Genomic DNA, 57,671 nt, shown 5'->3' on the forward strand with positions numbered 1-57,671 from the left:
TCGGCCGCAATCCAGAGCGAACTCGAAGAAACCATGGAACGACTGGGCATGCCGCCCAATCTGCTCGAATCAGTCGCCGGCATTCGCGAGCGCCGCTATTGGGACGAGGGAGTCCAGCCCAGTGATGCGGCAACTCTGGCGGCCGAAGCGGTTCTGGCCGATTCTGGTCTCGACCGATCCTGTTTGGGGATCATCGTGAACACCTCGGTTTGTCGAGATTACGTCGAGCCATCCACGGCCTGCCTGGTCCATGGAAATCTTGGCTTGCCGGCTACCTGCATGAATATGGATGTGGGCAATGCCTGTCTTGCTTTTCTCAATGGAATGGAAGTCGTCGGCAATATGATCGAACGGGGCCAGATCGATTACGGGATGATTGTGGATGCCGAATCGAGCCGTTTTCTGGTGGAATCGACAATCGAGCGCTTGAGACGACCGGAGACGGACCTCGCGACCTTCCGTGACGAGTTTGCCTCGCTGACCACCGGTTCGGGAGCGGTTGCGATGATTCTGGCTCGCGCGGACCTGGTGCCGGATGGACATCGCTTCCGCGGGACGTTCAGTCTGGCGGCCACCGAGCATAACCGGCTGTGCGTCGGGCAAGTCGAGCGCGGGATCACCGACACCAAGGGCTTGATGGTCGAGGGTGTGGAGTTGTCACGAAAGACCTGGGCTGGCGCCCGCCAGCATCTTGGTTTCGAGGCCTCCGATGTCGATCAATATTGTCTCCATCAGGTCAGTCAGCGCCATGCCGAGCAGTTGGCGGAGAGTTTGGAATTGGACGTGGCGAAGACACTTCTGATTGTGGATCTGTTCGGCAATATAGGTCCGGCGTCGGTGCCGATCGTGCTGTCGAAAGCACTCGACCTCGGGCGAATTCAAAAAGGTAATCGGATTGTTCTTGCCGGGATCGGTAGCGGTCTGAACTGCACGGTTGGCGAAATCATCTGGTGAGAGAGCCGGCGCACGTCGCACGGTCCCTCTATCCGTTTGCGGGCCGCTACCTTGATCGTCACGGTCTTCGTTATCATTACCTCGATGAAGGAGAGGGCCAGCCCGTGGTCATGGTGCACGGGAATCCGACCTGGTCGTTTTATTTTCGGAATCTGGTGCTGGAGCTCAGGCGCGACCATCGGGTTCTGGTGCCTGACCATATGGGCTGTGGCTACTCCGACAAGCCTGCTGCCGATCGCTATGGCTACCGGCTCGAGGATCGAATCGATGATCTCGAAGCCTTGCTGGATTCGTTGGATCTTCAGGAGCCGGTTACGCTGGTGGCACACGATTGGGGGGGCATGATCGCGATGGGCTGGGCTGCACGCCATCCCGATCAGGTGGGACGAATCGTTTTGATGAATACCGCGGCCTTTCATTTGCCCGACGATATGTCGATGCCGCCAATGTTATCCTTTGTCCGCGATACCCGATTGGCGGCATTTCTGGTCCGACGGGCAAACCTCTTCAGTCGCGGTGCCGGGTGGATTGCTCCCCGCAAGAGACTGTCGCGCGAGGTGCGGAATGCCTACGCCGCGCCTTATAATTCCCCGGAGAATCGTTTGGCGACACTGCGCTTCGTGCAAGATATTCCGCTTCGTCCGGGGGACCCTTCCTACGAGACCGTCAGTCAGGTCGAGCGTGGTCTGGCGCTATTTACCAGCACCCCTGTCTTGCTTCTTTGGGGGGATCAGGATTTTGTTTTCGGGCCCAAGGTGATGGGAGTTTTCGAGAAATATTGGCCTCATGCGGAAGGACACCATTTTCCTGACGCTGGGCATTATGTCCTGGAGGATGCGGCCGCCGAAATCCCGCCAATCCTGCGCGATTTTCTGGAAAGACACCCCTGACGGGCGCTCGATAGTGAACGTCGCCTCGCTAGTTCTCGAACGTGCCCGCCAGGACCCTGCCGCCGTGGCCATCCACTACCCGGTGAGTGCCCGGGGTCAGAAGGTCTCCTATGCCGGCGCGACCAACCGGGAACTGGACCGCGAAAGCGATGCAATCGCGCGAGGATTGGCGAAGGCTGGTGTGACCCGGGGCATGCGGACCGCAGTGATGGTGCCGCCCGATCGCAGCTTTTTCGCGCTCATGCTCGGTTTGTTGAAGATGGGTGCGGTGCCGGTGGTGGTCGATCCGGGAATTGGTTTGCGCCGTCTGTCTCGTTGCTTTTCCGACGCCGAGCCGGAGGCTTTTGTCGGGATTCCCCGTGCACGTTTGGCTTGCCGCCTGTTCGGTTGGGGCCGCCGTACGATTCGGATCCGGGTGACGGTTGGCCGTCTGGGTACTCCGGGAGAGACGACCCTGGCCGGCCTTTGTCGTGAAGGCCTGTCGGAAGAAGCCTACCCGGTGGCTGATACCAACGGCGATGATCTCGCAGCGATTCTCTTTACCAGCGGCAGCACCGGTGCCCCCAAGGGCGTGCTTTATACGCATCAGAATTTCGCAGCGCAGGTGGAGGCCATCCGTGAACTTGCCGGGCACCCGCAGGGTGAGGTCGATCTGCCAACTTTCCCGCCCTTTGCACTTTTCGATCCTGCATTGGGAATGACCGCGGTCGTCCCGGATATGGACCCGACTCGTCCCGGATCCGTTGACCCACGAAGGATATTCTCTGCAGCAGAGCAATTTTCGGCGACGAATCTTTTTGGTTCGCCAGCGCTCCTCGATACTGTCGGGCGTTATGGAATTGCGCATGGGATGCGATTCTCGACTCTCAGGCGGGTCGTTTCGGCGGGTGCTCCAGTCTCTGCGGCGATCATGGAGCGTTTTCTTCAGGTGCTTCCTGACGGGGCCCGCGTCTTGACGCCTTACGGGGCCACCGAATGTCTTCCCGTATCCTGCATTGGCAGCGATGAGGTTCTGGGAGAGACCGGGGAACTGACCGATCAGGGCGCTGGAGTTTGTGTCGGGCGCCCGGTCCCTTCGGTGGAAGTTCGGATCCTTGCGATCTCCGAGCAGGCCTTTGCCGTTCATGAGTCGAAGCGCGAACTTCCGCAGGGGGAAATCGGTGAGATTATCGTCACGGGCCCTCAGGTCACCCGTGGGTATTATCATCTGGACGAAGAGACTCGGGCCGCCAAGATGAAAGATGCCTCGGGCCAGTTGTGGCACCGAATGGGAGATGTTGGCTATTTCGATGCAGACGGTCGGCTCTGGTACTGCGGTCGAAAGGCTGACCGTGTCGAAGCGAGCAATGGAACGATGTTCAGCATCCCCTGCGAGGCGATCTTCGACCGTCATCCTCAGGTGCGCCGGACTGCTCTGGTCGGTGTTCCTGACGGATCAGCATCGCGTCCTGTGCTTTGCGTCGAACTGGAACCCGAGGTGAGGCGATACGAGAGGTCCCGAGTCGTCGAGGAGTTGTTGGCTTTGGGGGCGGGGTATCCTTCCACGCGGGATATCCGTGATATTTTCTTCCACCGAAAATTCCCGGTCGATATTCGTCATAATGCCAAGATCGGCCGTCCGGAACTTCAGCGGTGGGCGACTCGGCAATCGAGCCCGCGTGCGTGGTCCCGAGGCGCTGGGGCATGAAGGCCCTTGTCACTGGCGGTGCGGGATTTCTCGGAGGTGCTCTGGTTCGAGCGTTGGCCGCGCGAGGCGACGAGGTGCGCAGCTACTCGCGGGGCTGTCATCCGGAGATCGCGGCGCTCGGCGTGGAGCATATGCGCGGGGATCTGGTCGATGCAAAAGCGCTGTCGAGCGCAGTTGCAGGCTGCGAGATCGTCTTTCACGTTGCTGCTCGGGTCGGAGGTTGGGGCCCCGCGGCGGCCTATCATCAGACCAACGTGGTCGGCACCGAACGGGTGATCGCCGCCTGTCGAGAGCAAGGTGTGGGCCGATTGGTCTACACCAGCACGCCCAGTGTTGTGCATACGGGAGCCGATATCGAAGGTGGCGATGAGTCGCTACCCTATGCAACCCATTTCACGGCGAGCTACCCGCGCACCAAGGCCGAGGCGGAAAAACTTGTGCTCGCCTCCAACGGGCCGGCCCTGGCGACCGTGGCGCTGCGACCCCATTTGGTCTGGGGCCCGGGGGATCAACAACTTTTGCCGCGCCTGTTGGCTCGAGCGCGGGCGGGTCGACTGCGACTGGTTGGCGACGGGCAGAAGTTGGTCGATACGACGTATATCGATAATGCCGTCAGCGCTCATCTCGGCGCCGGTGATGCTCTTTCGCCGCAGGCACCCTGCGCGGGACGCGCCTATTTCATCGCTCAAGGTGAACCGATGCCTTCGGCCGAGTTGGTCAACGCTTTTCTCCGCGCGGCCGATCTTCCCCGGGAGACGCGCACAGTGCCCGCTCGATTTGCCTGGTGGGCGGGCGCTGCTGCCGAAGCCTGTTTCCATCTGCTGCGTCGCACTGACGAGCCGCCGCTCACTCGATTTGCGGCAGAACAACTCTCTACCGCGCATTGGTACGATCTGGGTGCTGCCCGACGCGATCTGGGTTACGATCCGGTTGTGTCGATGGAACAAGGCCTCACCCGCCTGCGAGAATCGCTCCTCGCGGAAAGCCGATCTTCGTGAGCGAAGGGCTTGGATTTCCGACGGACCTCCTCGAGCGTCGAGTTCATCTTGTGACGGGAAAGGGCGGGGTCGGCCGCACCACGGTTGCCGCGGCTATGGCGAGGCTTGCCGCGGTCGGCGGCAAGCGCGTTCTATTGTGCGAGATCGGCGATCCCGACGGCGGCCCATCGTCTGTAGGCGCCTGCTTTGGCAAGCCGGACCTCGGTCCGGACCCCGAGCCTCTCGGTCCGCCGGGACTCTTCGGGTGCCTTGTATGGGCCACTCGTGGTCACGAACTCTTTGCCCATCAGGTGATTCCTGCTGGTCCGTTGATTCGCACGGCATTGCGCTCCGAGACTTTACAAAAATTTGTCGCCGCTGTGCCTTCTCTTTACGAACTCGGCGTCTTCTATCATCTTTTGCGGTTGCTGCAGGAGACTGATGCGCAGGGAGCCCCGGTGCATGAAGTCGTGGTAGCCGATATGCCCGCCACCGGACAGACGCTGGCTCTGACCAGCCTGCCGGAAGTCCTCCTCGATGCGCTCCCCGACGGGCCTATTCCCCGCTATATGCGCGAGGGGCAGGCCTATCTGAATGACCCCGAGAAGTGTCTGGCCTGGGTGGTCACCGTGCCCGAACCGCTGCCGGTCACCGAGGCGATCGAGCTCGTAGATGGTCTGGCGAAGACGCACGTCACCACCGGCGGTCTCATCCTGAACCGGGTGCCTGTGGATCCTTTCTCGCCCGCGCAACGCGAGGCGCTCAAGCCGCTGCTGGCCGCATATTCGTTGCATGGCACGAGAGCTTTTCATCAGGCCGAGGCCGTCGGGAGGGCTCGTGCGCAAATCACCGAGGCAACATCGGTGCCGGTCGTCGAGGCGCCTCTCCTGCCTCGAGCACAGGGGGCAACCGCCGCAGAAGTCGCCGCTAAGTTGGCGAAAGGTTGGGGCACCTGATGGCGGCGACAGGCGTGCAGGAATTGATTGCCGACAAACGCGTCGTGGTTGTTTGTGGCGCGGGGGGTGTCGGCAAGACCACAACCTCGGCGTCGTTGGCTTTGGCCGCGGCCCGCTCCGGCCGTCGTGTTCTGGTGATCACGATCGACCCGAGCAAGCGGTTGGCCCAGACGCTGGATGTTTCACCCAATGCGACTGAGCCAACCGAGATTGATCGCGAGCGATTGGATGCGATGGCGGTTCCCGCCTCCGGCAGCCTGTCGGCATGGATGCTTGATCCGCAGGCAGTTTCGGACTCCATGGTCCGCCGCCTGACACCGGATGTCGCCAGCGCGGAACGCCTGCTCGAGAATCGAGTCTACCGGAACATCACCTCGATGATCGCCGGCATGCAGGAATATATGGCCGTCGAGGCTCTGCACGAGTTCGTTCGTAGTGACCGCTACGATCTGATCGTTCTCGATACGCCGCCTTCGCGAGATGCGCTTCGTTTTCTCGATGCCCCGTCGCGCTCGACGGCGTTTCTGGACCGTCGCGTTCTGGGACTTTTCATTCCCGATGCCGAGAGCCGGCTGCGCCGGGCGGCCGCAGGCCTTTTTGAGGGGTTGCTGGATCTGGCGTTTGGCAAACGAGCCCGTGCGGAGATCCAGCAGTTCTTTGTTCTTTTCGAGCAGATCCTGGCGTACCTCGGGAGCAGCCACGAGGAAATGCAATCCTTTTTTGGCGGTCCGGGAATCGCTTTCCTTCTGGTAAGTTCGCCGGCTGCCGAATCGCTGGCGGAGGCAGACTATTTTGCGGCCAAGGCTCACGAGCTGTCCCTGCCGGTCTCTGGTTTCGTTCTCAATCGCAGTCTGGCGGGAACCGTCGAGGATCCGATGCCGACAGCGGACCTCCTGCCAGCCGACGCATCGGCGGATCTCCGCGCTGCGTGGGCGGTCCTGCAGCCGATGGCGCAGGCGGAGGCCTCTCTGGCCTCCGAGCACGTCGCTTTGGCCAGGACCCTCGGGAAGAGATTTCCGCAAGGGTTTGTCATCGCGCTGCCCGATCTGCCGACGGCGGCCTCGGAGCTCCGCGCCCTTCTGGCTCTGGCAGAGTCTCTTGAGGGAAGTCCGGAGGGATCGCTGTAAACTGCGGGCGGGCCCTACTCGATATAGCCCAGTAGACGAAGTCTTTGACGGGTCTGCGGGTCGAGCTCCTGGGTCTCGCTCGATGGCAGGAGGGGCTCGGCGGGTGCGCATATCATGGAATGTGAAACTCTGATCTGGCTGGCGGACCAATTTGAAGTTGCTGCTGCGGAGGGCGAAGATTTCCTGCCACTCGCAAGTTTTCATCTTGCGGCAGGTGGGATTGGCCCATTGGCCCGATTGACTGATCGCGAATCGGGGCCGTGTCCCGGATGCTGCCGCACGGCTCGTTCCCCCGAGCGATTGCCCGTCCAGCCCAGGCGGGATCGGCATGTCGAGGATCTCGAAGAGAGTCGGGAAGACATCGACCAGGGGGGCGGCCTCGGTGATCCTTGCGGGGGCGATTTTACCCGGCCAGTAAAATGCCAACGGAATCCGCATGACGTCTTCGCGGACCGATACGTGGCCGACATTACGGGAGTTGAACTCCTCGCCGTGGTCCGAGGTCAGGACAATCAGAGTGCGTCGGTCGGGGTCGAAGGTCTTGAGGCGTTTTACAAGGTCCCCGACCAGACGATCGAGGTGGTAGACACCGGCCAGATACAGAAGCTGGAGGCGGCGGAAGTCGGCCTCTGCGATCTCTCGCGACTTGAACTCGATCCACTCCCACTGGGGTATGATCTCGAACATGGTCCGGCGGTCTTCTCCGTAAAGCCCGGGCAGGAGTTCTTCGGAGACCTCCTGGCGTGGTGTGTAGGGGTTGTGGACCTCGTAGGTATGGACGAAGAGAAATAGCGGTGCGAGAGGGGCATAGGCCTCGAAGATCCGGATCGCTTCGTCGAAGGTCCGTCGGGCATCTCCCGCAAGTTATTCGAGATCGCTGCCGTCGTATTGATCGAATCCCTGAGAGAAACCAAATCGACTGCTGACGTAACCGTTCTCCGTGATGGCCATGGTGAGGTAGCCCTGGTTGGCGAGCTCGGGGACCAGCGAGTCAAAGGTAACTTCTTGAACTTTCGTGCGAGAGTTATTGTGCGGATAGAGCCCGGAGAAAAGTGCGGCGTGCGAGGGCAGGGTCCTCCCGGCAGGCGCAAACGCTTGATCATAGGAACGCGACTGGCCGAGGATGCGGTCGATTTCGGGGGTCAGACCCGTAGGGCCGCCGAGCCGGGAGATCGCGCTTGCGGCGAGGGTGTCCAGACTGACCAAAATAATGTTTGGCGGGGAGTCTGCATTGGGAGGGGCGCCCAGAAAGACCACCGAGCCCACGGCGATGAGGCCGGGCCGAGCCGGATCGCCTTCCGGCGCAGATGGATTCGAGATTCGGACCGGTGTTTCTCCGAGTCTGATTTTTTCCAGCCTTTCCCAGTTGGTTATCGAGGAGGTCTCCCGTGAGGAAGACGAATCGATTTCGACAAGGAGGTCGAGCCCTGCGGCAGGAGGGCCTGCTTCTGCGCCTGAACGTGGAGCACCCAGTTCGACGACGCTCAAGGCGATGCGCCCCACCCTCGAGGGTTTCGAGCGTCAGCGAACCCCCGCTGACCAGTACCGTGGCCTGACGAGTTTGTTCTCCGATCGTAACGGGCTTGGTTGGTCCCACCTCCGGGAGCCCCGGAAGGGGAGGATGGCCGGTCAGGCGCCCGATCGCCCCCCGCGGCGACGCCTCAGGTGGGTTGGGCGTACACTGGGCGAGCAGGCTCAGGGAGGTGAAGAGCATGAGAATCCGCGCGCCGGCAAGTAGACTCGCTCGCCTGCGTGTGCGGGATGGGCTCCCCGAGTTCTCGATAATCAAAAGCAGGTGGCACTAGCTAGAAGAAATCATCGACCCGAGGCAAGCCCTCGTCCTGCTCAATCTGCCTGGCTCCCTCAGGACTGGACGATGGCGCTGACGGTCGTGAGCTGCGGACTGCAGCCGATGCTTTTTTCGCCCACGGTGACGGTTAACTCGCCATCGTGCAGGGTAATATTCCAAGGGTTCTGTTTCTCGATCGTCTCGGCGAGCTCGGCGATGAATGCGGGTGCGAAAACCATCACCTTGATGGCGTCTGCGCGATGAATCTTCTGGCCGCGCCACTCCTTTTGCAGGCCGGTGAGATTCTTGTCGGTAAACACGCGGACCTCTTCGGCATGTTTATGGGCGCGATGAAGTCTCGATGCGGCAGGTGCGCCGACGTCCACCCAGAGACGCAGCTGCCCGCTGTCATCATGGCTCCACAAGGCCGGTTCGTCGGTGTGGTCGAGGCCGCGACCAAATTCGAGGTTCTCGTCGCGAGAAAGCGCTCGGGCCAAGACGCGCACCACGACTCTATCGGCATTTTCCGAGGGGTGCTGAGCGACACGAAACTTGAGGGTCTCGTAGACGTTGTCGTCTATATTGGCCAGCTCCAGATGGAAGCTGCGCACGGTGGCTGAGATCGCGATACTATGGGTTTAACAGAAAATATATCTGCTCGCCGAGGGCGAAACCTTGAAGGTGGTGGCCTGATTTGACCGTCGGGAAGCGTGTCAGCTATTTCACGAGGCCAATGCTTTCTCTCCCTGCGAGCCATCCATGAAAGTTCTGATCGTCCGCTTCAGCTCGATCGGAGATATCGTGCTCACGACTCCGGTGATTCGTGTTTTGCGTGAGCAACTGCCGAGCGTCGAGATTCATTATCTCACCAAGGCGAAATATCGGGACGTGCTCGCCTATCATCCCTCGATCGATCGGCTCTGGACGATCGACAAAGACGTGGTCGAAGTCGGAGCGGCCTTGCAGGCTGAAGCTTTCGACCATGTGGTTGATTTGCACGCGAACTTTCGCTCCTCGCGGGTACGCTCTTTACTGGATGCCCCCGCAACGACCTTTCGGAAACTGAGTCTCCAGAAGTGGCTTTTTACGACCTTTCATTGGAACCTGCTCCCGGACCTTCACGTTGTGGACCGATACCTGTCGACTCTCGAGGGAATTGGAGTGCGCGCAGATGATCAGGGGTTGGACTATTTCCTGGGTCCCGACGATGTGGTGGCTGCACAGGGGCTGCCCGAGGGGTTTCGTACCGGGTTCGTTGCAATCGTGATTGGCGGACAGCACCCTGGAAAACTCTACCCGACCGATCGCACGGCCGAGGTGTGTCGTCTGATCGGGTTGCCGGTAATCTTGCTTGGTGGCCCCGAAGATCAGGGTCGGGGGGACCAGATTGTCGAGGCGGCTGGGGCTTCGGTTTATAACGCTTGCGGGCGCTACTCGTTCAATCAATCGGTATCGCTGCTGCAGCAGTCCTCGGTGGTGGTCACCAACGATACAGGCCTGATGCATGCCGCTGCCGCGCTGAAAAAGCGCGTCATCTCGATCTGGGGCGCGACGGTCCCTGAATTCGGCATGTCGCCTTATCGCCCGGGTATCGGGTCGCAGATCCTCGAGCCTTCGTGCGAGTGCCGCCGTCCCTACTCCAAGCTGGGCAACAAGGTGTTCTACAAGCCCGCCTATAATTGCTGGGATGGACTCGAACCCGCCGTGGTGGCGGCCGCTGTTTTGGCAGACTGAGTCATCATCGAAGACTCGTCGTTGTTCGCGCGCGCGTAGGCGTGCACTTTTTCCCAGTCTTCGGCGTAGACGTCGCGAATCTTTTCCAGCAGCCCTTTGGGGACCAGTTCTCCCTGGTCCAGCCAGGAGTCCGGGACGAAGCGGGCCGCGGCCATGATGGAGTAGGAGGTAAGCTGCTGTTTGCGCCACTGGAGGCGTTTCAGGAAAGCATTATTGTACTGCTTCGGGTTGGCCGGAAAAAAGATCTTGCTGACGCTTCGCACCGTCTTGAGCTGCTTTTCCTCGTAGGACGGATGAACGGCATCGAGTGAAATCTGGTTCCGATCGTAGGTGGCCCCGATCGCGGTCGCGAATTGATCGAAGAACGCATAGGGATCCTCGCGCATATTCTCGTAGAAAAGGACCAGGGGTTTTCGGGTGAAGGTATTCTCGATGATGGAGAGCTTGTTGGAGTAGTCGAGATCCGCCTGCTTCCAAAGTCCTTCGTTCTTTTCGATATCGAAAAATTCTTCGAAGGGGATCTGAATTCCATTCTTGGCAAATCGTCGATACTGCGAGGCGATCCATCCATCGTGCCTTCGGAAGACGACGATCGCACGCGTGTCGGGATAGTGGACCGCGAATTTCTCGATCTCTTCCTGTAGCTGCTGGTCGAATTCCCGCGACAGCAAATGTCGTGGCGAGGCATCTCGCGCGATGATTTTAGGGGCTTTGGGGTACCGCGTGCGCTGGACGTAGTGGATGCCGCGGAGTTTGGGAAAGAACTGGTATTGCAAATAAGTGGTGGCAGTCTTTCCCAAGCCGACGTGGAAGAAAACTTCTTTTGCTGAGGACTCTTGTGCCATGTGCAAACCGCCGATCGCGTGAATCGGAAAAGTCCGGAACCTTAGTCATAAACGCTCGGCTTCGCAATCCGTTGTCCTACCGACGGCGGGGGTCTCGGCCCGGTATGGGTTTTTCCCGGGTTTAAATGCAGGTAGGGGGAGGGCATGGCGAAAGCGCGCACACGGCGGACTCTGATGGCCCTCGGTTTTTTGGGCCTGATCTTTTTCGGGGCGGCATGGTGGCTGCTGGGGATCCGACAGGCTCCGGTGCCGAAACTCGGCGGCGCTCTGACGAGCGAGAGTTTGTCGTGGGAATCCCGAGAGCGAACCTATCAGGTCTACCGCCCTTCACGAGTCCTGCGATCGCCGCCGATTGTTTTCGTGTTGCATGGCTCGATGGGTAATGGCGCGATGGCCCGAACGTCCATGGCGCACGATTTCGATCGGCTTGCTGACGAGGAGGGGTTTCTGGTCGTTTACCCGGATGGGTTTGATGATCACTGGAATGGCTGCCGTGTCGCCGGACCCTATGCGGCCAATCAGCTGGATGTGGATGATGTCGGGTTCTTTCGCGCTATCGTTTCACGTCTGGTGACGGAGGATGATGCCGATCCCGCGGCGGTTTTTGCAACCGGAATCTCCAACGGAGGGCATATGGCGATTCGACTGGCGCTGGAGGCCCCCGATCTGGTGCGGGGCGTGGCGCCGATCGTGGCGTCGATGCCAAGTGACGAGAACCTCGGCTGCGAGGACCGGGGCGCAGGCGTCGCGTTTCTTCTGATCAATGGAACCGAAGACCCCATGAATCCGTATGAGGGCGGCGATGTCGCACTTTTCGGATTGGTGGGAAATCGTGGCGGTGTCCGTTCCACGCCCGAGACGATTCAGATGTTTGCCCAACGCGCGGGCTATGCGGGGGAACCCGAGGTTTCGAATCTTCCGGATGCGGATCCTGACGACGGATCGCGGATCGTACAATACCAATGGGCTGAGGAGGGTCGGCCCGAGGTGATATTGCTCGCAATTTTCGGCGGCGGCCATTCGGTGCCTCATCCCGTCCAGCGCGGACCCCGGTTGCTGGGGCGTACGAATACCGACATTCGCACCGCCGAGGTGGTCTGGGACTTCTTTTCGCGTAATCGAACATAGCTCCTGTAAATCGGCTTATTTCTCGATCTTGCGGGCCTTTGAGGAGCGCGATAGCGTCCCTCCATGTGCTTCTTGAGGTGCGTGTCGGTCGTATTGGCCCTACTCATCGGGAGCATTCCCGGCTTGGCGTCAGATCGTGTGGATTTTACCACTGACGTCCAGCCGATCCTGGCCCAGAACTGCTACGAGTGTCATGGCGATGCCTCACGCAAAGGCGGGCTGCGTCTGACAAATGCGGAAGACGCATTCAGGCCCGGCGATTTTGGTATCCCGGTGATCAGCAGGGGTGATGCTCAGCTCAGCCCCTTGATGGACTTGCTGGTCGCTGAAGACCCGGATGAACGGATGCCCCAAAAAGGGAACGCACTGACCGCGGCCGAGATCGATACAATTCGTCGATGGATCGATCAGGGTGCTGTCTGGCCTGCGGAAGCTGGTTTGTCGGGAACGCATTGGGCCTATCGAGCTCCCGAGCGCCCTCAAATCCCGGGAGGGGTCGACGCTCGAAGTGGCGCAGATGTTCTGGATGCTTTTGTCCAAAGCCGCCTGGTCCGCGAAGGGCTTTCTTCCGCCGGTCGTGGACGTCCGGAGTCTCTAGTCCGTCGGCTGCATTTCGATCTGATCGGTTTGCCGCCGGAGCCCGCCACGGTTCGCGCTTTCGCTGCGGATCCTTCGGAAGCCGCGTGGGTGGCTCTCGTGGATCGGCTACTGGCCAGCCCCCAATTTGGTGAACATTGGGCAACACAATGGTTGGACCTGGCGCGCTATGCCGATTCGACCGGGTTCATGGCTGAGCGAGTCATCTCCAATTGGCTCTACCGTGATTGGGTGGTGGATGCGATCAACCGGGACCTCCCTTTCGATCAATTCTCGATCGAGCAATTAGCCGGCGATCTGCTTGAGGATCCCACCGTTTCCCAGCGCATCGCGACCGGTTTCCATCGCTCGGCGCCCCTGAATCTCGAAGCCGGAGTGCGCGAGGAAGAGGCCCGGGTCCAACAAGTCCTCGATAACGTGAATACAACCGGTACGGTCTGGATGGCTTCGACGGTCGCCTGTGCCCAATGTCACGACCATAAATTCGACCCGATCACTCAGGAGGAATATTTCCAGCTCTATTCATTTTTCAATGGAGCCAGAGCCGGGGTGCGCAGCAAGGATGGCACAGGTGGGGTGGCTCTGATGCCAGGGGGAGCTCATCTCCTTCTGGCTGCACCGGGCAGCGAGGTGGTCCACGAGCAAGCCTGGCGGGAATTCCGTCTGGGTTTTGAAGCCCTCGATATTTCCGGGGGCACTCGATTTACGGGGTCGCCCGCGCTGGCAGCGAAGTTGGCAGAGTTCCGGCGGACTGGAGACTCCTGGCAATTCCGGAACCAGTTGCTCGTGGTGTCGAGTGAAGCGGCCTTGGCGGAGCTCACGCGCCGCCGGGATGCTGATTGGTTCGAGACCTGGCTGTCGCATGTTGCCCCTCGAATCGATGCGATGGAGAACTCCTATGCCGATCTGCAAGTTTCGAGCGAAGCCGCCGATGCCGCTGTGGGGAAGGGTGCGGCCGCGGCTGTCTCTTGCGTAAAGGTCGTCGGGGAACCGGAGACTCTTACCGACGCGGGCTTCGATCTCGTTTTTCCGGCGGGTACGTGGACAGCCATTCGCATGGAGATAAACCCTCCGCGCAAGCGCCCGGGATCGCTTCTGCTCGCAGAGGTGTCACTGGAGTTGCCCGAAGAACCCGGGCGTTCGCTGCTGGGCCGGGCCAGAGTTTCTGCTCCCGCTGCTCGCCACCTGAACCCTGCGGTCCTTATCGATGGCAACCCGTCGACCCATTGGCGCGTGAAGAGTTGGAAGGCGTGGCAAGAACCTAGCATCATGCTGAGTCTGGCAGAACCGCTTACCACCCGCGCCGGGGAGACACTCTCGTTGCGTTGGGGCTTTCGAGCCCTCCGTCCGGCCGAGCAGCATCAGATCTGTTTTTCTGCGACCGACGCTGCAGCAGATCTTCTGGTCCTGAGTGAATCTAACCGCGAGGCACTCAGCGAGGGTAAATGGCGCTCTTTGAACCAGGACCAGAAGAGACGGGTGCAAGCAGAGGTGGCGGTCACTCATTTCCCACGACTGGCTGCCCTTCTGGCAAAAGCGGAACGCCAAGTGGCCAGGGCCCCTAAATTCGGCAAGGCGCTGGTGATGGAGGAATCTGAGGACGTCCGCGTCGCGCGAATCTTTGAGCGAGGAGATCCTCATATCCTCGGAGCAGAGGTGATCTCTGACACGCCCGCCAGCTTGCATCCCTTCCCTCCAGACGCCCCGCGTAACCGACTGGGTTTTGCTCGTTGGTTGGTTGCCGAGGAGAACCCGCTCGCCGCAAGGGTCGCCGTGAACCGCTGGTGGGGCCAGATATTCGGCGCGCCGATTGTGTCCACACCCGAGGACTTCGGTATTCGGGGGGCCCGCCCCACGCATCCGGAGCTTCTGGATTGGTTGGCAATTGAATTGGTCGCGTCGAATTGGAGTCGCAAGGAGATGATTCGTCAGATGGTGCTCTCCGAGACCTATCGCCGATCGCTGCAGCCGGCGTTCCCGGAGGTTCTGGAGAGGGATCCCGAGAACAGGTTTTTGGCCCGCAGCAGCCACCGCCGACTCTCTGCCGAGGCCATTCGGGATAATGCACTGAAAATCAGCGGTTTGCTTGTAGCGACCGTGGGTGGTCCCGCGGTTTATCCGCCGCAGCCCCGAGGGGTTGTCTTGCGCAACGGGCTTGTTTTCGAGCCCTATATCCCCTCGCTCGGTGCGGATGTGTACCGACGCGGCCTCTACACCGCATGGCGAAGAAGCGCGCCTCCGCCCAATGCGATGACCTTCGGGGCGAGCGAGCGCACGGCCTGTCGGATGACGCGCAGCGAGATGAACACCCCCTTGCAGGCGCTGGTCCTTTTGAATGACGATGTTTTCTCGGAGGCTGCATTGGCATTTGCCGAACGCATTCTGGATGAGACCCCGGGTGAAAGCGATGCTGATCGATTGGAGTTCTCGTTCTTTGCCGCGCTTTCGCGTGCCCCCGACGAGAGGGAGCGTGAGACGCTCCTCGATTTTCTCGAGCAGCGTCGGCTGCAACTGACGGCATCTCCGGGCGAGGCCGAAGCTCTTCTGAAGCAACCCCGTCGCCCGCGACGGGACGATCTTCCGGTCACCGAGCTGGCCAGCTGGTTTGGTGTCGCGCGTGTTCTGCTGAATTTGGACGAGGTGATTCATCGTGGGTGAACGCAAGCCGGAATCCGGGCAGAAGGCCGCTGGCCTGGCCACGCGGCGCGAGGTTTTGGGCGGTGGGCTCGGACTGGCAGGCCTTCTGGCGGCAGGTCGCTGGCCGCAGGTGGCCACAGCGGGCATCCGCCCGCCGGCTCGGGCCAAGAATATTATCTATATCTTTCTCGCCGGGGGCATGTCCCAGCTGGACACCTTCGATCCCAAGCCCGAGTTGGCTCGCCTGGATGGGCAGCTCTGCCCCGATGAGCTCTATGAGGGTAAACGCCTGGCGTTTATTCGGTCGCATCCCAAGATTCTCGGCTCTCCCTATACGTTCAAAAAGCATGGTCAGTCGGGTGCTGAAGTTTCCGAACTCATGCCGCACCTGGCCGAGGTCGTCGATGATCTGACGTTCATCAAGTCGATGCATTGCGACGAGTTCAACCACGGCCCGGCACAGCTGCAGCTTGCGACCGGGGTCGGGCGGTTCGGGCGACCAAGTCTGGGGGCCTGGCTGGATTACGCAATCGGTTCCGAGAATCAGGATCTTCCCGGGTTCGTAAACCTGCTCGGCTCCGTTGACGTTCCGGCCGCGGCCGGCGCACTCTGGGGTTCGGGGATGTTGCCGGGCAAGCATCAGGGGGTTCGATTTGCCTCGCCCTGGTCGCCTGTATTCTATCTGCGAAATCCATCTGGTGTTTCCGAGACGATGCAGCAGCAGGATGTTGCGACCGTGAATGCACTCAACGAGATTGCCTTTGCGCGGGGGGGGAACCCGGAGACGGCGACCCGGATGGCTCAATATGACCTCGCCCTGCGGATGCAGAAAGCACTTCCGGAGGCTGCGGATCTAAGCCAGGAGTCACAAGCGACGAAGGCGGACTACGGTGTTCGCCTCAACCCGACTTCCTTCGCTACCCAATGCCTTCTGGCACGGCGACTGGTCGAGCGCGACGTGCGGATGGTTCAGGTGATCAATTCCGGGTGGGATCACCACTCCAACATTTTCAGGTTTATCAAGCCCTCATCGCGCAAAGTCGATCGGCCCATTGCTGCTCTGATCCGCGATTTGAAGCAGCGTGGTCTGCTGGATGAGACGCTTGTGGTTTGTGCCACCGAGTTCGGCAGGACGCCGATCGCTCAGGGGATTGGCCTGGGCGGAGAGAAGGCGATCCCCGGACGAGATCATCAACGAGATGCATTTACCGTGTGGATGGCCGGTGCCGGGCTCAAGCCTGGCATGACCTATGGAAAGACCGATGAACTCGGACATCAAGTCGTCGAGAACCCGGTACACGTCCACGATCTGAACGCGACGATCCTGCATCTGATGGGGCTGGATCACGAGCAGGTGACCTTCCGCTACGAGGGCCGCGACCACCGGCTCACCGACGTGCATGGACATGTGGTGCGCGACATTCTGGCGTGAGCGTATAGCATCCCTGCGGCACGGCGGCCACGGAGTGCGACATCAAGGCGGTGCCATGGCAGGGGGGCGCTCTTCGACCTACATCAGAGCATCGAAGATCGATCGACCCACATCGACCGGAATGGCCTCGGGGTAGACCGCAGCAATGGCCATGGCTTGCTCGGGATTGTCGAGGTCCTCGAGGTCCAGTCGCAGCGACGAGCCCTTGGCAGCCAGATCGTCGGCAAAGATCCGGGCCACTTGCTCCAGAGACAACGGATTGGCTTGCCGTTGTTCCTGCTCTTGCTGGTCGCGATAGATATGAGCCTTCCACAGAACGCTGATACGGAAATCCTCCAGAGGCGCGCGGTAGGCAATCTTGCCGTGATCCCGCACGGCCCAATCACCGGATTCGTCGTCTTCCGGAGCCAGTTCGGCACTAGCGCTGACCAGACGCGTGCCCTGATCAAAGGGGCCGACCGGCTCGACCTGATGGAACATGCCGTGGTTGTCGCCGAGCAGGGCGGTGTTGGTCATGTTCTCGCAATGGCGCTGGGGCGGGGACGCAGGCCCGTCAGGCCAGTAGAGCAGGCCGCCGCCATCCACATCATTCATCCACCAGATCGAGGTCGCCTGCCGGATCGTCCAGTCCTCGAAAAGCCCCGACCACAGCATCGTGCGCAGCAGCCACATGGGGGTGTTGGTGCGATCGCGTCCCTCGAACAGGGGGTTGTCGGTATGCGCCGGGCCGCTCTCGGCCAGACACGCCATGAGATTCACATAGAGCGTATGCGGGATGACCACTTCGGCCTCATAGAACTCGCGCGCGGCCGCGGTCACTTCTTCGTGCAGCATGAAGAGGTCGGCTCCCGGAACCGCGATATCACCGTGCACCCAATCGTTCTGAAACCACATGGGGCTGGTCGGTTCCTGCTGTCCCTGTTGCGGGCGGAACCAACCGCCCAGGGGCGTGTATGGCGCGTTCTGGCGCAGCAGCTCGTGCACCTGCGGGGTGTCCGCGATGACATCCGAGAGCATGATGGGTGGCTTGGCGTAATGCATGAGTGCTCCGATCTTTTTGTTCTGATCTTTTTGTTCTGATCTTCCTGTTTCGATCGACTTGTCCGGATTTTTTCCGGCTCCTTGCCTAATGGTTCCACCAGGGCCGGTCGCCAAACGAGCGCAGGTCCATTTCGTGGGTCCAGGTCGAGCGATGCTGTTGGGAGAGATGCCAATAGGATTCAGCGATCTTCTCGGGCAGCATCAGGCCGTCGTGTTCGCGGCCGCGGGTAGCGCGCAGTTGCTCGAACATCTCGGGGCCGAGCATCTTGCCGAGTGTGTCCGGCGCATCGACCGCGCCGTCCAGAATCACGTGCGCCACATGAATTCCCTTGGGTCCGAACTCGGCATTGAGCGATTGGCAAAGCATCCGGCGTCCCCCCATGGCGGCGGCATGGGCGTGTTGTCCGGCGTTCCCGCGCACAGCGGCTGTTGCGGACGAGACCAGCAGGGTCCCCTTGCCGCGTTCTTCCATCAGCGGGCACACAGCCGAGGCCACCCGGTACAGACCGAAAGTGGCCAGTCGCCAGCACGTCTCGAATGATTTGGCCGGCGTCTCGGCCAACGACCGGTCGCCGATCTGGGCGCCGAGGTTGTAGAGCACAACTTCAATCGGGCCAGTCTCCTGCTCGGTCTGCTCGATCAATTCTTCCAGAGCGCCGTCTTTGGCCGCATTGAGCAACCGGCCGGACGCCGCAAAGCCTGCGTCGTGGATCTCGCCCACCATCCGGTCGAGGCCATCCTGATCCTGTCGGCGACACAGCACGCTATGGTAGCCACTGGCGGCAAAGCGCTTCCCGACGGTACCGCCGATGCCGGCGCCGGCTCCGATAATCAGACAGACTGGTTTCATTTCGATTGCTCTCCCGGTTTGTTTACATGACCTTAGTCCGGCAATCCGGTCGGCGGCAAGTCATGCGGTACCGCAAGTGCTGTCGTCCGGGTGTCCGGGTGTCCGGGGTTCCGAGAGGCCGGTGGGCGGTGGCCAGTGATTCAGTAATTCAGTGGTCCAGTAGTCCAGTAATCCAGTGACTCAGGAGAGGAAGAGCGAAGATGAGCCAGGAAGTCGCATTGATCGTAGGCGGTGGCGGGGGCGTGAGCGCCAGTTGCGCCCGTTTGTTTGCCAGCGAAGGCATGCAGGTGGCGGTAGCCGCACGAACCCCCGACAAACCGGCCCTGCAGACTCTGGCGGCCGACCATGGGGCTCGCATCTACCAATGTGATGCTGCCGAACCGTCCTCGGTAGCGCAGTTGTTCACCGAGGTGGCAGCCGACCTCGGCACGCCCCGGTTGGTGGTGCATAATATTGACGGGCGCACCGGGGACATCTTCCGCAAGAAAATTACCGAGGTCGACCCCGAGCGCTTCTTCGAGGTCCTGCGCAACTCGACCTACAGCGCCTTTCTGGTTGCACAGAAGGCAGCCGAGGCAATCCTCACGCTGGAGCCGGATGCTCTGGGCGCGCGCGGCACGATCATCTTCACCAACGCCAGTGCGGCCTTCAAAGGCTATCCGCTAAGCGGCGCCTTTGCGGCATCCTGCCATGCCAAATCCGGTCTGGCGCAGAGCATGGCGCGCGAGCTCATGCCCCAGGGCGTTCATGTGGCGCACGTGCCGATCGATGCTGCCATCGGCGTACGTCAGGAAGACGGCAGCCGCGGCCATTGGTTGGCCGGACCCGATACCAACGACAATATGGCCGATCCGGATGCGATTGCGACGGTCTACCTGCAGCTGCACCGCCAGCATCGATCCACCTGGGCGCATGAAGTCGTGCTGCGGCCATGGGTCGAGAACTGGTAGCCTCCGGCAGGCTCAGAAAAACGCCAACGCGGTCAAATAAATTACGCCGTTTACGGCAAGAGCGATGACCGAGTAGCCCATGATGTCACGCAGGTGCAGGCCGGCGATGGCCAGCACGGGGACGGCATAAAGCGGTTGGATGGCATTGGTCCAGACCTCGCCGATCGCCACCGCCATGGCGACCCGAGGGATGTCCGCGCCGAGCTGCAGGGCGGCCTCGGTCATGATCGGTCCCTGCACGGCCCACTGGCCACCGGCCGACGGGATGAAGATATTGAGCAGGGCAGCAGAGAAGAACGTCCACAAGGAAAGTGTTTCCGCATTGGAGATCGCTACAAACCCGCCGACAAAGATCTCGGCCAGACCCGAGGTCGCCATGATGCCCATCAGTCCCGCATAGAGCGGGTATTGAATCAGAAACGGGCCGGCGACCTTGGCGGCGTTACATAGTAGTTCGACATAATGGCGCGTGGATTCGGCAAAGAGCAGGCCCAGCACGACAAAGACCATGTTGAGCGAGTTCAGGTTCAGCGAACCGCCGAGATAGAAATAGCGCACCACATAAAACCCGCCGAAGAGTCCCAGCACCAGCGTGGCACCGCGCGTGTTCTCCAGCCATTGCGAGGGCGTCCGCGGTTCGGTGGCTGCGGTAGCTGTTTGCCCGGCCATCTCTTCGTCGCTCAGCCCGGCCGATACCGGCATCTCCTGGATCTCGTCATCGGCGGGCACACAGAGGCTGAGTGCCAAAGGCAGAAAGATCATGATCGCGACAACGATCAACATGCTCCACGGTGAGAAGATCGTGCTGTCCAGCCCGACCAGGCCGATTTTCTGCATCAGAAAATGGTCAGGCGTGTTGAGGATCAGCGGGATCGATGCCGAAAGCCCCTGCATGCCGATCACCGAGCCCGAATACCCGCACGCGACCAGCAGCGGGAAGTGAATGCGGATCCCGCGCTCGCGACAATTGCTCGCCACGATGCGCGCGAGCACCGCCGGCACAATCAGGCCGATCCCCCAGGAAACCAGCGCACAGAGGCCCGCGAGGATCGTCAGGCCGATATACGCCATGCGTGCTGACCGCACGGTGCCTGCGATCGCCACCAATCCCCGGTGGACGGGCCGGGTATGGGCGACGACATGGCCGAGCGCCAGGACCAGCACCATCTGCGCGGTAAAGCGCAGCAGGCTCCAATAGCCTTCGCCCCAGGCATCGACGGTCTCGGCGACACTGAAAGGTGTGAAGGCAACAGCTGCTGCCGAGCACAACATGGTCAGCGCGATGGCGATCACCAACGGATCGGGCATCCAGCGTTCGGCGAGTCGGACGAAAAATCCGCTGATCGATTGCAGCATTCGGGTAGGCTCCTTTGCCCTGCGGGTTGGTCAGCGCAGGGGCGACCGTCATAGCCCAGTTCGGGGAGTCGTCAAACGCCGGTCCGGATCTCGAAGAGGGGGTCGCCTGCAAATCGGACCCGCGTTGGGCCGGCGTTGGGCTCGCTTCGGACCGGTGGATCGCCGGACTGAAGCCGCCGCCGCGCAAGCGAGGCCGAGAATCTGAGGCGTCGGGCCTCATTGCGCTTTCAGGTCCAAAGGCTAGCGTTTGCCAAGATTCTTTCTGACCCGATGAGGAGAAGGCGATGCCCGATTTCAAATTATTGATCAATGGAAAAATGGTGGAGGGGGCCGATACCCTCGATGTGATCAACCCGGCAACCGAAGAGCTTGCCGGCACCTGCTCGCGGGCCTCGGAGGCGCAACTCAACGATGCCGTGGCGGCAGCGCGCGCGGCTTTTCCGAAATGGGCAGCGACTCCCATCGAGCAGCGCCGTGAAGCGCTCGAGAAGGTTGCCGATATCGCGATGGGCAACGCGACTGAACTCGGCGCCATCCTGACCAGCGAGCAGGGCAAACCTCTCAACGATGCTGTCACCGAAGCCTTCGGCTTCGGCGTCTTTACCAAACATTTTGCGGGTATGGATCTGCCGGTTGACGTTCTGGAAGATAGCGATACCCGTCGGGTGGAGGTGCACCGCATGCCGCTGGGCGTGGTGGGTGCGATCATCCCGTGGAATTTCCCGCTCGTGCTGATCGGTTTCAAACTGGCTCCGGCCTTGCTCGCGGGCAATACGATGGTCGTGAAGCCTGCGCCGACCACACCTCTGGCGACCCTGCGTCTGGCGGAACTGATTGCCGATGCTTTGCCGCCGGGTGTCCTCAATGTGATTGCCGACGCCAACGACCTGGGTGGTTGTCTGACCGCCCATCCTGATATTCGCAAGATCTCGTTTACCGGCAGCACGGCGACCGGATCGAAGGTCATGGCGGGGGCTGCCGCAACCATCAAGCGCATCACCTTGGAGATGGGTGGCAACGATGCCGGTCTGGTCCTGCCGGACGTGGATCCGAAAGAGACGGCCCCCAAGGTCTTTGATGCCGCCTTCGCCAACAACGGCCAGGTCTGCATTGCGCTGAAGCGACTTTACGTGCACGAGGATATCTACGAGCCGATGTGCGAGGAGTTGGCCAATATCGCGCGTTCCAAAAAAGTTGGCGATGGTGCTGCCGAGGGCACCCAACTTGGCCCGCTGCAGAATCGATTGCAGTATGAAAAGGTGCAGGCGATCATCGCGGACGCCGCCGAGAAGGGTACCGTCATTGCCGGTGGCAAGGCTGTGGATGGTCCGGGTTATTTCATCGAACCTACAATTGTTCGGGATATCTCCGCAGGCGCGCGTCTGGTCGATGAAGAGCAATTCGGCCCGGCTCTGCCGGTGATCAAATACTCGGATCCCGAAGAGGTTCTCGCGCAGATCAATAGCACCTCGGAAGGTCTGGGCGGCAGTGTGTGGTCCTCGGATGTGGATGCAGCACGTAAGCTGGCTGCTCGGATGGAGTCCGGGACCATTTGGGTCAACAAGCACGGCGAATTGGATCCCGGCATTCCCTTTGCCGGAGCCAAACAGTCCGGGATCGGCACCGAATTGGGTGCCACCGGGCTCGATGAGTTCACCCAGCGAAAGGTTCTGAATATCGCCCGCTGAGCCTTGCCTCAGCTGGCGCTGTTTTTTTGCACGATCGCCAGCATTTTCTGGGCCGTTTCGCGACCGGAGTTCTGATTTTGCCCGGTCACGAAACGTTGCTCGTCGTCCACGACCACGTGGGTCGCCAGCATGTCGCGAAAAGCCGTCTGGCTCTCGAAGATCACACCCGCCTTGCGAAGTTCGGTTTCCGGATGCTGCGGGGTGATTTCGATACCCAGCTCCTTGATTTGTTTGTCGGTCACGCCCGTCATGCGTCGTCCTGCAATCAGGAGGTCTCCCTGCCGGTCTTTGGCCTGGATCAGGCCGAGGGGGCCGTGGCAGACGCCGCCGATGACAGGTTCCCGGTCGGCGTAATAGGCCTCCGAGATTTTCTCGGCGAGGACATCCGAATACCCAAGGTCGTAGGCGGCACCCCAGCCACCCGAGAGGAAGATCATGTCATATTGGGTGAAATCGACGTCCGCGATCGGCAGCGAATTTTCTACCTTTTGCTGGAAGATAGGGTCTTCCAGATAGCGATCGTCCTCGGGCGTTCGCATAAGCCACATAAAAGATTGGGGTTCGATCGGGATGGCACCACCGTCGATGCTGGCGACGTCCACCTGCGCACCGGCATCGAGAAAGTGGTAATACGGATGCGTCATTTCCGATGCGAAGACACCGGTGGCCGGGCCGGTGGTCTCGCCGGGCCTGGATAGCGTGTCGTGGCTGGTGGTGATCACCAGCGCGCGCTTGCCGGGAGCGAGTTGTACTTTGGTGCCCCTGTACTCGGGATGGAGTCCGGCTTGATGAAGCAGGGCGGGTGCTGCAACGGCGAGAACCAGCGCCAGAGCGGCGAGTCCGCCGGCGATCTTCAATATCGTAATTTTCATCTCGGGTTTCCTTACGTCGTTGTGCGGGGATCTCTGGTGCAGCCTCTGTCTGATCTAAGGTCGTAAGTTTTGTCATTAAGAGTGTCAATATTGAGGTAGGGGCTTGGTGCAGAATTCCTGCGCGACCTGAAGCCGGGATCGGTTCGATCGAGGCGGCATGGATGTCGGGGATCTTCGCATTTTGTGAAAACCGTTCGTGCTCCAAGCCGGGGTGAATTAAGAGGAGTCAGGATGGGTCGTTTTCCCGAGTATTTTGAGCCGCGTTCGCTGCTGGAGGCCGCGCGGGCGATCGATGGTCTGGAGGATTTCGGGAACGACGATTTCCGCGAACCCATGGATGTTTTGGCCAGCTCTTTTGGGGAGGCGGCCCTGCACAAGGGCGGGGCAAAAGTCCTGCGTGGATCGATGGTGCGGAATCTTCGGAATCGACTGCGCCTGCAGGATTGGTGTCGTCGCCACCCCGACATCGAGGACGAGGTCATCGCCCAACCGATCGTGGTGATGGGCATGATGCGGTCGGGCACGACTTTGGTTCAGCGCCTTCTGGCTAGTGACCCCCGCCATTATTGCACGCAGGGTTGGGAAGCCGCGGAGCCTTCGCCGGCCCCAGATTGGAATCCTGCCGGGGAGGATCCGCGAATCGCGGCAGGCGAGGCCTACGAGCAGCAGTTGCGACAATTCGCACCGGATTATTTCTCGATCCATCCCTCCTATGCCCATGGCGCCGAGGAGGAAATCCTCTTTTTATCCGATGGGTTTCTCTCTCATATCCCCGAGGCTTCCTGCGATGTTTCGGCCTATCGATCCTGGATCAATGATCAGGACTTTCGACCGGCGTATCGTCACCTCCGTCGGACGCTGCAAATTCTGCAGTGGCAAAAGAAACAACGTGGCGAGACCGCCGAGCGTTGGGTGCTCAAGACGCCCGCGCATCTGGGGTATCTCGAAGCCCTTTTTGAGACTTTCCCCGATCTCCACATCGTGCATATGCATCGCGACCCTCTGGAGATCATTCCGTCCGGTGCAAGTCTGAACACGATCATCTGGCGTATGCATAACGACGATGTGGATCCCGCTATTGTCGGCCAGCAGTGGCTCGATCGTATGAGGTGGACGAATGATCGTGCCCTCGAGGTCCGCTCTCGCCGGCACGACATCGAGGCCCGCATCACGGACCTCTACTTTTCAGAGACCGTCCGGGATCCTGTCGGCCAGATCGAGAAGGTCTATGCCGACGCAAAGATCAAGTTCGCAGAAGCCGGCCGTGGGGCAATGGAGTCCTGGCTGGCCGAGGATCGCCAGGATCCACGGGCGGCGCATCGCTATCGCCCCGAGGATTTCGGCCTGTCGGTCGGAGGAATCGAAGAATCATTCGCCGCTTACAAGAGTCGCTTTGGTCTGCTTGCAGAGCCAGAGGGCTGAGCCCATCAAAATCACCGAGGAGTCCCCATGTCCCATCAGATAGCCACACCCGAACAGCACGAGCATGAACTGGCCGCATTGCGCCTGATCGAGCATCCCATCGTCCGCGAGGCCTACGACCGCGTCTTCCAGCATTGGCTCACCGAGATGGATCCATCTCCGGCGATGCGCGCGTGCTATGATTGGGCGTTTCGCGAGGTCATGTTCTCGGCCGCGATCTGGTCCTCGAACCAGGATCCCTTGCGCCCGAAGGTGATCGCCATCACCCGCCTCGAGCATCCCGTGGGCGATCAGACGGTCCCCGGTTCCAGATGGGGGATTGATAACCCGGATTCGATCTACCGGGTCATTCCGATCTCGGGTGGCGAGAAATACAAGATCCATGGTCGCGTTGCAGAGCGCCGCTTGACCGAGAATTATTTCACGCTCTGGGATCCGAACATGAATACTGTGGGGCTTCTTTCCGGCCACGATCTGGTGCTCAACGAGGATCGCACCTTTACCATTACCGTCGACAGCGATCCGGCAGATGGACGAACCAATCACATTCAATCCTGTCCGGAAGCCCATGAATTCTATATCCGGGACGTGATTCTGGACTGGGCGTTGGATGAGCCCAATGAACTCCGCATCGAGCGTCTCGGCGCCGAACCGGCGACCTCGCCGATGAGCGAGGACGAGCAGGCCGAACTCACGGCTTCCTTCATGTTGCGTTACGCAGACTTCACGCGCGGTCTCAGCAGCGGGATGTTGCGCGGCAAGCCGAATCGCTTCGCGCTGGCTTATTCTGCCGACAAGGGCGGAGCGCTGCGTAATCAGTTCTATGTCGGCGGACATTTCAATCTGGCCGAGGACGAGGTGTATGTCGTGCGCGTGCAGGACGGCGGTGCCGCTTATTTTGTGGTTCCGCTGGCCAACGTCTGGGGCACGACCATGGATATCGTGGATCGCACCAGCAGCCTCAACAAGGCACAATCCATACCGGATGGCGACGGCGCTTATACCTATGTCTTGTCTCCCGAGGACCCCGGCGTTCACAATTGGCTGGACACCTGTGGTTTGCACGAAGGCATGCTGACCTTGCGCATGGCTGAATTTCCCGACGGCAAGCCGCGCGATGATCTCGAAGCCCGCGGCGAGGTGGTCAAGAAGGCCGACTTGAAGACGTATCTTTCCGACACGACTACCTGGGTCGATGCGGCTGCACGCAAGCGGCAGCAGGAAGAGCGCGCTCACGCCTATCTCCGCCGTCTGCCCGAGGCGTCCCGATGAAGCTGCCAGCAGACGCCGTCTGGTTGATCACCGGATGTTCCACCGGAATCGGCCGCGAGGTCGCCACGCTTGCCCTCGACCAGGGCTACCGGGTGGTGGTCACGGCCCGGAAGCCCGAAGCGGTCGTCGACCTGGTTGTGCCGCATGGCGATCGCGCCGTGGGGGTGGCGCTGGACGTGACCGACCGGGCCCAGATCGCGGCGGCGGTCGCGGCCGCCGAAGACGCCTTCGGCGGTATCGATGTTTTGGTGAATAACGCGGGTTACGGGTACATGGCCGCGCTGGAGGAGGGCGAGGACGAGGAGGTCCGGCGGCTCTTCGACACCAATTATTTCGGTGTGGTTGACACGATCAAGGCCGTCTTGCCCGGGATGCGGTCGCGTGGTCGCGGGCATATCATCAATATGTCGTCCATGACCGGGCTGGTCGCGAACCCACCAAATGTCTACTACAGCTCAACCAAATTTGCGCTCGAGGCAGTCACCGAAGCTCTGGCGCAGGAGGTCGCGTCTTTCGGCTTGCATGTGACGGCGATCGAACCGGGTGCCTTTCGCACCGATTGGGGCACGCGCTCGATGAAGGAATCCGCAGCGCCGATCGAGGCCTACGCCGAGACGGTCGGGGCTCGCAAGGAATTGATCAAGGCGTTTGCGGACAAATTGCCCGGCGATCCGCGCCGAGTGGCGGATGCGGTCCTGCAGATCGCGCGTGATCAGGACCCGCCGCTGCATTTGCTGCTCGGGCAGGACGTGCTGGGTGCCTTTCGTAAAAAACTCAAAACGCTCGGCGAATCGATCGAGAAATGGGCGCCGGTTTCCAAGGACGTCAATTTTCCTCCTGATGCGGAGTCCTGATTCGGACACCCCGCGGGTTGGCATCATGGCCGCCGATCGGGTTAGATCTCACCCATGAGCACCTCGGAAGCAGCCGTGGATTCGCCGGCACCTCGCCACGTCGTTTGTACGATCTGTGACATCGGCTGTCAGATGCGCGCGGAGTCTGAAGACGGGCACCTGACCCGGATTCGCCCTCACGAAAACCCGATGTTGGCAAAAAACATTTGCTACAAGGGAACTGCCGCGCCGCATATTCACAATCACAAGGATCGCCTGCGCCAGCCTCTGAAGCGCGTCGGGGAACGCGGCGCGGACCAATGGGAGGAGATCTCCTACGCCCAGGCGATGGATGAGATCGCCGAGCGCCTCGGCAAGGTGGTGGCACAATATGGCCCCGAGGCTTTTGCCGTTTCCACCTCGGGCTGGAACACCCAAACCACTCATAGTCTTGACCGCAGATTCATGAATCTGCTTGGCAGCCCCAACTGGACCAGCGGCGTTTCGCTCTGTGCGGGGAATACCGCAGCCGTCAATCGGATGACTTACGGTTGGTTCCCGATGCCGGACTTCGGCAGCACGAATTGCATCGTCCTCTTCGGCCACAACCCGCGCAAGCATTCCTGGACACCGATCTACAATGCGATCAATAGCGCGCGTGCACGCGGTGCCAAGGTCATCGTGCTCGATCCGCGGATCTCGGATCAGGCAGAAGTCGCCGATTTGCACCTCCGCCTTCGCACCGGAACCGATGCGGCGATGTGCCTCGGTTGGCTCAAGGTGATCATCGACGAGAAGCTCTACGACGAAGATTTCGTCCGCGATTGGTGTGTCGGATTTGAAGAATTGCGCCAGCGAGTCGACGAGTACCCGCTCGAGCGCGTCGAGGAGATCACCGGTGTGGATCGCGAACTGATTGCGGAAGCAGCGCGGGTCTATGCGACCGCCGACGGTGCCGTGATCCCCTGGACGCCGATCACCGATCAGCAGATCTCGTCGACCTCGGCGATTCGATTACATTCCATCCTGCGTGCGCTCACAGGCAATCTCGATATCGTCGGCGGCGAGACGCTCGGTGGTTTCAATCCCGATTATATTCCCGAGTCCGAAATCGGCATGCACGATGCCATCGCACCCGAGCAGCGCGCCAAGCAACTCGGCTACCAGGATCATCCAGCCTATACCTACCGCGTGGCCGAGATGTTGCGCGAGCCCACCGAGAAAGTCTGGGGCTATCCGTGGGCGGATATTGTCATGGGCTGTCAGATGGCGAACCCCTCGGATCTTTTCCGTGCCATGGATACCGGGGACCCCTATCCGGTGAAGGCATTTTTCGCTCTCGGCAATAATGCGCTTCTGAGCTATCCGAACCAGCATCAGATCCACCGTGGCATGCTGAATCAGGATCTGATTGTGGCCCACGAGATCTTCATGACGCCGACCGCGATGTTGGCCGATTATGTTTTGCCGGGGGACGTCTTTACCGAGCGGAATCACGTGGCGGATAGTTGGAGTTGGACCACGCGACTGACCTTGTCACAAAAGGTTGTCGACCCGCCCGCCGAGGCCAGCAGCACCTTCGAGTTCTGGACAGACCTCGCGCACCGGATGGGCTTCGGAGAGCATTTTCCCTGGAAGACGCTCGAAGACATTCTGGATTATCGTCTGTCGCGCTCGGGGCGAACGTTCCGCGACTTCGAGGCGCAGACCTTTATGGAAGCGCGACCGCCGGAGTTCCGGAAGTACCGCAAGAAGGGGTTTGCAACACCGTCGGGGAAAGTCGAGCTCTCCTCCAGTGTTCTGGACGACCTTGGCTTCGACCCCTTGCCCTATCATCGCGAAGGTCCGACGCCGACCGCGGAATTCCCTTACCGGGTTTTCACCGGGGTCCGGGAGGACGCCTTTTTTCAGACCGGCCAACGCGGCGTGGAGGTCTTGCGCCGCAAATCTCCGCTTCCCAAACTCTTCCTGCACCCCACCGACGCGCAAGCCGAGGGGCTGTCGGATGGGGACTGGGTGCGGCTGGAAACGGAAAACGGACACGTCACTGCCTTGCTCTCGGTGCAGCCCTCGATGAAGGAGGGACACATCCGTGTGCCGCATGGGTGGTGGTATCCCGAGCTGCGCGGCCACGAGCCGCTGGCCGGCGCTTTTCTCTCCTCCGATGCGGTCCTCTGCTCGGATACCAACGACTTGCTCGATCACGAACAGGGGATCCCTCACTTCAAGGGCTTCCCGGGCCGAATTATGGCCAGTGAAGCGCCCGAGCATCTGCCGCGCATGCTGAATCGAGAGTAGCGGTGGCCACTCGCAGTGCTTTCACGCAATGGCGCGCCGAGAAGCGCTCCTGGCTTATGACCAACATCGCGAATCGCCTGTTTCGCAAGGGCGAGGGGGGCGTGGATGGTTTGTTGCGTCGCCGGATGGCACCCTCGCGGACCGATGCACCTCTGGATCCGGACCTCGAGCATCCGGACCTCGAGCATCCGGACGAATAGCATCCGGACAAAACGAATTCGCAGTGCACCTCCCCGGATTCGAGTGTTCCGAATCCCTGGCGTGGATGCCTGTTGGAGCCGGGTCGCTTATTCGAAGAGTTTGGTGGGGTCGCTCAGGTCGAGTTCCGTATCGCGAGGACTATCGTGGGTGTTGGCCGAGCCACCGAATTTGTTCAAGCCAAGTTCGTCACGGAATTCACCGGTAGCCGCACGAATCCGATCGTCGAGAGGAATGCCGGTGGCGTCGGCGATCCGCACGAGGCCATTGAAAATTCCAACGGTCGCGGCGGCCTCCACGAAGGCTTCGGGGCCGACGGCCTCGATCAGTGCCTGACGGGTAGCAGCGAGCTCGGTGCTGCCACGAGTTGCAGCCTCGGCGAACTCACGGAGCTCATTTCCGTGGGGGACCCCGCCGTCACCTTCACCGATGGTGCCGTTCAGATCCGCTTGCTCCCCGATGGCTTCGCTGCTCGCACGGAGCAGCATCACATGAGAGGTCGTTCAATAGAAGCATTCGTTGATCGACGAAACGCGGGCGGCCACCAACTCCACTTGTGGTCGACTGAGGGGTCGATCCCATACCAGAGTGTTGAAGTCCTTGGCGCCATACATCGCCCCGACCACAAAGAAAAAAGCCATCTGATCACCGGGCGCCAGACTGAGGGCCCGGGCTACGTTGGGGCCCGTGAACGGGTCGGTCATCACGACATGGGCACCGATATCGGCCAGACCATCGGGTCGGCTTCCATCGGGTTCCCCGTCACGCGGCGTCGGCATGGGTTCGTGGTCGATGCCCATCGCCTCGGCAAAGGCATCGGCAGCCGTCGTGAACGCCAGGATGCCGACGATTTCGATATACGCCACATCCCCCAGAACATCGATCATCCGGTGCGCCCAGGCGCGATCGATCTTGTGGGCGTCGGCGGCGATGGTGGTCGCCAACTCGCAGGCCTCCGATGTGATCTCGACCTCGGTTTCGGGCAGCTCTCGCATCCATGGTGGCTGGTCGCGTTGTGCGCGGGCGGCACGACCCAAGCTGGCCAGCGCGACTCGTTGGGCACCGGTGAAGCGGGCGCCCGGGCCTGCCAGTCGCTCCCATGCCATGGCGCGTGCCTGCAGGATATCCTCCCGGATCGGGATCTTCGTCATATCGGTTCCGGGCACACGGCGACTCTAAGCCGAGGGGAGGGGGCAAGTCCAGACCGCAAGTCGCGTTGTGGAGATGTGCCTCCCCGAAAAGTGCTACGAATCAGAAGTTCTCGACAAGCTCAGGGCTGCGCGGCGGCAGCTTTCGCTTGCTTCTGGACTTCCATCCCGCGCCAGGCCTGACGGATGACGTAGTCGCGAATCGCCGCACTTTCGTCCGGGGTGATGACGGATGCCGCAGACGGCATGCCTTTGCTTGCACGGATCCCTTCGAGGACGACGGTATCCCAGCTTTCCTGATCGTGCAGGTAAGGCGAGCCACGCAGGTCGGGCACCAGCAGGCCCGAGACCGCATTCAACCCATGACAACCCATGCAGGTATCCTGATAGAGGCGGTGGCCCGCAGCGATCGTCCGCGGGTCGGCGGTCTCTTCCGGCGGGCTGAATTCGACCCTTGGTTTCCACGCAACGGGCGGCAGCTTTCCTTTGGCCCCCAGCTTGAACGTCAGGACCCGACTGACGTTGGGTACGCTTTCGGCTTGTACGAATTCGCCAAAGACCAGGGCGAACGCACCGCCCCAGCCGACGTTGACCGACACGTATTGTTGCCCGTCGAGTTCATAGGTCATCGGTGCCGCGACAATCCCGGTTTGTGTGGGGAAATCCCAGAGCTCTTTTCCGTTGTCGGCCCGGTAGGCGACGAACTTCGCGTCCGCGGTTCCCTGAAAGACGAGATCGCCTGCGGTGGTCAGCGTGCCGCCGTTCCAGGGCCCCTGATGCTCGACGCGCCAGGCCTCCGATTGCGTTTTGGGATCCCAGGCAAGCAGGCGACCGCGGATCAGTGGGCGCATCGCGTTTCGCTCGGCTTGTGCATCGGGCAGACCACCGATGATGCCGTCGGTACCCAGATTGGCGCCGTCGGGGCGGTATTTGAACTCGGGCGCAGAAGCATAGGCGGCGGGGAAGTCGAGGACGGGGATATAGACCAACCCCGTCTCGGGATTGTAGGACATCGGGTGCCAGTTATGGCCGCCCAGGTAGGATGGGAAGACCATGGCAACAGTGCCATCCTTGTATCGGGCACCGGGGACTTCGACAGGGCGTCCGGTTTCCATGTCGACGTGGGTGGCCCAGGTGATCGGAATATAGTTGTTCGCCGACAACAGGGTGCCGTCGGTTCGATCAATCACATAGAAGAAACCATTTTTCGGGGCCTGCATCAGGACCTTGCGGGTTTCTCCCTCAAGTTCCATATCGGCGAGAATGATGTGCTGGGTCGCGGTATAATCCCAAGTTTCGCCCGGAGTCGTCTGGTAATGCCAGACATATTCGCCCGTGTCGGGGCGCAGCGCCACGATGGACGAGAGAAAGAGGTTGTCGCCGCCGCCGGGTGAACGGATCTGCTGGTTCCAGGGAGTTCCGTTGCCCACGCCGATATAGAGCAGATCCAGTTCGGGATCGTAGGCCATCGAGTCCCAGACCGTGCCGCCGCCTCCGCCGAGCTTCCACCATTCGCCGTTCCAGGTCTTGGCGGCCATCTCCATGGCCTTGTTCTCGAAGGGCAGCGAGGGGTCGCCGGGAACCGTGTGGAACCGCCACAGCATCTTGCCGGTGTCCGCATCGTAGGCGCTGATAAACCCGCGTACGCCGAATTCCGCGCCGCCATTGCCGATCATGACCTTGCCGCCTATGACGCGCGGGGCGCCGGTGATCGTGTAGGGCAGCTTCGGGTCGACGGTGGCCGTCTCCCACAGGACGTTGCCGGTTGCCGCATCAAGCGCGATCAGGCGTCCGTCGAGCGCGCCGACATAGACCTTGCCCTCCCAGACAGCCACGCCCCGATTGACCACGTCGCAACAGGTGTGCAGCGATTTTTGCTTGTCGACTTTCGGATCAAAACGCCATAGTTCACGTCCGGTGCGCGCATCCAATGCGACGACAATGCTCCAGGATGATGTTGCATAAAGAATTCCGTCAACCATGATCGAGGTGGCTTCCACGCCACGGTCGGTGCCGAGATCGTAGGACCAAGCGAGACCCAAGTCGGCAACATTCTCCGTGTCGATCTGGGCCAGCGGGCTGTAGCGCTGCTCGTCATAGGTACGGCCATGGGACATCCAGTTACCGGGCTCGCTGTCGGCCTTGATGATTCTGCTCGTATCGACCTGCGCAATCTCGGTCCGCGCGGCCTGCTTGCTCCGCCCGGCTCCAGGCGCGCTCGGGGATGCTTTGTAGCAGCCTGCTCCGAGCAGCAATGCGACAACGAAAATAATGGAAGTCTTTTTCCCCGGTTTCATATGCGGTGCTCCATGCGCTCGGCGAAGTCGGCAACAGGCCGCTCCCTTCCCGTGTTGATAGGTCAATCCGATAGGACTGTTCAAGCGAATACGGGATCTCGCGAGAAGAGTTCGGCCTGTCTCGCCCTTGCTTGTCGCGCGCCTCCGGTCAGCTCAGGAATGCCGCTACCTGGGCGGAGTCAAGGTATTCATCGATGCGGGTAATCTTGCCGTCTGCGTCGAAGTGCAAAAGGATGCAGATGTCGAGAACGATCTCTCGCCCATCTTCTCGGGTCATCCGCACGTCATGCTGCTCAACGACAGCATGCTCGCCAAGGATACGGCGAGGGTTTTCGTAGCCGAAGGACTTCAGCGATTCGACAAGGGCGCGCATCGAGGTCAGCAAGGTCCGCGCATCGACTTCCTCGCCGGAAATGTTCTGCCTCGCTCGACCATCGGGATGCACGCGCTCCAGCGCATCGGCCCAGTCGCGCCGGGTGATCGCGGCGAAGAAATCTTGCGTCAATTTTTCCAATGCATCGGGTGTCATCTGTTGTTGCCTCTGTTGTTGCCGGTAGTTTCGGTCTTGCGTTCTTGTTCAATCCAGATGGCCAAGGCGTCGAAGACGTTCGGCGAGTTCCGGTGCGATTGCTGCGTCAGCATTTCCGCGAGGGTCGAATCGTATCGATCGAGATCATCAGGGTATTGGGAGGCTCACCCGCGGTATTGCGCATCCAACCTTCGTCAATGGTGGCTACCTCCATCCCGGGTGAGGTTGGACACGCGGTCAGGAGCAGGGCGCAGAACAGGCTGGGCCAGTGCCTCATTGCGCAGTAGCCTTCCGAATCAAACCCTCCTGCACGACCGAAACGGCGAGGGCGCCGTCTTTCGTGAAGATCGAACCACGGGCCAGTCCCCGGCCTTGCGAAGCTGTCGGCGTGTCCTGGTCGTAGAGCAGCCACTCGTCTGCGCGGAAAGGTCTGTGAAACCACATGGCGTGGTCGAGACTGGCCATCTGCACCTCGGGATTCTGGAAGGTGCTGGCATGAGGCAAAAGGGTCGTATCGAGGAGCGTCATGTCGGAGAGGTAGGTCAGGATACAGGCGTGCAGGACCGGCTCTTCCGGTAAAACCCCATTGGCGCGCACCCATACCCGGTGGCGCGGGGGCAGGGGGCGGGCGCGGTCGCCAGGCTTCCAGTCCAGGTATCGCGTGTCGATGGCGCGCGGTCGGTCGTACCAGGCGCCCATTTTTTCGCGGTAGGGCGCCCAGCGGGTCCGGAAGTCGTCCAGCGATTCGGGTTCGGGGATTCCCTCGGGCATCTCGAATTGATGATCGTAGCCGGACTCGGGAATATGAAACGAGGCGGAGAGGTTGAATATTGGTCGTCCGTGTTGGATCGCGACGACACGCCGGGTGGTGAAGGAGCGGCCGTCACGCTGGCGATCGACCTCGTAGACAATGGGCGTGGTCGGGTCGCCGGGGCGCAGGAAGTAGGCGTGGAGGGAGTGAATCTGTCGCTCGGCCTCGACGGTTCGCGAGGCTGCGACAAGGGCTTGGCCGGCAACCTGCCCGCCGAATACTCGTTGCAGGTCGATATCGGGACTCAGGCCGCGAAAGATATTCAATTCGATATTTTCGAGGTCGAGCAGGCCAACCAATTCGTCTACGGCATCTTGCTCCATCGACGAAGTGTCGCATGCGAGGCGCGCCCGGGAAAGAAGGGGCGCATTGGTTCTGATTGTCAGGCCGGAACACTCGTGTTTCCGGCCATCCTCGCAGGCCTCTGCCGAGAATCTCGATCACGGAGATATTCTTCTCCGTTGGACCTTTTGTCAGTGGCCCGCGCTCAAGCTAGGATTCTCCTCGAGGCGACGATGAAGGCGACAGTTATGGATGGATGCGGGGTCGAGATCACGGATGTCGATTTGCGCAAAATGAGCGATGCCGTTGCCGATGATGTGCGGGGTCTTTTCGCAAGTCATGGGCTGGCGTTTTTTCGCGACCAATCGTTGAGCGAGAGCGACCATATAGCGCTGGCCGAGAGATTCGGCCCGATCAATATCAATCGATTCTTCCCGGCTCACCCGCAGTTCCCCGAAATCGCCATGGTGGCCAAGGAGCCCGAGCAGGAGGGCAATATTGGCGGGGGGTGGCATACCGATCACTCCTACGATTTTGAGCCGGCGCTCGGTTCGATTCTGGTCGCTCGAGAACTGCCGGCTTCTGGTGGCGACACTTGGTTTTCGAGCATGTACAAAGCTCATGATGCCTTGTCGGAAGGGCTGCGTGAGACTCTTTCAGGTTTGCGCGCCGTGCATTCGGCAAGACATATTTTCGGCACCCAAAGCCCGGATAGCGATGTGAAAGGCGATACGGGCATCAGCAATGCCGAGGCGGCAGATGCTTTGAAGGACCCTCGTCATCCGATCCTGATCGAGCACCCGCTCAGCGGTCGGAAAGCACTCTACGTGAACCCGGGCTTTACCATCGGGATCGATGGTTGGACGAGGCAGGAGTCCAAGCCTCTCCTGAAGTACCTCTACAGCGTGGCCATGAACGAGGACTTTGTAACGAAGTTTCGTTGGCACCCCGGCTCGGTCGCATTTTGGGATAATCGTGCAACGTGGCATTGGGCGCAGAACGATTATCACGGAATGCGACGAATCATGCACCGGATTACAGTTGAAGGCTGTGCCCTGCAGTAGCCGCCGGCGAGTTTACAATTGTGATTCGCAGGCATAGGGTTTGAGCAATGAAGAGACCTGCCGTTCTGATTTTGCTCGTCTTGCTTTCGGGCGCTGGCTGCTCCACCGACAGCGATCCTGCAGTCGAGCCGCCCTGCACGGGGAACCTGGTCAACCGTGATAGCGATGTCTGGCATATCCACGACCCGGCGATCGCAAAGGAAAACGGATCTTATTATATTTATTCCTCCAGCCCTCTGGGTTCGTTTTACCGCTCTGATGATATGCGGACATGGACGGAGTCCGGTCGGCTTTTCGATGCCTTGCCTGAATGGGCTTACGAGGAGTTGGTGACGCCCGATCATATCGGTGCGCCGGATATTGCCTGGTATGACGGGCAGTGGGTGCTCTACTACCAGAGTCATATCGGTGGCACTTGCAACGCAGGGACGGGGGTGGCGACCAACAAGACCCTGGATCCCGAGGACCCGAACTACGAGTGGGTCGACCACGGTTTACTCCTTCGATCGACCCCTCTTTTTGAGGGGATCGACATCATCTGTGGTCAGGATGAAGCCTACTACAACGCCATTGACGCCCATCTGTTCATCGATGTGGACGGCAAGCCGTGGATGGTCTTCGGGTCCACCATTGGCGGTTTGCTCCTTGCCGAGATCGATCCAAAGACCTTTGCTCCGACGCAGCATCCTCGAGATTTTGTGACCTTGGCCGCCCGCGATCTTTTGCAACCCGATCCGATTATCGAGGGGCCCTACATCATCCATCGCAATGGATGGTACTATCTCTTTCTATCGCACAATCGCTGCTGTCAGGGTGAGAATACGAAGTACAAGATCCTGGTTGGCCGCTCACGCGATTTGAAGGGACCTTATGTTGATCGAGATGGCGTCTCCCTGATGGAGGATGGCGGTACCGTTCTGATCGAGAGAGAAGGGACGATGATCGGGACGGGTCATGCGGACGTCTATTCCGAGGGCGGTTACGATTACCTCGTCCATCACGCCTATGATCGCGAGCGAGACTATGAGTCGATTTTGAATATCCGGCGCATGGACTGGGATGAGGAAGGTTGGCCGTCGGCCTGCAAGGCCGACGAATCCTAGGTGAAGCCCGAGCATGCAGGACTCGGGCAGGAGCGATTTCAGCCCTTCGGCTTGGGCGCCGCTTCCGATGTGACCCGGGCGATGCTGGGGTGTTCGGCCAGTCGCTCGAGGAGTTTCTGGATCTCGGGATCCTTTGCCAGTAAATCGATGCCGACCACAGCCTTGGCAAGCCCGCTCGCAATGCCCAAGCAGTAGAAGATGTAAAAATCGGCGAGGCTTATCTCGCTACCCGCTGCGTAAGGGGCACCCTGAAAGAGGCTTCGGATGGCAGACATTCCCTTGGGAAGGTCGGCACGAACCTGATCCTTGGTCTCGTCGCTGACCGGTTTGCCGAACAGTAATTCGGGCAGGCAGCGTCGCGCGACCAACTCCACGTCGAGCTTGCAGTGGCAGCAAAGTTCGAGAACCTTACCTGCGGCGAAAGGGTCGGCGGGAAGCAGGGCGGGTGTCGGGTAGGCACGCTCCAGAAAACTCGTGATGGCGAGCGACTCGGACATATATTGGCCGTCCACTTCGATATAGGGCATTTTCCCCATCGGAGATTTCGTCAGATAGTCAGACTTTTGCGAAGGTGGTTGTTTCACCTCCTCGAAGTCGATGCCTTTTTCAATCAATACGGCCTTGGTGAGGCTGTAGTAATTGCTCATTCTCAATCCTGAAATCTTGATCATTTTGCTCTCCTTCAAGCCCGCAGTCTAGAACCGGCAAGCACTCTAGCTTGGGGTACGGATTGCGCGCAAATCGCGAGCGTTCCAGTCGCGATTTATAGATTCGATCTTGCGAGTGAGCAATTTCGTTTGTCTCCTGCGGAGGCTGGACTTGGAGTGCGAAACCAGTCATTTGCTTTCTCATGAATCTGAAATTCCATGGCGAGAACTCCTGATGGCGTTGCATCCGATCGAGGCGTCTCCGCTGCACGCCCGCCGCGAACGAGTGTTCCTCGTCCTCGCCGGGATCTTTTTGGGTACGCTGGCGATGTTGAACATCTTGGGCATCCTGCGGTTTATAAAATTGGGCGAGATGGAAACAATGGCCTTCGGAACGCTGACCTTCGCTGTGGCCGTCGGTGTCCTGCCCTATCCAGTCACTTTCCTTTGCACGGACCTGATCTGCGAGCTTTATGGTCAGGCACGGGCGAATGCGGTCGTATGGACTGGCGTCCTGTTGAACGCCTGGGTGGTTTTCATCCTGTGGCTGGGAGGAATCCTGCCCGGTTTCGAGACCATCGATCCCGCCAATAGTCTTCCGGTAGCGGATGCAGCTGGCCGAGTGCCCGTGTTCTTTGAAGTCCGGAAGTTTGCGTTCGGAGCCGTAGCCGCATCGATGATTGCCTATCTCACAGCGCAATTCACCGATGTCTATATGTTTCATTTTTGGAAGAGGGTGACCAAGGGCAAGCATCTCTGGTTGCGCAACAATGGATCCACGATGGTCAGCCAATTGGTCGATAGCTCGGCTGTGATTTTGATCACATGGTCGCTCGGTGGCCTCGACGCCATTCTGACAGACAAGGCCCCGCTCGCGGTGCAGCTCGGGACCCTGATCTTCACGGGATATATGTTTAAATTCAGCTTTGCGCTGATCGATACGCTGCCTTTCTACTGGCTGACGGCCCGATTGAGTCGCTACCTCGAAATCGACCCGCGAGCAGATCACGCCGACTAGATCCGGGCTCCGAAGATAGGAGCGCCTTTCCGAGATGAACAGCTGGCCCTGCGCTCCATGGCCGATTCGGAGTCATCTGCCTCGCGGTTATTGGTTGTGGTCGCGCCGGAAATACCAGCTCGTTCCGGGGGCGGGGCATCCGGAACGAAACCTCTTTCGGGGCACCGGGGTTTTGTGTTGCAATCAGAGGAGTTGTTGTGCTCTAAATACAGCCAGTGTCTCCATTTTTCACATGGAAACCCGGTAGCGCAGGCCTCAGGGTTCGAGTTTTCTCACGCCCCGAGACGCCGTTGCCACGACTGAGCTGCTTGTCCATCCTGACAATCTTGGTCTTCGTGCACATCATGACTGTCGGGGCCGCCGCTGCCGAAAATCATTGTCTCTCTGCACTTCGCAAGGGCTACGCGAAGGTTGTCTCGATGGAGGGAAAGGAAAGCGGGCGATGCCTCGCGTTGGCCGCGAACGGGAGGCTTGGATTTCCGCCGACTCTCGCCGCCTGCAGCGCAAATGACCCCCGCGGCAAGATCGCCCGGGTTGCGGCGAAGGCTTTGGGAAGCGAGATTGCCGCTTGCCGCAGCGAGAGTCTGCCGGCATTTGCCGTGCCCGACCTCGATGGTGAGCCCTGGTCGCCCGGCAGCGGGGCGAGCTTCAGTGGCGCGATGAGCGCCGCGGCCGGGGCGCTGGATACGCAGTTATTTTCGGTCCTGCTCGGGGCAGATTTCGACAGCGCGGTGGTCTTGCGCCGATCGATAAATTTCCAGACGCCCGGGGCGCGTATCAACCCGCTCGCCGCAAAGTGCCAGGGTAAGGTGGTAACCACGGCACAGAAGTGCGTTGCGGCGAAGTTGGCGGCGTTTGACCAGTGCGCGGCGACGAGCCTGCGGGCCGTGGGCGACGGGTCCGCCCTGATCACTGATTGTATGGCCAGCGCGGCCGGTGGTCAGCCCGATGCGAACGGGAGTCTTCAGCGGCGCTGCGAAAGCAAGGTTGAAAAAATCGTCGATCGACTCTGCGTGCGTCGCAACGTCGATCTTGGGGCCACTTTTCCGGGCGTGAGCGGGTGTCCGGGAGGCGCGGGTGATTGGGCGAGCTGTCTGGACCAACGCATCGATTGTGCAGTCTGCGAATCGCTGGAAGTGGCAACATCGCTTGGAATCCCCTGCGATCTTTTCGACGACGGAGTCTTGAACCAAAGCTGCGGGCCGACCCCGACCGCGACGCCGACCGCGACGCCGACGCCGACGCCGACCCCGACACCGACGCCGACCGCGACCGCGACGCCGACCCCGACCGCGACGCCGACGCCGACCCCGACCGCGACGCCTACCGCGACGCCGACGCCGACCGCGACCGCGACGCCGACGCCGACCCCGACCGCGACGCCTACCCCGACCGCGACCGCGACTGTGACCCCCGCACCCACGCCAATTCTCGAGCTTGATCTCGAGGGGTTCCTCCCTCGGTCGGGTGGTCCCGGTTCGGAACCCTTCCAACGCCTTGCGGTTTCCGAAGAAGATGAGGTCAATCAGGGCATCGGAATCCGATATAACGGAGACGATGATGACGATGATGGCGTCAACGACTACGGCGACAATAGCGTCGCCAACGAGAACGATCTGATCGAGGTGGCTCTCACGCTCGCCGGACTCCCGGAGGGCGCCACCCTGCAGCTCGCACGGAGCGCCGCTTCATTACGGCTTTGGTCGAGCGCCACGAAGGGCAACGGTGTGCTTGTCGACGAGGCCTCGACCACGCTATCTCTCGCGGCTGGCACGACGACATTCTTTGCCGAACTCGTTGCCCTGGACGCAGCGGACCTGACAGTTTCGGTTATTGATACGATCAGTGGGAACGTGGTTGCGAGCGATGTCCTGCGCTTCCGCCCCTTCGCGAGCCTGGTGATCGGGCTCGACGGTGAGTTCCTCACGCCAAGCGATCCGCCAAGCGGTCTCAATTCGGGGATTGCCGAGATGAGCGTCGCCCTTCGGGCGCTCGGGTACGATTCTCATATGTATGCCGAGAGTGTGGTCGACCCGACAGGTTCCGGCGAACTCTACGACGAGATCGTCTCCGCGGTTCAGGATCGGGGAGTCACTGAAATTGCCTGCATTGGTTTCAGCCATGGCGGGGGGTCCTGCCATGATGTTCTCGCCAAGCTGAGCGCGGATGGTGTCGGGGGCTTCACGGTACCGTTTACCGCCTATATTGATGGAATTTCCAATGCGAGCGACCTCACGACTCTGGCGGAGGACCAGTTACCAATCGGCAGCGCGTATCATGTCAATTTCTATCAGACGAATATTTTCACGCCGCTGTGGATCTGGGGTACGTCGATCCCCGGCTCGGTGGTGGACGTCAATGTGAACAATACAACTTGGGGTGCAGGCGTACTGCACATTACAATTACGGAAGCCGAGGAAGTGCAGCTCGGGATCCTCGTGCCGCTGATCAACGAAGTCGCACGGTAATGACCGGCGTGTCCGGGGAATTCGCAATTCCCCGTCTGGATAGCCATGCTGAACACGATGAAAATTGAGAATCGTGTCACCGAGATGACGGGTACGGACTATCCGATTATTCAAGCGCCCATGGGATGGATTGCTCGTGCGCAACTTGCATCTGCGGTCAGCAATGCGGGGGGGATGGGGATTATCGAGACCTCCTCGGGCGAGTTCGACAAGATTCAGGTCGAGGTTGCGAAGATGCGCGACCTGACCGACAAGCCTTTTGGAATGAACGTCGCCCTTTCCTACGTGAAAGGTCATAATTTCATAGATTTCGTGATCGAGCAGGGGATCAAATTTGTCACGACCTCCTCTGGTAGCCCCAATGTTTGCACGGCTGTCTTTCAGGAGGCCGGGATCAAGGTTTTTCACGTTGTTCCTACCTTGGCGATGGCCCAAAAGGCGATCGATGTGGGCGTCGATGGTCTGATTGTGGAAGGTGGCGAAGGCGGCGGCTTCAAGAACCCGAGTCCTGTTTCGACGATGGTTCTGCTGCCGCTGATCCGATCGAAATTCGACGGTCCGATCATCGCGGCTGGCGGGATCTCCGACGGCATTTCCATGGCAGGCGCTTTCGCCATGGGAGCCGAGGGCGTCCAGATGGGAACGCGAATGCTTTCGTGTTCGGATTCGCCCGTTCACGAGAACTGGAAGCAGGCCGTGTTGGGCGCGAAAGAGACGGATACGGTTTTTCTCAATCAGGAATCACGCCCGGCCCTGCGCGCGTTGCGCACCGAGAGGACTGCGGCCTTGGCCCCGATGGGCTCCATTAACGTCATGGAGCATATGGCCTCGCTGCAGGACCTCTATTTCGGCGGCGATATGGAGGCGGCTATTCCGCTATCCGGTCAGGTCTGCGGTCGCATCGATGCCATTCTTTCGGCCGAGGAAGTCGTTCAGGGGACGATGGAAGAATTTCATCGCACGATGAAAAACTTGGCCCGGGCCTACGCCTGATGGGGTGACCGTCTGGAGAGGAAAGTGCGGGCCTCGAGCTAGAGTTCCGGCAGTCGATTCCGTTCGCGGACTACTTTATAAACGTCGCCAATATTCTCAAAGTCGACGGTAATAAAGTTGGGTAGTGCGCCCGATGTGTTCTGGCAGGTCAGGACGCGGTCCCTGAACAGGGGATTGAAGTTGACGCTGGTGGCGAGCGCGGTCGATGGCAGCGGGGCGGTCAGGAAGTGGTTCAGGATATGTAGTGGGTTGTCGGTCGACCCGCGATTGGGATCACACGAAAGACTTTCCGGTGTCGTAAAAGAATAATGAGTCTCCCATGCGTGTTGCCAAACGTAATGATGCCAGTCGAGGCTGGCATTCGAGTCGTCGGTAAAGACGACTAATCGCGTGTCCGCAGTGATCAGTTCCCGAAGTGTGGGCCAGGGGTCGCCGCTATTATGTGCGTATACATGGGCAATCAAGCCACTGCTGGTGAAGTCCGCGAGCATATCGGCCTCGCTGATATAGCTCTCGAAAATAATCGAGAGGACTTCGTGCGGGTGATTGTCCAGGTAGGTCGTTAGTTCGCTCAGGCCGGTATCGAGGGGCTTCTGCCCGGTGATATCGCAACCAAGCCCCGGTACGATTTCGCCGCCGTGGCAGAGGACCGCATCGCCGCCCCAGTACCATGCGTCCAGCATGAGAGAGCGAATCCCTGACCCCAATTGAGTAACGGTGGTCGTCTCGTTGTTCGGAGCCAACCATCCTTCGGTGTTATTGGACATCGCGTTGTGCGAGGTCGGGAACACCACTTCATCAAATCTGCGGTCGCATAGAGAAGCTGCGCCATTGCACTCGATGCAGCTCTGATTTGCGGCTCCGTCGTCGAAGAGATCACAATCGCGCATCGACAGATCATGTGCGTCTGTCAGCTGAAGACAGGCGCGGCATGCTGTTCTTTGGCCGAGGCATGCCGCTTGATCGCCAGCATCGGCACAGACGCCGGGGAGGGGATCAGCCATGCCGGGTAGATCGCATTTTCGTGCGAGGATTTTGCCGAGGCCGCTGATGGATTTCGCGATCTTGCCCTGCGGATCGCCAGCGACTTCGTCGAGACAGCCATTGACTGCGGCTGCATCGTTGACCGTGTTGGATTTCAAGCCGTCCTTGAAGCAATTGCTGAACTCTTGCAATTGTTTTGCGAATATTTTGTTCGTGCCTTTGGCGGCTGCAATCTGACACCCGGCAAGTTTGGAGTCATTCGCTTTGGGAACGACCGCGCTGCCGACGTTGTTGCCGAATAGATCTTGCGCGAGCCCGAGTGATTGCTCGGCGGCCGCTCGTCCGATGTTGTCCGCGGTCGAGAAACCAAACGACGGATTCGGTGAGCACTTCGTGGCGGCGATGCTCGAGACTCGGCTGCGAGCTTTCGGCACACGCGAGGAGGGCCCTCCGAGCAGGCAGTCATCTGCTTCCTGTGCGGTCAGGCCATCCCCTTCGGCGGGATCATATTTCGTTCGATCGAGAAGGCAACGAATGCTTTGCGCGTTTTGAACTCTGGCGACCTTGACTCCGGCAAGACTGGTCTTGAGGAGGCAGGATGCTTCTTGTGAAAGAGGCCCCGCGGTTACCGGTGAGGCTGCCAGCAGGATCGCTAGGGTGCCAACAGAGAAGAGAAACGTGCGAAAATGATTTTTCATGTGGACCTCAAGGTTAGCCGCCACGCTATCGCCAGCGTGGCATATCGCGCAAGAGTTCTATTGCGTGATGCAGTCAAGAGTTTTTTCGATGAATGCCCTGCGAGCCTCCGCCGAAGGCGGGGCGTCGCTCTGCAGTTTCTGAGCGAATTCAAAGAACTTCATGAAGGCTGAGGTTCCGTCGCATTTTTTTCGTATCTGGAGCTCCGAATTCTTGTCGAAGCGCTCTGTCCAGCTGGTGCGTACATCCTGCCAAAAAGGAGCTGTCGCTTGCCAGTATTCGTCGGCGGCACGGAAGTCGAATTCGGCGAGAGGCTGGTAGCGGTTCACACCGACCTCGCGTGCGCGCGTGATTTCCTTATCCCCGGAGCCGGCTGTTTTCAGATTGTCCTCCTCGTGCACCCAGCCGAGGGGCAGGATTGTGTGGCGATTGATTGCCCTCAGGTTGTCGTAGTCGGAGCGAACACTCCTTTCGCGGCGAGGAAGCGGTCGCAGGGTCGGTCCACTCGTCCACGAGGAGAAGGAGGGGGTATGCTGCCACTGCCCGACGGCGGCATAACGCGGACTATCATCGACCTGGAAAACAGACTGGCTCCAACGCCCCTCGCGTTCTTCCGCAGAAAGGTCTGCGCGGGCCCACAACTCGCCGCCGCGGTATTCGTAAATATTTGCGGGTTGATAGGCCCAGTCTTGTCGCCAATGCTTTTGCACAAAGGGTCCCTGACGCTTGCCGTCGGCATCGACGACGTACATCTCGAGGATATGCTGAAGGGATATGAAGTCCTTGCGATCCTCGATGATGTAGACCTTTTCGGTGGCCCATGATCGATAGGGTTTTGCGGGTTCAAAAGGCGGCTCGAAAACAACGGTCTCCAAAAAGTCGAACGACACCCGGTATTCACCAGCCATTGCCAGAATAGCCGCTCGGTCACGCTCGAGTGGCGTGGCGTCGGTTCGCTGGATGGCCTTCCAGGACGTGGTGGCTGCCGTCTGAAGGGCAACCTTTTCTCCCCGGGTCGTTCCGCCGCGGGGACTCATGTCGCTGGTTTCGATAAAGGGCCAGGCGAAGATATACGGAGCGTCTGCTGTTGCTGGCACGCGTGCGTTCTGAGCGGCGCACGCAAAGCTGAACGTGCAGCTCAGGAGAATCGGCACAATGGATCGTGGGAAGTTCATGCTCCAACCTGAAGCAAATGGGAACTTCGTTTGCTCGTAACGGTTTCGTGTTTAGTTCGGGTCTTCTTCCGGGAAGTAGACGGTTACCTGAGCGGTATCCCGCAGGAGGTTTACGGAGCCGACCGAGACCCGCTGGATATTGATTCCGGTTCTGGTGCGCAGATCCTCGATCAAGGCTTCTCGATCGTTGCGTCGAATGATGTCCATATTGTCGTAGGTAACGACACGGCTCTGGTCCCGGCGGAACATGGGCAGGCGCTCGAGCATGGCGGTCAAAAAGACGATCGAGCCATTAACCAGCAGCAATTCGGCGAGACTGACCTTCTTATTGGCCACGGCATTGAGAATCGCCAGGCCAATCACCACAAACATATAGGTCAGGTCCTGTGTCCGAATAGCTTCGGTCCGGTAGCGCAGGATGCCAAAGACGGCGAATAGTCCCAATGCGAAACCCAATTCAATCGGGACTTTACGCAGAAGAAAGCACAGCGCGAAGGTGATCGCGTTGAACATGAAATACGTGAAGATGTACTCGTTCTTTCCGTATCGCCGCACGTAGACGCCCAGAACAATCATGGCCGTGAAGGCCAGGTTCAGAGCGAGGCGAAGCCCTAGTCGTGCAAAACCGGGGAAATCGAAAAAGTCCGGGTATAAGCCCAAGATTTCAGTCATTGTGCATCCTTTGGAGGGAGCGAACTTTCGGCAGATACCTTTGCATCGGAACCGAAGGGAGCAGCAGAGTCGCTGCTGTACAATATTTGCTGATCGACACCGGCAAGACATGCGCTTGTCGGAGCGCGAGCATGACAGGCGAGCGCGCCCGGAACCGGTCCTGCTTGATCTCGGCTATTACCGCACCGGGAATTCGGGCGTCGTCGGATGATTTCTGAAAGGAGAGGTCGAGGTCGAAGGTGGCTCGTTCCATGGTCTCGAGGCCGACCAGAGTAATCCGATGGAAGTCGGTTCGGAGGCTTGGCTGGAGGCTCTCGGCAGCAATCGGATTGTGCTCGTTGATGAAACTGCGTTCGTTGCGGCCGATCGTCTCTTGCAAGAAGGGAATCTGCTGCCGGGCCTTGATCGTTCGGTTGGCATTCGTCTTGTTCTTGATTTCGAGATAGGTCAATTTTCGATCGAGATAGTGACGGATCCGTATTTTATGACGCGGTCGCCTGCCACGGTGGTGCTCGCGGAGGCAATCATAGTTCCGAGTGTCGAAGTAGAGCGTCTTGTATTGGGCGGCTGTCGCTCCTTCGGCCGTCAGTAGCGCGTATTTACCGTGAACTTGGCGCAGGACTTGATGCAGCGCGTCGGAGTTGAGGATGAATTTCGTGTCCACGCGCTGGAGAAGCGCCCGCTCCTCCAGCAGGGCGGCGGTTGCTTCGGGGAATCGCCCCAGAGTTTCCGGCATCCAGTCCGGAAGAGCGGTTTTGGTACTCGTCATGAGGTTCCGAGAACGATCGCGACAGTCCTGCAGGTGTGTACGCAGGCGCCGTGGCATGTGGTTTGTGTGCGATCGGTTTGCATAACGCGAAAGTTGCGGCTCGGGAACAGCCCTAGTATTCCAAAGATAGTACCTTCATCGCAACTCCCGCGTTTTTACGTGGTTGCCTAAAGCAAATCGAGTTCTCAATGCCGCATAATGTTCAACGATCCAATGTCTTTCTTTTTATTTTTTCGCTTCTTCTCGCCGCTTGCGGCCCGGGGCAAGGTGGTGCGCCACCGACCGTTGGCGACGGATCAGGCGACGAGGGGGCCTACCTTTTTGATGACTCGGTTGTGAGAACATACTCGATCGAGGTGAGCGATGAAAATCTGGCGTTTCTGGATTCTTCGCCTGCTCGTGAGGAATATGTGCCGGGAGCGCTGGTTGTCGAAGGCGAACGGATCGACGCTGTAGGCATTCGCTACAAGGGCGGGGTCGGTTCTTTTACCGGATGTGTTGGTGGTGGGCCCGGCGGGATTCTGGATGTTTCGGGTCCGAAGGTTTGTCCGAAGCTGGGCATGAAAATCAGCTTCAACCTTTATGTCGAGGGGCGTCGTTGGAAAGGGCTCAAGAAGCTTCAATTCCATGCCATGAATCAGGACCCGAGCTATATGAAGGAAGCTCTCGGGTACCAGATGTTTCAAGATTTCGGTGTCGGATCTCCCCGAACAGCTTTCGTCAGGCTTGAGATGAACGGCGAGTTCTTTGGCCTCTTCATCCTGATCGAAGAGCTGGACAGCACCTTCACCGAATCCCGCTTTGGAGACATCGAGGGCGGCGAAGGGAATCTCTACAAAGACTATTGGCCCGGACGGCCCGATTTGGCAGAGGGAGCCATCACCGGGATCCGGCCTGACGTGACCCTGAATGGATCCTTGCGCACCAACCGGGAAGAACCAGGGCTGAATCACGATACGATGGTCGGGTTTACTCGCGAATTTCAGGAAGCGCTCAAGATCAGTGAAGAGGCGGTCGACGCGGTCGTCGACCGTTGGATGGACATCGAATACTTCCACAAATACATTGCTGTGGACCGGGCGCTGGAAGCCAACGATGGGCCACTGCATTTCTTTGCTCCAGGACCGGTGGGGTCTGAGTATACGGGGATCGGCTGGAACCATAACTATTATTGGTACGCCGCCTTGGACATCGCCATTCTATGGCCCGTGCCATGGGATCTGGATCTCACGCTGGGTGCCGGAATTACCGATGCCTGGATCCAGGATGAGTGGAACGACCTTGAGGCGCCGTGTCTTCTCAAGGCGAATATCTTGCCATTTTTTCCACCGAGTATTCCCCCCGCCTGCGACGAACTGGTCCGAAGTCTCGCGAGGCGCGGAGCAGCCTATCGCAAGGTCGTTGTGGCGATGCTCGAGGGGCCCTTCTCGGATAGAGTTGTGCTTGGGAAAATAGCTCGCTGGGAGGAACTGCTGGCCCCCTACGTGGTCGAGGAAGTCGAGGCCGGGATCCGACGAGGTCGAGGCAATCTGGCACGATGGCAAGGCGAGGTGCAGCGATTACGTGACCATTTGGCCACTCGACGTGTCGAGATCGCAGCCAGCATCGACTACTGAAGATCCGGAACAAGCTATGTCCGATAGATATTTCCCGCTCAAATCGATTGCTTTTCTTTTTTTTCTGGTGCTTTCCGCTTGCGGCCCGGGGCAAGGAGGCGCACCCCCGAGTGTCGGGGACGGCTCGTCGGACGAGGCCGCATATCTTTTTGACGATTCCGTTGTGCGTACATATTCAATCGAGTTGAGCGAGGAGAATCGTGAGTTTCTCGATGCCGCTCCGGCTCGAGAGGAATACGTATCCGGTTCAATTGTTGTTGATGGAGAACGGATCGGCCCGGTCGGCGTCCGATACAAGGGCAGTGTGGGCTCCTTTGCCGGTTGCGTGGCCGGCGGGGCCGGTGGGCTTACGGATGTGTCAGGGCCGAAGGTCTGCCCGAAACTCGGAATCAAGGTCAGCTTTAATCAATTTGTGCAGGATGGTCGCTGGAAGGGCCTCAAGAAGCTCCAATTCCACGCGATGAATCAGGACCCCACCTATATGAAGGAAGCTCTGGGGTACTCGATGTTTCAGGATTTCGGAGTCGCGTCGTCGCGGGTCGCATTCGTACGGTTGGAGATCAACAACGAATTCATTGGCATCTTCGTCTTGATCGAGGAGCTCGATAGTCGCTTTGCCGAGTCCCGTTTTGGTGAAGTCGAGGGTGGGGAAGGAAATCTCTACAAGGACTTCTGGCCGAGTCGCCCCAGTCCGGAAGCGGACTTCATTAATACGATCCGAGCGGAATTCGGGGCGGGTGTAGACACGGCTATTCGGACCAACCGGTCCGAAGCGACGCTGAACCACGACGTCATGTCCGGCTTTATCACCGAGTTTCAGGCAGCGCGGGCGATTGGCCCCGATGCGGTCGATCGTGTTGTCGATCGCTGGATGGACGTCGATTATATCCTGAGATATTTTGCCGTCGATCGAGCCCTTGAAGCGGACGACGGTCCGATGCATTTCATCGCTTTCGGTGCGGCCGGCGATCCCTACAACGGGCAAGCCTGGAATCACAACTACTATTGGTACGCCGCGTTTGAGGAAGAATTCCTCTGGCCGGTCCCTTGGGATATGGACAATAGCCTTGGCTCGCCCCTCGTGGACTCATGGGTGGATGTCCCCTGGAATGATCTTGATCTCGAATGCGTACTCATTCCCCATTCGGTGGGCTTCCCACCGGTGCCTACAATGCCGCCGGCCTGTGACCCTCTGATCCGCAGCCTCGCTCGGCGGCAAGAGCCCTATCGCAAGATTGTGGAAGAAATGCTTGCAGGTCCGTTTTCGGAGCAGGTGGTGAACGGAAAGCTGGATCGCTGGGAGCAATTGCTGACGCCTCACGTCGCCGATGAGGTTCGGTTGCGAATCCGTCGCGGCAGCGATGTTGCGGATTGGCAGCGCCTGATCGAGCAGCTGCGAGAGTATCTGGCAATGCGGCGCGCGGAGATTGCAGCCACCATCAATTTCGTGGATCCTACGGGATCTTTCAAGCAGGACTCGGACTGAAATCCGAGATCGCAAGGAGCAGATTCATGAGAATCATCTCGCAAAAGCGAGTGGCTACGCCCGGATATGTGGCATTTTGCATGTCGTTTGTCTTGTTTTCCCTTTTTCTGGCACCGCCGGCAGCTTCCGCTGACGAGGTGCCGCCGCTGGGTGCGAGCGCTGACCTGACTCAGGCCGCCACGACGAAAGAGGTGGCCGCGGAGTCATCCACCGAAAAGTCGGCGGTGAAAAAGAAGAAATCAAAAAAAGGTAAAAAGAACGACTTCCGCGTCTATTGGAAGAACGGCGTTCGCTTCCGCAGCAATAGCAAAAACTTCCGGTTTCGTATTGGCGGCAGCATGCAACTCGACGCCGGAATTTTGACGCCGAGCAAAGCTTTGCAGCAGGAGTTTGACATTGACTCCTTGCAGAACAACGTGCGCTTTCGACGGGCGCGCTTGAAGGTCGAAGGGACGTTGTACAAGATCTTCGATTTCAAATTCCAGTATGGATTCGTCGACGGTAAGGACGGATTCCGCGACATGTATGTCGCCGTAAAAAAGGTTCCATTGCTCCAGCGGATTCAAGTTGGTCAGTTCAAGGAGCCGTTCTCTTTGGAGCGCATGACCTCCAGCAACAACGTGACCTTCATGGAGCGAAGCCTTCAGTCGCGCCTCGAGCCGCGCCGCAATCCGGGCATCGCCGCTTTCATGCATTTCTTCGACAAGCGAATGACGGCAGCAGCCGGCGCTTTTCGGATTGTCGACGACCTTGGGGATACCTTCGATAGCGGTTCCTCCTACAGCCTGGCCGCTCGTGTGACCGGTCTGCCCTGGTATGACAAGAAGGGCGAGCAGTTCCTGCATCTCGGCCTGTCCTACGCTTTTGATTTTCACAACGGAGATGAGATCCGGGTTCGCCAGCGACCGTCGACCCAATTCGGCCCCCGTCTGGTCGATACCGGAAAATTCATCACCAACGATATTACCTACCTGGATCCCGAAATTGCTCTCGTTCTCGGACCACTATCCTTCCAGGCGGAGTATTTGCATGCGTTCCTGAACCAGCAATATATCGGCGACCCGCAGTTCTCGGGATGGTATGTCGAGACCAGCTACTTCCTGACAGGGGAGCACCGGCCCTACAACCGGAAAAAAGCCAAGTTCAAGCGACTGAAGCCGATCAACGACTTTGGTTGGGGCGATGGTTCCGGTTGGGGCGCCTTTCAAGTTGCAGCGCGGTTCTCTCAACTCGATCTGAATTCCGGCGATATCGAGGGTGGCCGCATGGAAGATGTGACGCTCGGACTGAACTGGTACCTGAACCCGGCCGTTCGCGTGATGTTCAACTACGTCTATGGAGATCGAATCGACGAGCCGGGCACCGAGAACGTGTACCAGATGCGTTTTCAGACGGCTTTCTAGGAACTCTCGAAGCCTGCCGTGCGCGTCGCCGCGCGCGGCAGGCTCCACCTGCGTGCGTGAGCCACAGGGCTCGCCCAAGGTCCTTTGAGAGGCTGGCTGGCCCTTCAGGCCAAGCGCCCGGGACGTCTCGGGGCCGATGGGCAACGCTACTCCCCATCTGATCCCATCGTGGGGTGGTTCGCCATGCTTTTCGATGGGATATAAGACTTCGTCATGCGAGTGCTGCGAAATTTGGCCCTGGTAATCGGTGGATTGATTCTGGGAAGCTTTTTGATTGGTTCTTCCGTTCTCATGGTCCGCTGGGTGCAGGTGAAAACCTTTCCGCAGCCACCGTCGACGGAACATCTGCCGCAGAAAGCGGCGTATCTGGACTCGCTGGGGGGTACGGACCTCGCGACCGCACCGAATATCGTGATCATTTTTTTTGATGATCTTGGCTACGGCGACCTCTCGATGAACGGTAATGCGTTGATCGATACGCCACGAATCGACACTTTGGCAGGTGAGGGCATTCAACTTACCAACTTCTATGCGCCGACGTCGGTGTGTACGCCCTCCCGCGCGGCCTTGCTGACGGGCCGGTTCCCCATCCGGTCAGGCACTCAGGGGCATGTCTTTTTCCCGGACGAGTCACCGATCGGGACGCTCCGGCGGGTGATCGGTGTGGGCAACGAACTGCCGGCCGACGAGATTACCGTCGCGGAAGCGTTAGGCGCAGCCGGTTATGCCACCGGCATGATCGGGAAATGGCATCTCGGCGCGCTACCGGGGTATCACCCCAACGATTTCGGGTTCGACTCTTATTATGGCGTGCATTGGAGCAATGATATGCAGCCGTTGCATATCTATCGGGACCGAGAAATCGAAGTCGCGGATACCACAGAGGTCTCGAATCCGATGAATGCCTTTCGTGATGAGGACGAGCCCTTCACGCGCGATCGCGAGGTAGATCAATCCCGGCTCACGCGACGCTATACCGAGGAGGCGGTGACGTTTATCGAGAAGCATCGCGACGAACCCTTCTTCCTCTACCTTGCGCATTCCTTTCCGCATGTGCCGCATTTTCCGGATCCGGAATTTGCAGGGCAGTCTCGCGGGGGACCTTACGGCGACGTTGTCGAGGACCTCGATCGTTCCACCGGAGCGATCGTCGATGCAATCGACCGGCTTGGTCTGGCTGAGAATACCCTCGTGATTGTGACCAGCGATAACGGCCCGGATTACGATGGAAGCCCGGGCGGATTGCGCGGTCGCAAGGGCGATACCTACGAGGGTGGGCAACTGGTTCCCTTCATCGCACGCTGGCCGGGCGTGCTGGGGGCAGGCGGTGTGATTTCCGGCATGAGCATGAATACGGACTTGCTGCCCACGATCCTTGGGCTAGCAGGAGTGCCACTTCCAGCCGACCGCATCATCGATGGCGAAGATGTTTTTGCGATGTGGCAAGGCGGAGCGACCTCGCCACACGAAGTGCTTTTCTATTTCCCGGTCTGGGGCGATGCCCCCGTGGCGGCGCGTGACGACAAGTTCAAATACCGTCTGGCAACCGGTCAAAGTGGTCGGTCCAAGCCGACGCTCACGGCGCTGGGTCAGGACCAGGAGAACCACAATCTCATCAAGCGTTTCCCGGAGCAGGCCGCCAGGCTGTCAGAGCAGTTGTCCCGCAGGACTTCCGAGCTGGAAGCGAACCCGCGTGGTTGGCGATAGACCCCAAGCCGCGCGCGGGCTCCGTTCTGTCGCTGCAGAGTGTATCAAAAAGTATAGGTCAACTCGGCGCCGAATGTCCGCGGGACGCCATAGCCTTTGACGATCAACCCCATAGGTCCGACGAGCGGTACGGCACTGTTGACGTATATCTTGTCCCCGAGGTTGCGCCCCCAAAGGGCGATTTGCGCCTGGTTGTCGAGAAAATCATAGCTCAGGCGGGCATTCACCAAGCCATAGCCTCCTTGCCGGGCGGCGGGGATCTCTGGTTCGGCAAACCTCTCGGCGGCTCGGTATGCCCACTCGATGCGTGGTGTGATATATCCGCTCGCCCAGGCTGGACCTTCTACTGGAATCGAGTACTGCCCGGCGAGAAAGGTGTTGAATTTCGGCGTACGGATGAACCGCTGGCCGGAGCGGTCGAGAGGGTCGCTTCCGCCGCGTGCATCAACGGCATCGGGAAATTCGTCGTAGCGTGCGTCGAGAGTGCCGACGAGCCCACTGATTAAAACGCCCTCGATCGGAATCCATTGGAACTCGGCCTCGACACCCTGAATGGTGGCTCTGGCCGCATTCTGCGTCAGCAGCCTTGTCGTGATTTGATCGTTGGCTTCAAGAATAGTCTGGAAACTGTTGCGCTGGATATCCTCGTAGGAACTCTGAAACAGAGATAGATTAAACGTCAGACGCCCATCGACGGCGATGGTTTTGGCGCCGATCTCGAAGTTGTCGAGGCTCTCGGGTCCGTAGGGAATCAGTCCGTCTTCGGGCGATGCGGCAAGGGCGGCGTTGAGACCGCCACCTTTGAAGCCCCGGGCCCAGGTGAAGTAGCCCATCAAATGGTCGATACCGCCCCTCTCCAGAATGGGCTCGGGCGCGAAGAGGGCGAGGCTGGCCATCGGCGACCAGGATGAAAAAGAGGCCTGCCCAGAGGGGTCCAGAGTGATTTTCCCATCTGGCTCAGTGGCGAAGTTGCGATTGATTTGTGACGCGCGCTTCTTGTCCTCGGTGTAGCGAAGGCCCGCGGTCAGACTCAACCAATCCGTGGGCGCCACGGTGCTCTGGGCGAAAAGGGCCCAAGTGAAATTATTCGTGAGGATCTGGTTAGCCGTTTTCTGGTTGACGACAGGGACCGATAGGCCGTTGGTCCGGTCGGCGCTTTCCCAGAAGAAAAATGCACCTGCGACCAGATTGATGCGATCTTCCCATGCTGTGGCCGCCAGTTGGGCTTCCTGCTGGATTTGCTGCGCCTGGCCGGCTTCACCATTGACTCCGCCACCGCCAAAGTTGGCGACGCGAATGACCGCGAATTCCGTTGCATCGACATCCAGCATGCTGGGGCTGAGCTGCCGCCTCCAAGAGGTGATCGACTTGGCGACGATCCCCGAGAAGGGCCCCGCGTCGCCAATCGCCCAGGCAATATTGGCCCAAGTTCCCCAAGACGAAGAGGCCGCGATCTGGTTGACGTTCGCGGCAATCTCGTAAGGCTTTGTGGAGTTGCAGTTGTCCCAGAAGCCGGGCTCAAGATTTCCCAGGCCGCTGCGCTGCACTTCAACGCATTGTCCAAGGGGGTCATGAACATGATCCTTGAACCAGCTTCCGGTTATATCGATCGTGATGTCCTCAGTGGGCAGGAAGCGCAGGGAGCCGATGAAGCTCAACCCATTTTCCTCGCCCCACCAAGCGTCACGTGTCTTGTTGTAGACGTAGCCATCGCGATTGCGGCTGGAGAACGTCACGCGGGAAAACAGCTTGTCCTCGAACCAGCCGATGTCGATCGGGACGTTCAGGCTGACCCGTGTTCGAATGGCGCCGAGGTTCCCGGGCCGGACTGAAATCAAGCCACTCAATTCGTCGCTCGGTTTGATCGTGGTGACGCTGACCGCACCGCCGACAGTATTTTTTCCGAACAAGGTTCCCTGCGGACCCCGAAGGACCTGTACGGACTCAATATCGACGACATCAAAGATCGAGGCTTGGGCGCGGGGGAGGTAGACGCCGTCGATGTAGAGACCGACACCCGGGTCGAAGGCCACGCCCACGCCTGGCGTGCCGACGCCGCGGATCGAAATCTGAGCTGCCTGATTTCCGGCGCCGGTTTGGATGGTCAGGTTGGGGGAGAGTTCCTGAATTTGGTCGATTGTGGTGATGCTGGAGTTCTCGAGGCTGGCTGCCGAAATCGCGGTGATGGCAATCGGTGTGTCTTCAAGAAATTCTTCTCGCTTGCGCGCGGTGACGACGATCTCTTCAATTCGGGAAAGAGACTGTATGGCCGCAGGCGCTTCGGACGCGCCGCTGGCAATCGCTCCGTCATCTTCTTCCATGACTGAAGGCTGCACCGGCAGGGAGCCGAGGACGGCCGCGGATTCATCCTCCGTGCCGGTTGCGATCCCGCTTCCTGAAAAGACTGCCAAAATCGACAAAAACATCCCAGTCCTGAGTTGACGCATCATGGTTTTCTCCTTGAGCGCGCATTCTTATCGCGATCAAACTTGTGGTTCCAGAACGGCGCCGCATTATTCGTGCGGTCGTACCTTCGGCCAAAGCTGTCCGATCTTGCTCGAACGCGGCCAGTTTGGCACCCGGCGATGAGGAGGGTGGCAGGTCACCGGTGGCGCGAAAATCCCGTTCCAGAAACCTCTGGATGGCGCGTAAATTCCATGGTTAGAAAGATTCCAGCATGGAACTCGATTTTGAAACAGTCGTGGTGGGTGCCGGCGTCAGCGGAATTGGTGCGGGCATTGAACTTCTGAAGAACGATTTTGATTCGTTCGTCATTCTGGAGAGGGCGCAGGACCTTGGTGGCACCTGGCGCGACAATTCATACCCCGGCATTGCTGTGGATATTCCGAGTATTGCCTATTGCTTTTCGTTCGAGATGGACCATCCCTGGTCGCGGACCTATGCTCCTGGCGCCGAAATTCAGGACTACCTCCGGCACTGTTCGGAAAAATACGAGATCGACAAGCATATCGAGTACGGGGTTGGCGTCTCGAAGATCGAATTTGATGCGAAGACCAATACCTGGACCACGCAGGCCGATGGCGGACGTGTCTACCGGTCGCGGTATGTGATTGCCGCGACAGGAATCCTCAGTCAGCCGAAGCTCCCGGAGATCGAAGGCTTGGAGAATTTTTCCGGTAAGTCGATGCATACCGCCCGGTGGGATCACGATCACGATTTGGGTGGCGAGAGGGTCGGCGTTATCGGTACGGGAGCCTCGGCCGTTCAGATTGTTCCGAGCATCGCCCCCGACGTGGGACGCCTCGCCGTGTTCCAGCGTACCCCGATCTGGGTCGGACCGAAGGATGATGAAGCGATTGCGGCCGAGGATCGAAAAGGCTTCCGCTTCAGCCAGATGGGATTACGGGTTCGACGATTTTTCACGGAACTTGGTTTCGAGATCGGAACGTACCTGGTCGTGAATTACCAGAAGCGAAAGTCGTTCGTTCGCCAAGGCGAAGCGCGATTGGTGAAATACGTTCGTCAGGTGGTGAAGGATCCGGCGCTGCAAGAAAAACTGCTTCCGAACTATGGTCTGGGTTGCAAGCGTCCGGCATTTTCGAATGAATATCTCCAGACCTTCAATCGAGAAAACGTGGATCTGGTTACCTCGGGGATTACTCGGATTACCGAATCCGGGGTGATGACCGATGACGGCGTGCATCATGAACTGGACACCTTGATCTTGAGTACGGGTTTCAAGACCTTCGAGAAAGGTAACGCGCCCAGCTTTGAGGTGGTTGGTCTCGACGAAGTGGAGCTTGGCCAGTTCTGGCACGATAATCGATACCAATCTTATGCCGGTATCGCGGTGCCCGGGTTCCCGAATTTCTTTCTGACCGTTGGGCCTTATTCGGGCGGCTTCAATTGGTTCACGATGTTGGATGCACATTTGAAATACATTTTGCGGTGCATGCGCCGGGCGCGTTCGGGGGGCACTTCTCGTGTCGAGGTGCGGCGCGAGGCCCATGACGAATATTTCGAGATGATGCTCCGCGAGGCCGAGGATACTGTCTTCAAGGATCCCGCCTGCGTAACGGCCCGCAGCTATTATATTGATCGTCATGGAGATGCCTCTGTCGGGTTGCCGAGAACGCCCTGGTGGAGGGCGCTTCGAGTGCGGTTCTCGAACTTGAATGTGTTCCGATTCGAGAGCTGACCTGCCTGCTAGATGGCGATTTCGGCGTGCCCGTCGCGTTGGGAGCATGCCCCGATGGCCGTGATTGCGAGGCCGAATGCAAAAACTCCGGATATTCGGTCGCTCAGAGGATTGAATGGTAAAACAGTCGAGCGCAGTGGGTCAGGGTCGTGTTACGATTTGCAAGAATCGAGACCGACTGACCGGTCGGGACGTCGAGCAATCGTGGAGAAAGTTCTATGAGATTCTTGAAGTTGAGAAACATTCTATCGGCGTCAGCCATGGTGCTCGTCGTCTCGTCTTGCGGCGGTAGCAGCGACAATCAGCTGACGCTTCAGGTGCCAGAGGTACCAGAGGTGCCCGACAACCCCGTCGAGCCCGTCGAGCCCGAGGTCCCGGCCGAACCTGAAGTCCCGGAATCTCCGGAATGTGCCGGCGAGGTTTATGCCAGTACATTCGATGCTGTCCAGAAAGTCATTTTCGACCGTTACCAATGCGTGGGTTGCCATAGTGGCGACAACGCAAGTGGCGATCTGGATCTCACGCCGGAGTTCGCCTACGAGAATCTGATGGAGGTTCCTTCGGTGGGCTCGAATTTTGCGCGGGTGTACCCGGGCTCTCGCGAGCGCAGCTCCTTGTGGCTCAAGATGTATGGTCACGTCGATCCCTCGATTACCAGTCTTGCCTTGATGCCGCCGTCCGGTCCTGTTCCGGAGGACTGGGAATTCGAGCTGTTGCGGCAATGGCTGGTCGCTGGTGCGCCGGAGACCGGCGTGGTTCTGGGCACGGAGGAACTGCTGCCCGGTTGCCTCTCGGAGCCGACACCGCAGAGCATTATTCCACTCGAAGCCCCCGAGGCCACGGAAGGCGTGCAATTTCAGATGCCCGGCTTCGATCTTTACGCGGCCTCCGAGCGAGAAGTTTGTTTTGCGACCTACTACGATCTCCGGGATGTCGTTCCCGAGGAATATCAGTCCGAGGACGGTCAGGTCTTTTATTTTGACGGTTGGGAAGTTCGCCAGGACGCCCTCAGTCACCACCTGATTGTCTTTTTGCCGGTTTCCGAGGCCGGAGAAGTGACACCTGATGATTTCTCGAACTGGTCGTGTGCCGGAGGGGATCGGGCGGGCGA

General features: G+C 59.6%; 46 protein-coding genes and 1 pseudogene (2 of these 47 running past the window's edge). 28 read left to right on the forward strand and 19 right to left on the reverse strand.

The genetic code is table 11. From position 1 onward, the window contains the following. The 6 genes in view from P8K07_16075 to P8K07_16100 are tightly spaced (each overlapping or abutting the next) and all read left to right on the forward strand, a layout consistent with a single transcriptional unit that may run on beyond the window. Positions 1-954, forward strand: the 3' portion of a protein-coding gene (locus P8K07_16075) for a 3-oxoacyl-ACP synthase III (protein ID MDG1960043.1). It extends 63 nt beyond the left edge of the window; the window shows 954 of its 1,017 coding nt (coding positions 64-1,017); its start codon lies beyond the left edge, outside the window; its stop codon occupies positions 952-954. Next, entirely contained in the window at positions 951-1,844 is an 894-nt protein-coding gene (locus P8K07_16080; protein MDG1960044.1) for an alpha/beta fold hydrolase, read from the forward strand. The genes P8K07_16075 and P8K07_16080 overlap by 4 nt, the downstream gene beginning before the upstream one ends. After that, positions 1,741-3,531 carry a fatty acid CoA ligase family protein gene (locus P8K07_16085; GenBank protein MDG1960045.1) on the forward strand — a complete coding sequence of 597 codons (1,791 nt, stop codon included), beginning with the start codon at positions 1,741-1,743 and terminating at the stop codon, positions 3,529-3,531. The genes P8K07_16080 and P8K07_16085 overlap by 104 nt, the downstream gene beginning before the upstream one ends. Next, on the forward strand, positions 3,528-4,529 hold the full coding sequence (locus tag P8K07_16090; protein ID MDG1960046.1) for an NAD-dependent epimerase/dehydratase family protein: 1,002 nt from the start codon (positions 3,528-3,530) through the stop codon (positions 4,527-4,529). The genes P8K07_16085 and P8K07_16090 overlap by 4 nt, the downstream gene beginning before the upstream one ends. Next, positions 4,526-5,464: an ArsA-related P-loop ATPase gene (locus tag P8K07_16095; protein ID MDG1960047.1), complete on the forward strand. Its 939-nt coding sequence runs from the start codon at positions 4,526-4,528 to the stop codon at positions 5,462-5,464. Before P8K07_16090 ends, P8K07_16095 begins: the two co-directional genes overlap by 4 nt. After that, a complete protein-coding gene (locus P8K07_16100; protein MDG1960048.1) occupies positions 5,464-6,591 on the forward strand; it encodes an ArsA-related P-loop ATPase in 1,128 nt (375 codons plus the stop codon). Before P8K07_16095 ends, P8K07_16100 begins: the two co-directional genes overlap by 1 nt. A 390-nt stretch (positions 6,592-6,981) precedes the next feature. On the opposite strand, the pseudogene P8K07_16105 reads toward P8K07_16100, so the two are convergent. Both P8K07_16105 and P8K07_16110 read right to left on the reverse strand, forming a co-directional pair. Next, a pseudogene (locus P8K07_16105) lies at positions 6,982-7,848 on the reverse strand (sulfatase-like hydrolase/transferase). Positions 7,849-8,454: 606 nt separating this feature from the next. Next, the gene (locus P8K07_16110; GenBank protein ID MDG1960049.1) at positions 8,455-9,003 is read right to left on the reverse strand and encodes a YaeQ family protein; all 549 of its coding nucleotides are present in this window, start codon (positions 9,001-9,003) and stop codon (positions 8,455-8,457) included. 136 nt (positions 9,004-9,139) lie between these two features. Between P8K07_16110 and P8K07_16115 the strand changes: the two genes are divergently transcribed. Next, the gene (locus P8K07_16115; GenBank protein MDG1960050.1) at positions 9,140-10,114 is read left to right on the forward strand and encodes a glycosyltransferase family 9 protein; all 975 of its coding nucleotides are present in this window, start codon (positions 9,140-9,142) and stop codon (positions 10,112-10,114) included. Here P8K07_16115 and P8K07_16120 read toward each other — a convergent pair. Further along, positions 10,054-10,959 (reverse strand): hypothetical protein, encoded by a 906-nt coding sequence (locus P8K07_16120; protein ID MDG1960051.1) that lies wholly within the window; start codon positions 10,957-10,959, stop codon positions 10,054-10,056. The genes P8K07_16115 and P8K07_16120 overlap by 61 nt on opposite strands. Before the next feature lie 144 nt (positions 10,960-11,103). On the opposite strand from P8K07_16120, the gene P8K07_16125 reads away from it, so the two are divergent. The 3 genes from P8K07_16125 to P8K07_16135 all read left to right on the forward strand — a co-directional run bounded on the left by P8K07_16125 (position 11,104) and on the right by P8K07_16135 (position 16,753). Then, positions 11,104-12,087: a PHB depolymerase family esterase gene (locus P8K07_16125; GenBank protein ID MDG1960052.1), complete on the forward strand. Its 984-nt coding sequence runs from the start codon at positions 11,104-11,106 to the stop codon at positions 12,085-12,087. Between the two features lie 123 nt (positions 12,088-12,210). After that, positions 12,211-15,342: a PSD1 and planctomycete cytochrome C domain-containing protein gene (locus P8K07_16130; GenBank protein MDG1960053.1), complete on the forward strand. Its 3,132-nt coding sequence runs from the start codon at positions 12,211-12,213 to the stop codon at positions 15,340-15,342. Continuing rightward, positions 15,335-16,753 (forward strand): DUF1501 domain-containing protein, encoded by a 1,419-nt coding sequence (locus P8K07_16135; protein MDG1960054.1) that lies wholly within the window; start codon positions 15,335-15,337, stop codon positions 16,751-16,753. The genes P8K07_16130 and P8K07_16135 overlap by 8 nt, the downstream gene beginning before the upstream one ends. A 78-nt stretch (positions 16,754-16,831) precedes the next feature. Here P8K07_16135 and P8K07_16140 read toward each other — a convergent pair whose 3' ends face one another. Continuing rightward, entirely contained in the window at positions 16,832-17,794 is a 963-nt protein-coding gene (locus tag P8K07_16140) for a hypothetical protein (protein ID MDG1960055.1), read from the reverse strand. An 85-nt stretch (positions 17,795-17,879) separates the two neighbouring features. Further along, positions 17,880-18,644 carry an SDR family NAD(P)-dependent oxidoreductase gene (locus P8K07_16145; protein ID MDG1960056.1) on the reverse strand — a complete coding sequence of 255 codons (765 nt, stop codon included), beginning with the start codon at positions 18,642-18,644 and terminating at the stop codon, positions 17,880-17,882. Between the two features lie 200 nt (positions 18,645-18,844). Here P8K07_16145 and P8K07_16150 point away from each other — a divergent pair, with 200 nt between their 5' ends. Continuing rightward, positions 18,845-19,594 (forward strand): SDR family oxidoreductase, encoded by a 750-nt coding sequence (locus tag P8K07_16150; protein ID MDG1960057.1) that lies wholly within the window; start codon positions 18,845-18,847, stop codon positions 19,592-19,594. A 12-nt stretch (positions 19,595-19,606) separates the two neighbouring features. On the opposite strand, the gene P8K07_16155 is transcribed toward P8K07_16150, so the two are convergent. Next, positions 19,607-20,950: a TIGR00366 family protein gene (locus tag P8K07_16155; GenBank protein MDG1960058.1), complete on the reverse strand. Its 1,344-nt coding sequence runs from the start codon at positions 20,948-20,950 to the stop codon at positions 19,607-19,609. Positions 20,951-21,234: 284 nt separating this feature from the next. Between P8K07_16155 and P8K07_16160 the strand changes: the two genes are divergently transcribed. Next, positions 21,235-22,638, forward strand: coding sequence for an aldehyde dehydrogenase family protein (locus P8K07_16160; protein ID MDG1960059.1), 1,404 nt, complete (start codon positions 21,235-21,237; stop codon positions 22,636-22,638). A gap of 8 nt (positions 22,639-22,646) precedes the next feature. Here P8K07_16160 and P8K07_16165 read toward each other — a convergent pair whose 3' ends face one another. Next, positions 22,647-23,510 carry a type 1 glutamine amidotransferase domain-containing protein gene (locus P8K07_16165; GenBank protein ID MDG1960060.1) on the reverse strand — a complete coding sequence of 288 codons (864 nt, stop codon included), beginning with the start codon at positions 23,508-23,510 and terminating at the stop codon, positions 22,647-22,649. Positions 23,511-23,741: 231 nt separating this feature from the next. Here P8K07_16165 and P8K07_16170 point away from each other — a divergent pair, with 231 nt between their 5' ends. The 5 genes from P8K07_16170 to P8K07_16190 are packed head-to-tail and all read left to right on the forward strand — an operon-like array spanning position 23,742 to position 29,535. Then, entirely contained in the window at positions 23,742-24,932 is a 1,191-nt protein-coding gene (locus tag P8K07_16170; protein MDG1960061.1) for a sulfotransferase, read from the forward strand. 27 nt (positions 24,933-24,959) lie between these two features. Further along, positions 24,960-26,204: a hypothetical protein gene (locus tag P8K07_16175; GenBank protein ID MDG1960062.1), complete on the forward strand. Its 1,245-nt coding sequence runs from the start codon at positions 24,960-24,962 to the stop codon at positions 26,202-26,204. After that, on the forward strand, positions 26,201-27,058 hold the full coding sequence (locus tag P8K07_16180) for an oxidoreductase (protein MDG1960063.1): 858 nt from the start codon (positions 26,201-26,203) through the stop codon (positions 27,056-27,058). The genes P8K07_16175 and P8K07_16180 overlap by 4 nt, the downstream gene beginning before the upstream one ends. Before the next feature lie 54 nt (positions 27,059-27,112). Next, positions 27,113-29,335, forward strand: coding sequence for a molybdopterin-dependent oxidoreductase (locus P8K07_16185; protein MDG1960064.1), 2,223 nt, complete (start codon positions 27,113-27,115; stop codon positions 29,333-29,335). 2 nt (positions 29,336-29,337) lie between these two features. Next, complete coding sequence (locus tag P8K07_16190) at positions 29,338-29,535, forward strand: hypothetical protein (protein ID MDG1960065.1); 198 nt, start codon at positions 29,338-29,340, stop codon at positions 29,533-29,535. Positions 29,536-29,622: 87 nt separating this feature from the next. On the opposite strand, the gene P8K07_16195 is transcribed toward P8K07_16190, so the two are convergent. From P8K07_16195 to P8K07_16220, 6 genes are all read right to left on the reverse strand, one after another. After that, a complete protein-coding gene (locus tag P8K07_16195) occupies positions 29,623-30,024 on the reverse strand; it encodes a hypothetical protein (GenBank protein ID MDG1960066.1) in 402 nt (133 codons plus the stop codon). A 12-nt stretch (positions 30,025-30,036) separates the two neighbouring features. Next, entirely contained in the window at positions 30,037-30,684 is a 648-nt protein-coding gene (locus P8K07_16200) for a hypothetical protein (GenBank protein ID MDG1960067.1), read from the reverse strand. Positions 30,685-30,803: 119 nt separating this feature from the next. Then, entirely contained in the window at positions 30,804-32,978 is a 2,175-nt protein-coding gene (locus P8K07_16205; GenBank protein MDG1960068.1) for a PQQ-dependent dehydrogenase, methanol/ethanol family, read from the reverse strand. A gap of 148 nt (positions 32,979-33,126) precedes the next feature. After that, the gene (locus P8K07_16210; GenBank protein MDG1960069.1) at positions 33,127-33,507 is read right to left on the reverse strand and encodes a nuclear transport factor 2 family protein; all 381 of its coding nucleotides are present in this window, start codon (positions 33,505-33,507) and stop codon (positions 33,127-33,129) included. Between the two features lie 106 nt (positions 33,508-33,613). Then, positions 33,614-33,784, reverse strand: a complete 171-nt coding sequence (locus P8K07_16215; protein MDG1960070.1) for a hypothetical protein — start codon at positions 33,782-33,784, stop codon at positions 33,614-33,616. After that, positions 33,781-34,641 carry an acyl-CoA thioesterase II gene (locus tag P8K07_16220; GenBank protein MDG1960071.1) on the reverse strand — a complete coding sequence of 287 codons (861 nt, stop codon included), beginning with the start codon at positions 34,639-34,641 and terminating at the stop codon, positions 33,781-33,783. Before P8K07_16220 ends, P8K07_16215 begins: the two co-directional genes overlap by 4 nt. A 192-nt stretch (positions 34,642-34,833) precedes the next feature. Here P8K07_16220 and P8K07_16225 point away from each other — a divergent pair, with 192 nt between their 5' ends. After that, a complete protein-coding gene (locus tag P8K07_16225; protein ID MDG1960072.1) occupies positions 34,834-35,664 on the forward strand; it encodes a TauD/TfdA family dioxygenase in 831 nt (276 codons plus the stop codon). Positions 35,665-35,711: 47 nt separating this feature from the next. Beyond that, positions 35,712-36,767 carry an arabinan endo-1,5-alpha-L-arabinosidase gene (locus P8K07_16230; protein MDG1960073.1) on the forward strand — a complete coding sequence of 352 codons (1,056 nt, stop codon included), beginning with the start codon at positions 35,712-35,714 and terminating at the stop codon, positions 36,765-36,767. Positions 36,768-36,805: 38 nt separating this feature from the next. On the opposite strand, the gene P8K07_16235 is transcribed toward P8K07_16230, so the two are convergent. Further along, positions 36,806-37,438: a glutathione S-transferase family protein gene (locus P8K07_16235; GenBank protein MDG1960074.1), complete on the reverse strand. Its 633-nt coding sequence runs from the start codon at positions 37,436-37,438 to the stop codon at positions 36,806-36,808. A 211-nt stretch (positions 37,439-37,649) separates the two neighbouring features. Here P8K07_16235 and P8K07_16240 point away from each other — a divergent pair, with 211 nt between their 5' ends. From P8K07_16240 to P8K07_16250, 3 genes are all read left to right on the forward strand, one after another. Beyond that, on the forward strand, positions 37,650-38,432 hold the full coding sequence (locus tag P8K07_16240; GenBank protein ID MDG1960075.1) for a queuosine precursor transporter: 783 nt from the start codon (positions 37,650-37,652) through the stop codon (positions 38,430-38,432). Positions 38,433-38,647: 215 nt separating this feature from the next. Next, positions 38,648-40,900 (forward strand): hypothetical protein, encoded by a 2,253-nt coding sequence (locus P8K07_16245; protein ID MDG1960076.1) that lies wholly within the window; start codon positions 38,648-38,650, stop codon positions 40,898-40,900. Between the two features lie 57 nt (positions 40,901-40,957). Then, a complete protein-coding gene (locus P8K07_16250; protein MDG1960077.1) occupies positions 40,958-41,893 on the forward strand; it encodes a nitronate monooxygenase in 936 nt (311 codons plus the stop codon). Between the two features lie 38 nt (positions 41,894-41,931). Here the strand turns inward: P8K07_16250 and P8K07_16255 are convergent, their stop codons facing one another. Genes P8K07_16255 through P8K07_16270 form a run of 4 tightly spaced genes read right to left on the reverse strand, consistent with a single transcriptional unit; the run spans position 41,932 to position 46,189 of the window. After that, a complete protein-coding gene (locus P8K07_16255; GenBank protein ID MDG1960078.1) occupies positions 41,932-43,575 on the reverse strand; it encodes a hypothetical protein in 1,644 nt (547 codons plus the stop codon). Positions 43,576-43,632: 57 nt separating this feature from the next. Beyond that, positions 43,633-44,748: a hypothetical protein gene (locus P8K07_16260; protein MDG1960079.1), complete on the reverse strand. Its 1,116-nt coding sequence runs from the start codon at positions 44,746-44,748 to the stop codon at positions 43,633-43,635. 51 nt (positions 44,749-44,799) lie between these two features. Beyond that, entirely contained in the window at positions 44,800-45,420 is a 621-nt protein-coding gene (locus P8K07_16265) for a DUF4956 domain-containing protein (protein MDG1960080.1), read from the reverse strand. After that, complete coding sequence (locus P8K07_16270; protein ID MDG1960081.1) at positions 45,413-46,189, reverse strand: polyphosphate polymerase domain-containing protein; 777 nt, start codon at positions 46,187-46,189, stop codon at positions 45,413-45,415. Before P8K07_16270 ends, P8K07_16265 begins: the two co-directional genes overlap by 8 nt. A gap of 188 nt (positions 46,190-46,377) precedes the next feature. On the opposite strand from P8K07_16270, the gene P8K07_16275 reads away from it, so the two are divergent. From P8K07_16275 to P8K07_16290, 4 genes are all read left to right on the forward strand, one after another. Continuing rightward, positions 46,378-47,805, forward strand: coding sequence for a CotH kinase family protein (locus P8K07_16275; GenBank protein ID MDG1960082.1), 1,428 nt, complete (start codon positions 46,378-46,380; stop codon positions 47,803-47,805). Positions 47,806-47,821: 16 nt separating this feature from the next. After that, positions 47,822-49,291 (forward strand): CotH kinase family protein, encoded by a 1,470-nt coding sequence (locus P8K07_16280; protein ID MDG1960083.1) that lies wholly within the window; start codon positions 47,822-47,824, stop codon positions 49,289-49,291. A 26-nt stretch (positions 49,292-49,317) separates the two neighbouring features. Beyond that, positions 49,318-50,694: a porin gene (locus P8K07_16285; protein MDG1960084.1), complete on the forward strand. Its 1,377-nt coding sequence runs from the start codon at positions 49,318-49,320 to the stop codon at positions 50,692-50,694. 213 nt (positions 50,695-50,907) lie between these two features. Then, complete coding sequence (locus tag P8K07_16290) at positions 50,908-52,401, forward strand: sulfatase (GenBank protein MDG1960085.1); 1,494 nt, start codon at positions 50,908-50,910, stop codon at positions 52,399-52,401. A gap of 44 nt (positions 52,402-52,445) precedes the next feature. Here the strand turns inward: P8K07_16290 and P8K07_16295 are convergent, their stop codons facing one another. Further along, on the reverse strand, positions 52,446-54,851 hold the full coding sequence (locus P8K07_16295) for a TonB-dependent receptor (protein ID MDG1960086.1): 2,406 nt from the start codon (positions 54,849-54,851) through the stop codon (positions 52,446-52,448). 227 nt (positions 54,852-55,078) lie between these two features. Between P8K07_16295 and P8K07_16300 the strand changes: the two genes are divergently transcribed. Then, entirely contained in the window at positions 55,079-56,560 is a 1,482-nt protein-coding gene (locus P8K07_16300) for an NAD(P)/FAD-dependent oxidoreductase (GenBank protein ID MDG1960087.1), read from the forward strand. 218 nt (positions 56,561-56,778) lie between these two features. Then, positions 56,779-57,671 carry the 5' portion of a hypothetical protein gene (locus P8K07_16305; GenBank protein ID MDG1960088.1) on the forward strand. It continues 970 nt past the right edge of the window, so 893 of the gene's 1,863 nt are visible here — the first part of the coding sequence; it begins with the start codon at positions 56,779-56,781; the stop codon falls past the right edge of the window.

The organism is Candidatus Binatia bacterium (genome assembly GCA_029248525.1).
Classification (GTDB): domain Bacteria; phylum Desulfobacterota; class Binatia; order UBA12015; family UBA12015; genus UBA12015.

Coding starts and splice junctions, on each gene's coding strand:
- P8K07_16220 (MDG1960071.1), bottom strand. CDS start 34,641: ATGGAGCAAGATGCCGTAGACGAATTGGTTGGCCTGCTCGACCTCGAA.
- P8K07_16280 (MDG1960083.1), top strand. CDS start 47,822: ATGTCCGATAGATATTTCCCGCTCAAATCGATTGCTTTTCTTTTTTTT.
- P8K07_16270 (MDG1960081.1), bottom strand. CDS start 46,189: ATGACGAGTACCAAAACCGCTCTTCCGGACTGGATGCCGGAAACTCTG.
- P8K07_16185 (MDG1960064.1), top strand. CDS start 27,113: ATGAGCACCTCGGAAGCAGCCGTGGATTCGCCGGCACCTCGCCACGTC.
- P8K07_16255 (MDG1960078.1), bottom strand. CDS start 43,575: ATGAAAAATCATTTTCGCACGTTTCTCTTCTCTGTTGGCACCCTAGCG.
- P8K07_16250 (MDG1960077.1), top strand. CDS start 40,958: ATGAAAATTGAGAATCGTGTCACCGAGATGACGGGTACGGACTATCCG.
- P8K07_16145 (MDG1960056.1), bottom strand. CDS start 18,644: ATGAAACCAGTCTGTCTGATTATCGGAGCCGGCGCCGGCATCGGCGGT.
- P8K07_16295 (MDG1960086.1), bottom strand. CDS start 54,851: ATGATGCGTCAACTCAGGACTGGGATGTTTTTGTCGATTTTGGCAGTC.
- P8K07_16115 (MDG1960050.1), top strand. CDS start 9,140: ATGAAAGTTCTGATCGTCCGCTTCAGCTCGATCGGAGATATCGTGCTC.
- P8K07_16230 (MDG1960073.1), top strand. CDS start 35,712: ATGAAGAGACCTGCCGTTCTGATTTTGCTCGTCTTGCTTTCGGGCGCT.
- P8K07_16125 (MDG1960052.1), top strand. CDS start 11,104: ATGGCGAAAGCGCGCACACGGCGGACTCTGATGGCCCTCGGTTTTTTG.
- P8K07_16100 (MDG1960048.1), top strand. CDS start 5,464: ATGGCGGCGACAGGCGTGCAGGAATTGATTGCCGACAAACGCGTCGTG.
- P8K07_16160 (MDG1960059.1), top strand. CDS start 21,235: ATGCCCGATTTCAAATTATTGATCAATGGAAAAATGGTGGAGGGGGCC.
- P8K07_16120 (MDG1960051.1), bottom strand. CDS start 10,959: ATGGCACAAGAGTCCTCAGCAAAAGAAGTTTTCTTCCACGTCGGCTTG.
- P8K07_16235 (MDG1960074.1), bottom strand. CDS start 37,438: ATGATCAAGATTTCAGGATTGAGAATGAGCAATTACTACAGCCTCACC.
- P8K07_16300 (MDG1960087.1), top strand. CDS start 55,079: ATGGAACTCGATTTTGAAACAGTCGTGGTGGGTGCCGGCGTCAGCGGA.
- P8K07_16200 (MDG1960067.1), bottom strand. CDS start 30,684: ATGACGAAGATCCCGATCCGGGAGGATATCCTGCAGGCACGCGCCATG.
- P8K07_16240 (MDG1960075.1), top strand. CDS start 37,650: ATGGCGTTGCATCCGATCGAGGCGTCTCCGCTGCACGCCCGCCGCGAA.
- P8K07_16085 (MDG1960045.1), top strand. CDS start 1,741: ATGCGGAAGGACACCATTTTCCTGACGCTGGGCATTATGTCCTGGAGG.
- P8K07_16285 (MDG1960084.1), top strand. CDS start 49,318: ATGAGAATCATCTCGCAAAAGCGAGTGGCTACGCCCGGATATGTGGCA.
- P8K07_16225 (MDG1960072.1), top strand. CDS start 34,834: ATGAAGGCGACAGTTATGGATGGATGCGGGGTCGAGATCACGGATGTC.
- P8K07_16155 (MDG1960058.1), bottom strand. CDS start 20,950: ATGCTGCAATCGATCAGCGGATTTTTCGTCCGACTCGCCGAACGCTGG.
- P8K07_16205 (MDG1960068.1), bottom strand. CDS start 32,978: ATGAAACCGGGGAAAAAGACTTCCATTATTTTCGTTGTCGCATTGCTG.
- P8K07_16170 (MDG1960061.1), top strand. CDS start 23,742: ATGGGTCGTTTTCCCGAGTATTTTGAGCCGCGTTCGCTGCTGGAGGCC.
- P8K07_16260 (MDG1960079.1), bottom strand. CDS start 44,748: ATGAACTTCCCACGATCCATTGTGCCGATTCTCCTGAGCTGCACGTTC.
- P8K07_16090 (MDG1960046.1), top strand. CDS start 3,528: ATGAAGGCCCTTGTCACTGGCGGTGCGGGATTTCTCGGAGGTGCTCTG.
- P8K07_16175 (MDG1960062.1), top strand. CDS start 24,960: ATGTCCCATCAGATAGCCACACCCGAACAGCACGAGCATGAACTGGCC.
- P8K07_16290 (MDG1960085.1), top strand. CDS start 50,908: ATGCGAGTGCTGCGAAATTTGGCCCTGGTAATCGGTGGATTGATTCTG.
- P8K07_16165 (MDG1960060.1), bottom strand. CDS start 23,510: ATGAAAATTACGATATTGAAGATCGCCGGCGGACTCGCCGCTCTGGCG.
- P8K07_16210 (MDG1960069.1), bottom strand. CDS start 33,507: ATGACACCCGATGCATTGGAAAAATTGACGCAAGATTTCTTCGCCGCG.
- P8K07_16215 (MDG1960070.1), bottom strand. CDS start 33,784: ATGAGGCACTGGCCCAGCCTGTTCTGCGCCCTGCTCCTGACCGCGTGT.
- P8K07_16275 (MDG1960082.1), top strand. CDS start 46,378: ATGCCGCATAATGTTCAACGATCCAATGTCTTTCTTTTTATTTTTTCG.
- P8K07_16265 (MDG1960080.1), bottom strand. CDS start 45,420: ATGACTGAAATCTTGGGCTTATACCCGGACTTTTTCGATTTCCCCGGT.
- P8K07_16150 (MDG1960057.1), top strand. CDS start 18,845: ATGAGCCAGGAAGTCGCATTGATCGTAGGCGGTGGCGGGGGCGTGAGC.
- P8K07_16140 (MDG1960055.1), bottom strand. CDS start 17,794: ATGCATTACGCCAAGCCACCCATCATGCTCTCGGATGTCATCGCGGAC.
- P8K07_16180 (MDG1960063.1), top strand. CDS start 26,201: ATGAAGCTGCCAGCAGACGCCGTCTGGTTGATCACCGGATGTTCCACC.